Raw genomic sequence first — 57,671 nt, 5'->3', positions numbered from 1 at the left:
GAAGAAAGCGGAGGTGCAGGTACACTTGCGGCAGTCTTGCGAGGATACCGGGCTGATGGGGCAATCATTCCTGAGCCAACTAATATGAAAATATTTCCACTTCAACAAGGATCGATGTGGTTTCGGCTTATAGTCAAAGGTAAGTCGGCACATGGAGGTACAAGATATGAAGGGGTAAGTGCAATAGATAAAGCAATTAGTGTAATGCTAGAAATCAAGAAACTTGAACAAGAACGTAACGAGTCACTTCGTCATTCTCTCTATAAAAATGTAACAATTCCAATTCCGATTAATATTGGGAGCATTCAAAGTGGGAATTGGCCTTCTTCTGTTCCGGATACAGCCGTACTAGAAGGCCGGTTTGGGATTGCCCCCACGGAAACAATGGAAGCGGCTCAACGCTCGCTGATGCAGTGTATTGAGGCTTTAAACCAGACTGATGCATGGTTCAAAGAGAAGCCTATTGAATTAGAATGGTTTGGGGCTAGATGGTTGCCTGGCAGTCTCGAACTTGAGCATCCATTGATGAAAACACTAGGTGCATACTATGAAAAAGTGATGGGTGAACAGCCGCTTGTTGAAGCCTCCCCCTGGGCGACGGATGGAGGTTATCTTTCATCAGTGGGATCGACTCCTGTAGTTGTCTTCGGACCGGGGGAAACGAAGTTGGCTCATGATTCTAATGAATATATAGAAGTGGATAAAATGATGGACGTTGCAAAAATCATCGCTTTAACTATAATCGAATGGTGTGGAGTGGAAGAGGAATAATAAGTTTCTCACGGGTCTGATTCTCATAGGGTCAGGCCTTTTGTTACAATAATTTGATTGATAGGAAAGGAGCAAGTTAGATGGAGACAGGAATTATTGAAAAAAGAATTCAAAAACCGCGTTGCACATTACATATTACAATCGACCGGTTTAATAAGCGGGTCCGGGTGGAAGATTATCTCGGTCATTTTCAAGATTGCGTAGAAGAATCTATGAAGGTGGCTGAGAACATATCAGCAGAGAAAATCATTTTTAAGACACGAAAGGAAAACGTTCAAGAATTACTAGTTCAAGGCTTTTTATATGAAGGAAGTATAGATAAGTACTTTTTAGGAAGCGATTGCTTCTTCCTTGTTAAATATAACAAGAATGAACGTAGAAACAGTGAAAACTGGGAAAAGGAGGATCAAATCCTTGCCGGTGTACAGAGTCTCCCGTTAAAAGCCGCTTTAGATGCTCCGCCTGCAGCCTACCAATGTCGTAAAGCAGATGAATCCGATGCTATTCAGCTGGCACAATTGTATGGCAAGGTGTTTGAAATATACCCCACTCCGATGAATGATCCGGAATATGTGAAAAAGTGCATGAAAAGCGGAACAGTTTTTTATATTTACGCCCATGATGATAAAATCGTTAGTGCTGCCTCAGCAGAAATCGATGCCTTCTACCATAACGCTGAAATCACTGATTGTGCGACACTGCCCGAACACCGGCAGTACGGCTTAATGAAGCATTTGATCGCTAAACTTGAAGACCACCTCGTCTCACATGAAATTTATTGTATTTATTCCATTGCCCGATCACTGTCATTCGGTATGAATGCGGCCCTGCACCAGCATGATTACTCATACCGCGGGCGATTAGCCAATAACTGTTACATCTTCGATAAACTTGAGGACATGAATCTGTGGGTGAAAAATTATACATGAATGCTCATTTTTAGGCAGGTTTATGACAAGTTTTTGGCATTTCCTCATATATATTAAGTAAGGACGTATTAGAGGAGGTGGACCTTGCCTAGTGAATTTTTAAATACAAGTAAAGTATTAGAAGCGATACTGGAAACCATTGATGAGGGCATTCATGTGATTGATCCAAAGGGACAAACCATCTTTTATAATGGAGTGGCAGCCAATCATGATGGAATGAAAGTAGGGGAAGTACTCGGGAAACCATTACTTGAAGCCTTCCCTTCGTTAAATCACAAATCTTCTACATTACTGAGAGTTATTAAATCTGAAAAGCCCATTTATAATTACAGTCAATCGTATGTAAATGCACATGGGAGGATCATTGAAACGTTAAATACAACGCTCCCCATATATGTAGATGGGTTTATAGTTGGTGCCATAGAAATAGCGAAGGATTATTCGAGTTTGAAGCAGTTATCTGAACGGTTAGCTGACCTGGAAAGCTCGCTCAAGACAATGAAAGGTCCTGAAAAAAAAGCGGAAGTGAATGGTAATTTATATACGTTTAACGATATTTTAACCCGTGATACTGAATTCAGAAACATAATTTCACTAGGGAAAAAGGCTGCCCGTTCCTCTTCCTCTGTATTAGTTTATGGAGAAAGCGGTGTAGGAAAAGAACTTTTTGTTCAAAGTATCCATAATGATTCTAACCGCCGAAAAGAACCGTTCATCGCACAAAATTGTGCGGCCTTACCAGAAAATTTATTAGAATCTCTATTATTCGGTACCGCTAAAGGCAGTTACACAGGTGCAGTGGATCGCCAGGGCTTATTTGAATTGGCCAATGGTGGTACCTTGTTTTTGGATGAATTACAATCGATGCCGATTGACCTGCAGGCAAAGTTGCTGCGGGTGCTTGAAGATGGGTTTATTAGGAGGATAGGTGCCGCAAAGAATGTCCAGGTGGATGTAAGAATTATGGCAGCGATGAATATAGATCCGAAAAAAGCTGTTACGGAAAACAAGTTACGAGCAGATTTATTTTACCGATTACATGTATTAAGCTATGAGCTGCCTCCGCTAAGAGAGCGCACTGAAGATATATTATTCCTTACTAATCATTTTATTTTATTCTTTAACAAGAAATTAGGACTTTCCATAGAGGGAATTGATGAGAAGACAAAGGTTTTCTTACAGAATTATCATTGGCCAGGGAATGTTAGAGAGCTTAAGCATACGATTGAATTCATGATGAATCATACAGAAAAAGATATATTAACACTTGAAGATTTGCCGCAGTTTTTTAAAAAACGTCCCACTTCAAAAGAAAAAATACTTCCACTGCGTCAGGCAATGATGGAAATGGAGACGAAATTGATCACCGAGGCTCTTCTTCAAACAGGAGGCAATGTCTTTCAAGCCTCGAAGCTATTGAAGATTCCACGGCAGACCCTGCAATATAAAATGAAAAAACATACTTGAATGTTTAAAATTCGGATGGACCATGTAATCCGGATTTTTTTATGGGCATATGTAGTTTTTGGTTAATTTTGGCATCCTTCTTGCATTAAATACTACTATCAAGACTCAGGAGGTATTACCATGTTATTTGACTTATATAAGCCCGAGCGTAATTGGAAAGATATAGAGCTATGGAAAGATGTAACCGATGAACAATGGAACAACTGGCTGTGGCAGCTTACGAATACTATCCGAACTGTGGAGGATTTGAAAAAAGTTATAGACTTGACTCCTGATGAAGAGGAAGGTGTCAGGATCTCTACGAAAACCATCCCATTAAATATTACCCCCTATTATGCTTCGTTGATGAGTAAGGATGACCCAAGGTGTCCAGTCAGAATGCAATCTGTCCCAATCTCAGAAGAAATGCATAAAACCAAATATGACATGGAGGACCCGCTTCATGAAGATGAAGATTCACCAGTACCGGGATTGACTCACAGATATCCTGATCGCGTCCTTTTTTTGGTCACGAATCAGTGCTCCATGTACTGCCGTTATTGTACGAGAAGACGCTTTTCAGGACAAATAGGTATGGGAGTACCAAAAAAACAATTAGACGCTGCAATCGGCTATATTCGTGATACACCAGCAGTCCGAGATGTTCTTATTTCCGGGGGAGACGGATTATTAATTAATGACACCATCCTGGAATATATTTTAAAAAACTTAAGGGAAATCCCCCACGTTGAAATAATCAGGATAGGTACGAGAGCTCCAGTTGTATTCCCTCAACGAATCACAGAAAATTTATGTGCAATTTTAAAAAAGTATCATCCAATTTGGTTAAATACGCACTTCAATACATCTATAGAAATTACCGAAGAATCAAAGAAAGCGTGTGAGATGCTAGCAGATGCAGGTGTACCGGTAGGCAACCAGGCTGTTATTCTAGCCGGTATAAATGATAGTGTCGCGATCATGAAAAAGCTGATGCATGACCTCGTTAAGATTCGTGTCCGTCCTTACTACATTTATCAGTGCGACCTATCCGAAGGAATCGGTCATTTCCGAGCCCCGATATCTAAGGGGATTGAAATTATTGAAGGCTTACGCGGTCATACGTCTGGGTATGCTGTCCCGACTTTCGTTGTAGATGCACCAGGGGGTGGAGGGAAAATTACATTACAACCGAACTATATCCTTTCACAATCACCGACAAAAACAGTGCTTCGTAATTTTGAAGGAGTAATTACCACATATCCCGAACCTGAGCATTACACACCAGGACTTGCAGATGATTATTTCAAAGGGATATATCCTGATATGGAAGAAAAACGGTCAGATATAGGAATAGCTGGTTTGATGAATGACAAGCAATTTAATTTAGTACCTGAAGGGCTGAAACGAATGAATCGCCGTGAAAATTACGTTACCAACCCGGAGCATGCTTCATTAAAAAATCAACGTGAAAAGCGAGATCAGTTAAAAGAAAAGAAATTCCAGGCACAGCAAAAAAAGAGCACTCCAAAGGGGGATGAATAGCATGGAAACTTGTCCATGGTGTGAGATAGGAAAACTTACATCGGTAACTGGTACGGTCTATTGGGAATTACCAGATGGAACGCGAGCCGTTGAAATTACTGAAACTCCTTCTTCCCATTGTGAGAATTGTAAAGCTCTTTTTCAGAGTGATGAAATAGTAAAAGGAATTGAAGATCAGCTATTTTTAATTGATTCGAAACAGCTTGCAAAACAGACCAAGTATGATGAGTTATTGAAGATGAAGCGGGTGTTAAAGCGGAATTATTTTGATTTTGGGAAATAACAAAATAATTAGAAGTTGCCTCATCTACTTTTTTTGGTGAGGTTTTTCTGTGCGTCCGGCGGTGCGGTCTATAGGGTGCACATCTCGAACGGTGAAGGCATTAGTAGCGGTTGCTTTCCGTGGTGACGCGGAATTCTGAAGGAAGCAAGCGGTAAATTGAGATATATTATTTTGAGGCCTCTTTTGGAGAGGTCTTTTGAAATTTCTTCAATGGGTATTAGGGTAGATGAAAAAGCACTGTTAAAACAACTAATTTTTATTTTCAAAATACGAAGAGCAGAAATAATAATGAAAGACCAATTGAACAAAATTAAGATCCCTGCGGCTGTCGTAATGTACTCGTAAATCTTACCAGGTAACAGCAACGCAGTGACAATAGATGCAATTAATCCGATTGTTGCTAGACATAATGAAGGAAGAGGGAGTTCCTTAAACTTTTTTAGCTTTTTAGAGAACAAAGCTGGAGCATCACCGCCATCTGCGAGGGTCACAAGGAGTGTTGTTACCCCAAATAATGAAACGATCATCGTTGAAAAACCAGCTAAGATAATAGTTGCATTAAATACATGTGGAAAAAAAGAAAAATGATATTTATCTAGTGCCGTTACAAAAGGACTTTCCTTTTCAATAAACGCCCCATGTGCAGCCATATAAACTGCAAGTCCGAGTGAAATGATATAAATCACCACTAGTACTATTAACATAATGATTCCCGCTTTGGGAGCATCTTCTTTCTTTTTAAGTCTCATGGCCATATGTCTAATTACTTCTATTCCTCCATAAGCGTAAAAGGCATAGATTAAGGAAGACCAAAAACCTTTCCAACCTTCGGGAAATAGTTCATTGACTGAATTAGGAAACCCAGTATGTTTTACATCCCCGTGAATCCATCCGAACACGGCAGCCGCTGCAAGAATAATAAATATATCAATAGTCGCCGTTTTGATAACGGCTTAGTAAATTCTCTACTTTATCAAAACCCTCATTGCCGGTTAAAACGACAATAATCGTGAGAATGGCGTATCCAGTTGCAAAGAGCCAAAGAGGAACATTTGGAAACCAAAATCTTGATAAGATCGAAAGAGACGTTAATTGGCCACACATAATCAGGATGTTTGAACTCCAATAGTTATAGCCACAACTAAATCCGGCCCAACGCCCATAGGCTTTGTTTGCATAGTAGCAGAAAGATCCATCTTGAGGATCTTCAGCCGTGATTTTAGCTAATAAGCTGTATACAATATAGGTTCCAATAGCTGCTAAAATAAAGGAAAGGACAATTGAAGGGCCTGTTATTTTTATACCAATGGTCGATCCAAGAAAAAATCCAGTACCAATAGTGCAGCCAATCCCTATTATGGACAATTGCCGCCATTTTAAATTTTCATCTTCACTATCCTTACTTTGACCAATAGGAATAAAAAAATCCATGCAGTATCTCCTCACATATTCAAATTCCTTATCAAAGCAAGTAGGTATTTAGATTACCTGTTTATCTGAACATTCCCCAAATGAATTCATACATATTCATCCCGCCTATAAATGTGATTGTGAGAAATTACCATTCTTAATAAACATTTTTTGGGATAACTTCATTTTTTGTGGATAACTTAGAAATGAAATCATAAAAGAAAGGATACATATATGAAAACAAAATGGGTTCTATTAGCCATTCTTTCTACCATAGTCAATGTGCTTTCTGGCTGTGAATCATTAGCGGTCTTAGATCCTAAAGGACCTCAAGCCCAAACGCAAGCCAATGTGATTTGGCTATCAATTGCGATCATGTCGGTTATTGTTATTGTTGTTTGTGCTATTTTAGTCTTTGTGTTAACGAAATACCGTGACTCTAAACTACCTAAAGATTATGAACCACCCTACATTGAAGGGAATCATGTTGTTGAAACGTTTATTGTTGGGGTGCCAATTTTAATCGTCATTTTCTTCTCCGTTGTTTCTGTAATTTCCAACAATAAAGTGGAAGCCACTCCGGAAGGGTACAAAGGTCAAGATCCATTAGTTATTTACGCTTCGTCATCTGACTGGAAGTGGCATTTTAGTTATCCAGAAAACGATATCGAGACAGTAAACTACTTGTATGTTCCAACAAATCGACCACTTGAATTTAAACTTTATTCATTCGGGCCTATCACGAGTTTCTGGATTCCACAACTTGGCGGTCAAAAATATGCCATGTCTAACATGGTGACCACATTACACTTAGCAGCGGACGAATCAGGGGAAATGATGGGACGAAATGCAAACTTTAGTGGGAAAGGATTCGCTGAAAATACGTTCCACGTCGAAGCGATGTCTCAAGATAAGTTTGATGAATGGGTAAAGGAAGTTAAGGAAACTGCGAAACCTATTACTGATGTAAGATTCAATGAATTATTAAAACCGGGTCATGAGGGACAGTTAACGTTTACTGGAACTCATTTAGACTTCTCACCAGCTCCAGAAGGTGAAAATGCTGGACATCATCATGGCTCAAGTGACTCTAACGCGAATTCAAAAGGTGAACATATGGAGCATGATCATAAGTCAAGTAATAGTAAAGAAAAATCAGCACACAATCATGAATAATTTCTTAGTCTATCTCAAGAAAAATATTTTCAGAAAGGAAACACAAAAGTATGGGTTTTTTCTCTAGATTTCTTATACCTAATCCTAGTCCCGTCATTTACTCATCAATGGTGGCCATTGGTGTTACTGTTCTCTTGATCATTGTTGGTTTAACCCACTTTAAAAAATGGTTTTTTTTATGGAGTGGCTGGCTAACAACAGTCGATCATAAAAGAATAGGTATTATGTATCTAATATCTGCTTTGTTGATGCTATTTCGTGGTGGGGTAGATGCTGTGATGATGCGTGCGCAACTTGCCGTACCGGATAACAAATTATTAGATTCACAGCACTATAATGAAATTTTTTCAACACACGGGGTTGTGATGATTCTCTTTATGGCGATGCCGTACATTATGGCCTTAATGAATTTCGTAGTGCCATTACAAATTGGAGCCCGAGATGTAGCATTCCCACGTCTAAATGCCATAAGTTTCTGGCTATTTTTTATGGGTGCGATGCTATTCAACATCTCTTTTGTCATTGGTGGTTCGCCTGATGCAGGGTGGACATCTTATTTCCCGCTTGCAGGTAATGAATTTAGCCCGCATGTTGGAACGAATTATTATATGATTGGTATTCAGATAGCCGGAATAGGTACATTGATGACGGGGATTAACTTTTTGACGACTATTCTTAAAATGAGAGCACCCGGTATGACATTAATGAAAATGCCAATGTTTACATGGTCTGCTTTAGTCACAAGCGTTATTATCATTTTCGCATTCCCTGTATTAACAGTGGCGCTGATCATGGGAACAATGGATCGACTATTCGCAACCAAGTTTTTCACAATGACTGAGGGCGGTATGGATATGCTTTGGGCTAACCTGTTCTGGGTTTGGGGACATCCTGAAGTATATATCTTAATCTTGCCTGCATTTGGTCTTTTTAGTGAGATTATCCCAACCTTTTCACGACGTAACCTATATGGCTATCGATCAATGGTTGCTTCAATGGTATTTATCTCTATATATTCATTCTTCGTTTGGACGCACCATTTCTTTACAATGGGGCAAGCAGCATATGTTAATAGTATTTTCTCGATTACAACGATGGTAATTGCTATTCCGACTGGAATCAAGATCTTTAACTGGTTGTTCACGATGTGGAAAGGTAGAATCAGATTTACCGTACCTATGCTTTATTCAATAGGTTTCATACCTCTTTTCACAATCGGTGGAGTTACCGGGGTTATGCTTGCGATGTCAGCGGCGGATTATCAATACCATAATACAATGTTTTTAGTAGCTCACTTCCACAATGTCATTATTCCGGGTGTAGTATTTGCTGTGCTTGGTGCCGGAACTTACTACTGGCCGAAAATGTTTGGTTTCATGTTGAATGAAAGGATTGGGAAATGGGCGTTCTGGTTTCTAACCATTGGTTTTTGCTTAGCATTCTTCCCTATGTATATCACTGGTTTAGATGGTCAAGCACGTCGGATATACACATACTCTGAATCGACTGGATTTGGACCGTTGAATATGATTTCGTTTATCGGGGCAGCATTAATGGCAATCAGCTTTGTATTAATCGTATATACGATTTACTATAGCATTCGCCATGCTCCAAGAGATGTTAGTGATGATCCGTGGGATGCACGTTCCCTTGAATGGGCTACTCATAATCCAGTACCAGAATATAACTTTGCTATTATTCCACAAGTGAACTCAAGGGAAACGTTTTGGGATGCTAAATATAAAGGTCATGAATTATTCAAGGGTGACTATGAAAAGATTCATATGCCCAATAACAGCGGCGTACCGTTTATCATGTCCTGTATCTTCTTTGTCTTTGGATTTGCGTTAGTATTCACCATATGGTTTCTTGCGATTATTGGGTTAATCGGTATCTTTGTTTGCATGGCTCATCGTTCATTCGAAATAGATCATGGGCATTACATTTCTGTAGAAGAAATTAAAGAGACAGAAGCAAAATTCGGGGGTGTTAATAAATGGAAATAGATCACTCGCAACCTCTTGAATATAGTACGGAACAAAATCGTCTAAATATTTTAGGCTTCTGGATTTTCCTTGGAGCCGAAATTATGCTTTTTGCAACACTCTTTGCATCATATTTTACATTAGTTGATCGTACGGGTAACGGTCCTACTGGAGCAGAAATTTTTGAAATCACTCCAGTACTTGCTGAAACATTCTTGCTCTTAACAAGCAGTTTTGTCATCGGGCTTGGAATTCATGCCATGCGACTTGGCAACAAGAAAGCCATGTTGACATTCTTCGTAATCACTCTCCTTCTTGGATTAGGGTTCTTAGGATTTGAAATTACTGAGTTCATTACCTATTATCGCGAAGGAGCTACACTGCAAACTAGTGCATTTACATCGATGCTCTTTACAACATTAGGGACACATGGAGCACATGTTACATTAGGACTTTTCTGGGGGTTATTTATTATCCTTCAAGTGAAAAAACGCGGGTTGACACCTGAAACAGCCAATAAATCCTTCATTTTCTCTCTTTACTGGCATTTCTTAGATATCGTTTGGATCTTCATCTTCACCTTTATCTACATGAAAGGAATGACATAAACATGAAGGAATTATTCCCGGCTAAACAAGTATGGGGTTTTGTATTTTCATTGATTTTGACGTTTGTAGCACTTTTGGTTTACTTCTTCAATATGTCAAAAGCAACAGGCATGACGATTTTTATATTGACAGCATTCATACAAGCAGCTGTTCAACTAGTTGTGTTTATGCATGCTCGTGAAACTGATGATAGCAAATCAATTTTCATGACTCTATATTGCGCTATATTCCTAGCTCTAATTACTGTCTTCGGTACAATACTATGTATGGTCTGGGGTTGGAGTTATTGATATGAAACAGCTTGGGAAACAGAAGGCGTATGATGAGTAATTGAAGTTGAAATAGGGACAATGAGCTATGAATAGGGAAAAGCTTATAATGCCCTATCACAATATAACTGCTGATAAATTCCAATTTTAAAAAGCGACCTTTATTTAAGGGGTACGGCTTTTGTAATTCCCTTTTAAGGTTATTTCCAACCCCAATGAGAATTCAGTATTAGCTACTGGATTTCAACGTTTTAACATTCTCACTATTCATATTAAATAATACACTCTACTCTAATGGACTTATTTTAGTATATGTATTTAATGTTTTGTCTGAAGTACCTCTTATGGATTCTAACTAATGAGGGGTAAAAGTAAAAAGATTCTTTCATTTTCTAACGGAGAAATCGATTCTTTAGTGACAGAACAAGCGAATTGCTGGGGGAAATAGCCACTGATAGTGCGGATTCAGATAGCCATCTAAAAGAAAAAATGTTAATAAACAATAATAGCAAGGTGTTTGATGGGTGGGAAGAGTACCAAAAAGAAATTTCCTATTTCTCCAGATGCAATGAAAGCTTATCAAGAACTTCATCGTGAAAATCCTACTCGTTAGTTATATGTTCTTCATACTAATCGTAAGAACCCCAATATCATTGAGAAAAAATGGGTAGGTGTAAGGCGATAGGGAAAAGTCTGGATTTTTTACAGCAAATAAAAGCAATAAATATAGAAAAACTAACAATAGAGTTCAATTGAAAGGCAAGTAGAGATGATTATTCTGTACTTGCTTTTTAATTTATATGTACCCACTTAAAAAGTAAGTTAAACTATAGTTAAGTTCTTTTTGCTTATTAAAGTAACAGATGGTGCTAGCAAAATAACTAAGGAGTCAGGAAAACTTTCATCGGTAACTGGTACGGTCTATTGGGAATTACCAGATGGGACGCGAGCCGTTGAAATTACTGAAACTCCTTCTTCCCATTGTGAGAATTGTAAAGCTCTTTTTCAGAGTGATGAAATAGTAAAAGGAATTGAAGATCAGCTATTTTTAATTGATTCGAAACAGCTTGCAAAACAGACCAAGTATGATGAGTTATTGAAGATGAAGAGATTATTGAAGCGGAATTACTTTGATTTTTTAGGTAGGAAGAGATTGTACAGTTTCTATAAAAACATATATTTCTCTATTTAAAGGATATGATTTCCTTAGTGTAGACAGAAAAGAGTAAGTCATTGAGTTATATGATTGTTGAATAATTGTAAACAAACCTATTTAGGCTCCATTAAACGTTAGCTTGTACTCAGTAAAAAGAATTGATTAGTTTGGTATTAATTATTCAACTATTTCAGAAAGATTAAAACTCGTCTGTACTGTTAGGTTCGTGCCCGGAAAAAGAGAATTTCGACAAGAAAGCCGATGTTTCCTACGCTAAGGAAACATCGGCTTTTATTTTTATTGGATAAGAGCTGACCTGACAGGCAAGACTTGGACACTTTTGTGAAAGGTTAATATAAATTAATTCGAAGAAAATTGACATTGTACTCTTTCTTCAATCACAGTTCGTCATAAATTGCGTTTTGTTTCTGGTGAAATATCGTTTGTTGTCCTATAATTGTTAGGAAGAAAAACCCATGTTGGTTTTTAAAAATGTAGACGGAAGGGAAAGTTTCCGATATATTAAAGCTGAAATCTTAGTTACTTTTTAGGAGGGCTCGTCACATGAGACCGTTTTATTTATATTTAATGAAATTCCGACAACCTAAAGAAATTGATGCCATCACTAAATTTGCTAATCACGCTTATAACGATCACAGTTTCCCAAAGCAATCGGATGATTATAATGAATTAAGTAGTTATTTAGAATTGAATGGCGACTATCTCGAAAGTATGACTGTATTTGATCGTGCGTGGGAACAATATGTCCAAATAGAAGAAGGACTCCAGTAGGGAGATCAGGAATAGGGGGGATCGAAGGATGCTTAAAAGCCTTCAAACCCGAATTTTGCTTTATTCTTTACTTATAGCAAGTCTACCTGTTCTGATATTAGGAATAATTTCCTATGGATCACAACGCTCTTTGCTTGAAAAAGAAGCAAATAATGCCTTGAATGCAGGTTCACTTAATATCGTCAATGAAACATATAATTATTTGAACGAACGGAATAGTGATGTGAAGTTATTAAGTGCAAATTCGGTAATCATAAATCCTGGCTCATCAAAAGAAGAGAAGTCTGATGAACTAAAAAAGTTTATTGGAGCAAAACGGGAATATTACGGAGCTTTGTATTTGGATTTGGAAGGTAAAGTTATTGCAGATACATCTAATAAAATGATCGGGGCTAACTTAGCTGAGAGAATATGGTTTGAAGAAGCACTAGAAGGTAATGAATTTCTTTCTGACGTGTATAAAACACGAGCTTATTCTGAACCCATAATAACTTTAAGTGCACCGGTATATGGTCGTACAGGGCATATGGTTGGTGTTGTCTCCTCGGCCTTCCGCTTAGAAAACCTTTGGGAGATGATCGAGAGAAAAGCTGTTGATATTAGTGATAAGTATCCTGTGAACATTTTCATGATTAATCAAGAAGGTATCATGGTTTCCAAAAAAGATCCCCATGGCGTCCAACAGAATTCTACCTTAGAGGAAATGGGATTAACAAAAGCAAAACTGATAGAAGCTTCTGAAACGGATAACTTGTACAGTGCAGAGAATGGAGAGAAAATATATTCTATTCAGGCTGTTCATACGATAGCACAAACGGAAAATAAATGGTTTGTGGTTGTGGGAGCTGATAAGAAACAAGTGTTTCAGCCTTTGAATGATCTTTTGTCACGTTATCTAACCATTTACACGATTTTATTTGTATCAATCATTATAGTGGTCTATTTATTTACAAAGACTCTTGTACGACCTGTTCAAGATCTTGTTGAAGCAACAGAGGAATTTATTGAAGGAAAAGAATTCGTCGTTTCTAATAAAAGAAGCTTTGAAGAAATGGTAAAACTGAACCTTGCTTTTCAGAGAATGATGGAAACGATTGAGGATCGTGAAAAGGAAATCGTTCGTACGGAAAAGTTGAAATATGTAGGTCAGCTAGCTGCAGGGGTTGCCCATGAAATTAGGAACCCATTGACTACAATAAAGGGGTTCTTCCAACTATTGAAGAGCCAGGATTATGATAAAACTTTAATAGTAAAGTATAGTGATGTTATGCTTGAGGAAGTCAATCGGGTTAATGTATTTGTAACTCAACTTCTTGATTTAGCAAAGCCTCATCAGCTTGAATGGGAGAAACTTGATCTAAAAGATTTCCTTGATGAAATTATAGATGTCTATTCTTCTTCAAATCCTAGTTCTCATGTAACATTAATTAATTCAGTGACACAATCTATAAATATTTATACTGATCGAAACCGATTGAGGCAAGTTCTCTTGAATGTCTTGAATAATTCTTGTGAAGCATTCGATTCTAAGGGGAAGATTGAATTGAATCTTACAATCGTTCCTCAATATATAAAATTAATCATTCGTGATGATGGAATAGGAATTAGCCCCGAGAATTTAAAAAATATCGGTATGCCCTTTTATACAACAAAATTGGAAGGGAATGGTCTGGGAGTTGCGACATGCATCCAAATTATGGAGGAACTAAAAGGGAGATTTCAAATTGAAAGTACATATGGCCAAGGAACAGACGTAATCCTGACTATTCCTACAACGAACCGTCTCATTCGATGAGACGGTTTTTTACGTAAAGAATGAATAGTAACACCACATAACTTTAGCATTGAAATGACCCTTTATTAAATGAGAGTACTTTTGTATCTAAATGAGCAAAATGCCCCCCTCTTTCTATTAACCTCCATGTTTGTTTGTGCATATAATTTACTAATCAAACGATAAGGACCATATTGGGGGATGTCTCTTATGGGCAAGAAAAAACAGCCGAAATTTAAAATAGGCGATACAGTCGTAATAATAATGTATGGGACAGTCGGGAAAATAACCGATGTAAAATTTCTCGATGGTGCTTATGTGTATGAAGTGAATTATAGTGAAGGTCTTTATATTGAAAAAACATTGCAATCCATAAATGAATACGAAGGAGAAATCCTTTATCAAAGAGAACAGATCGATATTGAGTATAAATATTTATTAGGTGACTTAGTCCAGGTAGATGGATATGAACAGGATTATTTCAAGATTATCGGCTATCGAACAGAAATATGGCGCTATAAGGAAAATGCCTGGGAGGATGTGATCTATGAGTTATCACGAATCTCCGACGGGGAATGGCTTGAAGCGCATGAAGAAGAATTGACCTTAATAGCCGATGCCAAACGTGCAGATGCAATTATTCGAAAATTAGGGCTGCTCCTTTCTAAAAAGAATAATGAGCTTGCTATCATTGCTAAACAAAACAACCCTGGTAAAGGTGAGCGAGAAATGACAATGACAAAAAATGAAAAAAAGGAAATGATCGATGGACTGTTAGATTTATATAATGATTACTGTAAGCTCTATGAACATTTTGGCGATGATGAATATCACCATATCATGAAAATCGCCCTTGCTAAAATAGAAAAAGCGGCAGAGGAAATATATCCGGATCATAAAAAAAAGCAAACAAAGTGAAAGGTATTCCACCCTTCTAATAAGCCATTTAACTAATTACTATACAAAAGCTTCTGTTCAATAATGGCAGGAGTAGATAATAATAAGTGGAGGCAATTTTCATGAAAAAGTAAACACTTCATATGTTTTTCTATAATGAAATGCCTTACTGGAATATTTGTCTCTATACATTCATACACCTTTAATTAAGGGGGCGATGATTTGCGAGAAATTGAGGTTTTTATTGATACAGAAGAGATAGCGGAATTCTTCTTTCAAGAATTGATAAGACGGGGCTATCTTCCAACAGAAGCTGAAGTTGAAGATCTTGCTGACATCACATTCGAATATCTTCTTGAAAAATGCATAATTGATGAAGAAGTCGATGAGTAACCTGTCATTAGACGGTTAGCAGCTTCCTTTCCCTTAATTCTAAAAATATTTTAAAAGACGGCGGACCACCGCCGTTTTGTTTGTATTTTTATATGTAAGAGCCTTATTCTAGACCTCTTAATAGATTCCAGATTTCATTCCCTTACAAGCTCTTGAAATTAAGGTTCTGTTTTCCTATCTTGAGGTTGATATGGTATAGTAGTTTTTGAATATCTTTTCAACCAAAAGTTAAGGAGGACATAGTTGTATGAGCGTACATATTGGTGCTAAAGAACATGAAATTGCGGAAACGGTCTTACTTCCTGGGGACCCGTTACGAGCAAAATACATAGCAGAAACATTTTTAGAAGATGCTAAACTATACAATGAAGTACGTAACATGTTTGGATATACAGGGACATATAAAGGGAAACGCATTTCTGTCCAAGGTACAGGGATGGGTGTTCCATCCATTTCCATCTACATAAATGAATTAATGAATAGCTATAATGTGCAGAAGCTGATTCGTGTTGGGACTGCTGGTGCCATTCAGAAAGATGTAAAAGTTAGAGATGTAATCCTGGCAATGAGCGCTTCTACGGATTCACAAATGAACCGCCTGACATTCGGGGGAGTCGATTTTGCTCCAACAGCGAATTTCGATTTGCTAAGAAAAGCTTATGAGGCAGGTATTGCCAAAGGTTTGCAATTAAAGGTGGGTAACGTGTTTACGGCCGATCACTTTTATAACGATAATAGTGAATTAGAAAAATGGGCGAAATATCAGATTCTAGCTATAGAAATGGAATCAGCAGCTCTATACACGCTTGCTGCTAAATTTGGACGTCAAGCTCTTTCTGTTTTAACCATTTCCGATCACATATTAACTGGTGAGGAAACGACATCGGCGGAGCGCCAGTCAACATTTAACGAAATGATTGAGGTAGCATTAGAAGCAGCTATACAGGACTGATATTAAGATGTAAATTTACTTGCGGGTTACCAGGAATAAATGAAGCTGTACGATGATAGTTAGGATACAGACTCATTTATTCCATGGTATCCGCATTTTTGTAATTTAACAGATTATTGGCAGGGAAATATTATGGGTTTGGTTAAGAATTTTATTTCTGATTTTACCTACGCGAAATGGTGAAAAAAAATATATATATGATCAAAAGTTGTTTTTTTGATAACTAATATTTTCCGATTAGCCTGAAAGCTGATAAAATAGAGAAAAAGTTTATATCGTCATGAAGAATGAAAGTGGTGAGGCTTCAGTGGAAGAAGAAAATCAAAAACAGCCTAAAGAGGCAGGGAAATTCATAAAAATAAAGAAGTTTACGTTCATTATGGGGATTTTCTTACTCATATTTCTAACCGCAGGGATTACTACAATAGCCTTGACCTTTGGAGATGAAAAAGTAGAGTCTTTAGCACCGGATAAACATTCGGAATTTGAAAAGCTGTATTCTACATACGATACGATAAAAGATAACTACTATGAAGAGATTGATCAAGACAAGCTGGTTGACGGGGCAATTAATGGAATGATCAAATCATTAGATGACCCATACTCTACTTATATGGATAAAAAGGAAGCATCGAGTTTCCATGAGAGCATCTCTTCATCTTTTGAAGGAATCGGTGCTGAGATACAAGAGCAGGATGGAAAAATTATGGTCGTTTCACCGATAAAAGGGTCTCCAGCAGAAAAAGCAGGGGTAAAACCGAATGATATCATTTTAAGTGTGGACGGTAAAAGCCTTGAAGGATTAAGCTCTTCTGAGGCTGTCCTGAAAATCAGAGGCGAAAAAGGGACGAAAGTGGATTTATCCATCACTAGAGCAGGTGAGCCGGAACCGATTGCTCTTACGATTAAGCGGGATACCATTCCAATTGAAACAGTATATGCCGAAATGCTAGATGATGGAGTTGCCAAAATCCAAGTAACAAGTTTCTCTGAGCATACTGTTAAAGAGTTGGAAACGGCACTTAATGATATGTCCAAGAAAGATATGAAAGGCCTTATCTTGGACTTGCGTGGTAACCCAGGTGGATTGCTTGACCAAGCTATAGATATGGCAAGCTTGTTTATTCCAAATGGGGAAGTAGTTCTTCAAGTTGAGGATCGCAGCGGGAAAAAAGAAGTCCATAAATCGAAGAATAATGGAGAGTTAAAGATTCCAGTAGTCGTATTGATTGATGATGGCAGTGCAAGTGCATCTGAAATTGTCGCAGCGGCTGTCAGTGAATCGGCGGATATTCCTTTAATAGGTGTTAAATCATTTGGGAAAGGAACTGTGCAAACAGCCGCACCAGACTTCGAAGATGGATCAAACTTTAAATACACGGTAGCAAAATGGCTGACTCCTGAAGGTAATTGGATTCATAAAAAAGGGATCAAGCCAGATATTAAAGTGAATCTTCCTGATTATGCCAGCCTTCCATATATTTCGCCGGATAAGGAATTGAAAGCATCTGATTCTTCCAGTGAAGTAAAGGCAGCTGAAGAAATGCTGAAAGCAGCAGGCTATAATCCAGGTAAGATAGATGGATTCTTTGATGAAGAAACAACAAATGCCGTTAAAGAATTCCAAAAAGAACAAAAGGTTAAAGAAACAGGTATTATCAAAGACGATACAACCGTGAAATTAATGCAGGTCATCCGGGAGAAAATCCTTGAAAATGATACACAAGTGAAAAAAGCGGTGGAAGTTTTAAAGAAGGAAATCAAATAATTTGAGTATAAACAGCCTGTCAGCGATTACCGTTGACAGGCTGTTTATCGTTAATTGCATAATACTTCAATATAAGGGGAAAAATATGGTTACTTTTACCGATGAGGTGAGGATATGAAAGAGAAGGTACTGTTCATATGTTTAATTGTCTTAATGCTGGCTGGTTGTTCATATTCGCCTGTTCCCCAACTAAGTAAGAATAAAAATACGGAAAAAAACCTTTCCATAGAAGAGAGCCAAGAAAGTATGAAAACATTTCTATTGATTGGTGTCGATTCTCGTGGAGAGGATGATTCTCGGGCAGATGCTGTGATACTAGCACGCTACTTTCCTGAGCAGCAGAAGCTAAAACTGGCTTCTATTATGCGTGATAGTTATGTGAAAATACCGGGTTATAAATACGGATATAACAAAATAAATTCTGCTTATTATTATGGTGGCAGTGAACTACTTAAGAAAACAATACAAGAAAACTTTGATGTTAAAGTCGATCATGTTGCAGTAATTGATTTTAAGGGTTTCGTAAAGATGGTTGACCTACTTGCCCCAGATGGTGTGATGGTAGATGTGAATCAGGAAATTATTGATGATATGAGCATTGAAGCCAGCACCGGTAAAAATGTATTACATGGTGAGGAAATATTGAAATATGTCCGTTTCCGACATGATGATGAAAGTGATTTTGGACGGGTCGCGCGTCAACAGGAAGTATTAGTTCAATTAAAAACGGGATTTATTAATCAAATCTCATCCTTTGAAGGGATGGTCGCCCTACCTAGTATTATTGAAAAAGGGATGTCCTACCTAGATACGGATATTGGGATGAAAACGATTATGGAAATGGGCTCTCAAGTTGTCTTCCAATCCCCAGATTCTGTAGAAACCTTAAGGATTCCAGTTGAAGGAAGCTATAAAGATGAAATATATCCCCAATCTGGAGCGGTTTTGAAAATGGACCACACTAAAAATAAGGAGGCACTTCAAGAATTTTTTTCAAGGTAAGAAGTGCTGATCACTATTTGTTAATATTTAATCAATTTTTTGAAAAATTAAGCTTGATTTAATAATATAGAATCTTTTATAAAGAACCTCGCAAGAATAAATATAAATATCATAGTAAAATGAACGAGGCGAAATCACATATGCGATTCCGCCTCGTTATGATTAGTTTCATCTAAAAGATGAAACCTGGCTCAATTGACAAAAAGCGGAATGTTTTTCACATAGTCTGGTGAAATAATACCGTTTTCTGTTATGATGCTCGTGATTAGATGATTCGGTGTGACGTCAAAGGCTGGATTGAATGTCTTTACATTATCTGGGGCTATCTTTACTCCTTGAATGAAGGTAATCTCGTCCCCATTCCGCTCCTCAATCGGGATGGATGTGCCAGATTCAAGGGAAAGGTCGAAAGTGCTTGAAGGAGCAGCCACATAGAATGGGATACCGTAATGATTAGCTAATATTGCCAATCCCAAGGTCCCGATTTTATTAGCAGTATCTCCGTTTGCCGCAATCCTATCAGCACCAACTATAATGCCATTGATTTGTTTGTGATGAATGGTATGAGCAGCCATATTGTCAGAGATTAAAGTGACGTCCACTCCGGATTGCATTAGTTCCCAAGCAGTCAAACGTGCCCCTTGCAGGACAGGTCTTGTTTCACATGCATATACCTTTATCGGAAAGGCTCTTTCTTTCGCTAGATGGAAGGGAGCCAAGGCTGTACCATAGCGAGCAGTGGCAATTCCCCCAGCGTTGCAATGCGTTAATATGGAATCTCCTTCAGCAAATAAGGATAAACCATGTTCCCCGATTTTTCGGCACATTTCTTCATCTTCTGTAAAGATTGCTTTTGCTTCCAGTATAAGTGCCTCTTTGGCAGTTGGAATACTCTTGGCTGCTTGCAAAATGTTTTCCATCCTTTTTAACGCCCAAAAAAGGTTGACTGCAGTAGGGCGTGAAGAAGCTAGTTTTTTAATATGCTTAGTTACATTTTGTTTGAATTCCCCTAAATCAGTTGAACCATCCTGATTCGCTCCAAGTGCGACACCGAATGCTGCAGTTAGACCAATTGCTGGGGCACCGCGGACCTTTAATGTCAAAATGCTGTCAAATACATCCTCAACGGAATAAAGTTTAATGAATTCTGTAATTGTAGGTAAGGCCTGTTGATTTAATAAAGTTATATGAGTATCATCCCATTGAACGGAATAAGGTAAGGCTGTTGTCGTCGTCGTCATATGTAGTTCTCCTTTTAAAGGGTTGAATAAGTAGGCAGTGTATGTTGCTTCAATGCTTCAATCACAGCTGGAACATCTAATTCTTCCCTTTTTTTAATTAAAAAAGCACCAATTTTCAATGTAGCCGTTTTGGCAGCGATTCTTGTTTCTTTATCTTCAATAACATTTAAATCTGCAACATGAGATAAGCCTATTGTTCTCCGAATCAGCTCACAGCCAGCAAAACCATATGCATCTTTTCTGAATTTAGTGAGCACATATGATAGATAACCATTTACTTGACGAAACGGACTTTTGTTTTGGGTATTCCAAAGATTAGTATATGTCTCTTCAAAAGTATCCCAAAATTCTTGGAGGTGTGTGAAAATTTCCTCTTTTCCAGCGGGATTACGTGTAACTGCCTGGAATAGAAGGTTTGCTGTGTATTGGCCAAGATCAAACCCAACTGGTCCATAAAAAGCGAATTCAGGATCAATAATCTTCGTTTCGGTATCACTTGCAAATATACTTCCCGTATGTAAATCTCCATGAAGTAAGGCTTCCTGTTCGGTTTCAAAGCTTTGTTTCAGCTTAGAGACTTCAAGTATTACTTCTTGATCATTCCAAATGCTTTTGGCAGCATCCGTCAATTCTACTTCATACTCACCCGGTAGTTCTTCAAAAAAAGGATCTGTGAAAACAAAAACTTCAGTAATTTTGCAGAGTTCAGGATTCGTGAAGTTTCGGGCCACTTCTTTTTTCGCAGACGGTTCTAAATGCAAATCAGATGTGTAAAATGCCGTTTTCGCAACATACTCACCAATATGTTTCGATAGTAATGGAAATTGATCGCCATCGATTAAGCCTGTTCTCGCTATTTTTAAGTGTGAGAGGTCTTCCATGATTGTGATAGCAAGCTGTTCATCTGAATAATAGACTTGCGGTACAAATTCGGGACAATAGCTCTTAAAATGGATAAGTGCATTTGCTTCAATTGCAGCCCTTTTTAAGGTCAGCGGCCAACTTTCACCAAGTACCTTTGCATAAGGAACCGCTTGTTTGATTATAATTCCTTTTTTTGTGGCTGTGTCTGTAATATGAAAAACATAATTTAAGTTTCCATCGCCTATCTCTCTACATTTTAAAGTGGCATCTGTTTTGACCAACCCTAGTTTTTTTGCAAGGGTTATTGCAGTTTCATTTGACAGTAATTCAAAGTTCGAATGGTTTAAAGTCATTATTTTCCCCTCCAAATATATAAAAATAATAATGAAAAAGCCTCTTTCATATAGAAAGAGGCAGAAGTTTTAGCTTCGGACCTCTTATCTTCCAGAAATATTGCTTTCTGGTGGAATTAGCACCGTGCCCTGTGGATTTATAATCCGGCGGAAACTCCGCCCCATTTCACAATGGTATTACAGTCGGTTGCTGGGCTTCATAGGGCCTTTATCCCTCAGCCTGCTCTTGATAAGAGTAAATGTAAATGTAAATGTTTTCTGAAATTTTAATCTTCGGGAAAATAATATCAACTTTTTAAATAGTTTGTCAATGGGTAATTTAATAATAATCCGCACGAAGTTCTTCGAATTCAGTTTTGTTACATGCTTCCGTTACTTTTGAGAGGTCCAGGGTACCTGTTAGGAGTTCTTTCTTTTGCCGGCTTCACTTACGATATTCCCCCATGGATCTATAATCAGGGATTGTTCGGCAAATATTTTATTAAAATCGGACCCTGAACGATTTAATGCTAAAACGTAGGCTTGGTTCTCCATGGCACGGCTGACCCTATATCGGTCCCTAATGATCGAGCCTCGGTTTGGGCCACTCGGCGGATACGAATAGAACTTGCGCACCTTTTGAACGGTATGGACTCACTGCCATCCTTGTATACGTATGTTATAAAAAATGAATGTAATCGTTTTTTCTGCTTCTTCATCCGCAATCTCATTCAATCTAGTTAAGTCGTATCCAACTGTTCAAAGTTCAGGTAAAATAACTATATCTGGTTTAGATTAGCCGGCTTTTTCTATCCTTTTGTTCTGCGAAATGAAAATTAATATATGGTTATCCAAAGGCAATATCCATTTGGTGGAATGAGATTTTCCATTTCATTTTTTTAAATCTCTATATGTAAAAAAGCACTTTACAAGACTATGATAAACATATATCATTTGTGACTAGAATTTCAAGAAATTTCAGAGAAGGTGTTTAAATGATGCAATTCGAAAAATCCAGACAGCTTCAGGAACTACCCAAGCAGTTTTTTGCTTCTCTAGTTGCAAAAGTTAAGGCAATTACAGAGCAAGGTCATGATGTCATTAATTTAGGGCAGGGAAATCCTGACCAGCCGACGCCAGAGCATATTGTGAAAAGTTTGCAGACTGCTGCAGAAAATACAATAAATCATAAATATTCTCCTTTCCGAGGACATCAATACTTAAAAGAAGCTGCGACTGTCTTTTATGAACGTGAATATGGTGTCAAGTTAGATCCTAATAGTGAAGTGGCTATTCTATTTGGTGGAAAGGCAGGACTTGTCGAACTTCCACAGTGTTTATTGAATCCCGGGGATACGATTCTGGTACCTGATCCAGGCTATCCTGATTATCTATCTGGTGTCGTTTTAGCCCAAGCAAAAACAGAATTCATGCCTTTGACAGAAGAAAATGATTATCTTCCGCATTATGGAGAAATACATAGAGAAACCTTTGAAAGAGCCAAAATGATGTTCTTGAACTATCCGAATAATCCAACTGGAGCATCAGCAACTTCGGCTTTTTTTGAGGAAACCGTCTCGTTTGCGAAAGAACATTCAATTTGTGTGGTTCACGATTTTGCTTATGGAGCGATTGGATTTGATGGAAAAAAACCGATTAGTTTCCTTCAAGCAGAGGGGGCAAAAGATGTAGGTATCGAAATATATACTTTATCTAAAACATATAATATGGCAGGATGGAGAGTGGGCTTCGCTGTTGGAAATAAAAGTGTCATCGAAGCTCTTGAACTGTTGCAAGATCATCTTTATGTAAGTCTTTTCCCAGCAATTCAAGAAGCAGCCGCAAGTGCGTTACTAGATTCACAGAGTTGCGTAGAAGAATTAGTGAACAAATATGAAGGGCGCAGAAATGTTTTTATTGATGGATTACGTTCCATCGGCTGGGATGTCCAAGCTCCTAAAGCATCTTTCTTTGCATGGCTCAAGATTCCTGAAGGTTTCACGTCCGAGAGTTTTGCTGATTATTTATTAACGCATGCTCACGTAGCTGTTGCTGCTGGAAATGGATTCGGTGAATTTGGAGAAGGATATGTTAGGGTGGGGTTACTTACTTCTGAAGAACGGCTTCAAGAAGCAGTTGAACGGATTCGCGCATTGAATTTATTTGGAGAATAGTGGAAGATTACAAGTTAGCTACCGTTAAATTGTTGAAAACTTATTGACAAAGTATGGATTACCTGTCAGAATACAAAATAAATTCTTAATCTTTTGATACTTGAAGTTTAAATATATCAGCGTTTTCTTATTTTGAGCAGGTGGAGGGACTAGCCCTATGAAGCCCAGCAACCGACCGTAATTCCATTGCGAAATGGGGCGGAATTCTTCGCCGGATTTTTTGGAATCCACAAGGCACGGTGCTAATTCTTGCAGCTATAAGCTGGGAGATAAGAAGATGGCTTTTTTAAAGCCTCTTCTTTATGAAGGGGCTTTTATTGTTTTAACATGGATTAACAATCGAAGATTCCATTCTCCATATATCGAGGTAACAGGAAAATGGATAGAAACCGTATTAGCCAGATATTAGAATACTGACTTCAAGACTTTACTAACGTTTAATAGGAGTGATCATATGAGCGAGATAATCGCTACTTATTTAATTCATGATTTCAATGGCGAACATGAGAAAAAAGCCGAGAGTATTGCCTTAGGTTTGACAGTAGGAACATGGACGGACCTGCCTCATTTGGTCCAGAAGCAGTTGGAGAAACATAAAGGACGTGTTGTTTCCGTCACCCCTCTATCTGAAGAAGATAGAGCAAACCGTTATTTCAATCGTAAGGTGTACCGTTCGATGATAAAAATTGCCTACCCGTCGGGAAATTTTTCTAATGATTTACCGGCTATTCTCACGACAGTATTCGGTAAATTGTCATTGGATGGGGAAATCAAACTGATTGACTTGGATTTTGTTGGCGATATACACAAAGCTTTTCCAGGACCTCAATTTGGGATTACAGGTGTAAGAGAAAAGATTAACGTATTGGACCGGCCTCTGGTGATGAGTATTTTTAAAGGGGTATTAGGACGGGATCTTTCATTCCATAATGAGCAGCTGAAACAACAAGCATTAGGAGGAGTCGACCTGGTAAAAGATGATGAGATTCTCTTCGATCAGGAGCAGACCCCATTCATTGATAGAATAAGAACGGGCAGACAAATTTTGAAAGAAGTCTATGAAACAACGGGCCATCGAACTTTATATGCTGTCAATCTATCAGGTAAAACATTTGAATTATTAGAAAAGGCAGAGCGTGCAGCAGAAGCAGGTGCCGATGCCTTATTATTTAACGTTCATACATATGGATTGGATGTACTTCAAGCTTTGCGTGAACACGATCGTATTAATCTACCGATCATGGCTCACCCTGCATATAGCGGAGCAGTAGCTTCATCGTCATTTTATGGTGTCAGCTACGCGCTATTGCTTGGAAAATTAGTAAGACTATCAGGTGCGGATTTATCTCTATTCCCTTCTCCATATGGAAATGTGGCACTTGAGAAAGAGGAAACATTAGCGATTGCTGAAGCTTTGACGAAAGATGAGCCGTCATGGAAAAAAGCCTTCCCGGTGCCTTCAGCAGGTATTCATCCGGGAATGGTTCCTAATCTAATAAAGGATTTTGGGACGGACAGCGTAATTAATGCAGGCGGTGGAATCCACGGACATCCCGACGGTGCAAAGGGCGGGGCAAAGGCTTTCCGTTCTGCTGTAGAGGCCGTTCTTACAGGCAAGGCATTATCTGATGCGGCTGATGAAGATGAAGCACTAAGCAAAGCACTTGAGTTATGGGGAGGCTTGTAAGGAATAATGAAACCGATTATTTTTTGTGATTTTGACGGAACAATTACTAACTCAGATAATATCATCGCTATCATGAAAAAATTTGCACCTCCGGGATGGGAAGAGCTAAAAGACGGTGTTCTTAAGCAAAAAATCAGTATATCTACAGGAGTTGGGAAAATGTTTTCCCTGCTTGACAGTAGCCTAAAGGACGACATTATTCAATTTGTGAAGGATACAGCCGGCATTCGCCCAGGGTTCAACGAATTTGTGGATTTTACAAAACAAGCGAACATACCTTTGTATATTGTAAGTGGCGGTATGGACTTTTTTATTGAACCGCTTTTAAATGATATCTTGCCTTCAGATTGTGTTTATTGCAACAGAGCTTATTTCAATCAGGAAAAGATCTTAATTGAGTGGCCGCATACTTGTGATAAACAATGTAACAATGATTGTGGTTGCTGTAAGCCATCTATAATGAGGGAAATTACAGAAGCAGATGATTATAAAATTGTTATTGGAGATTCGGTGACTGATTTTGAAGCGGCAAAGCAGGCTGATTTTGTTATCGCCCGTGACATACTGCTTGAGAGATGCAGAACAGAAGAGATTCCCCATCAAGGATTTGAAACGTTTTATGATGTGATGCACATTTTAAAACAGCAGATGGAGGTAAAAGCATGAAGAACCATACTAAAGAGTGGCAGGAATTAGCGGAAATTAAGGCTGAACTTGCCGAACGGGATTGGTTTATGGGGACGAGTGGGAATTTATCCATTCGCGAGTCTAAAAGCAGATCCTTTTATATTACGTCAAGCGGTAAGGATAAACGGAAGCAAACGGATGCGGACTTTTTACTAGTGGATTTAAAAGGAATTCCAGTTGAGAAAACAGAGCTAAGGCCATCTGCTGAAACTCTGCTTCATACAGTGATTTACGAGAAAACTAATGCGAACTGTGTACTCCATGTCCATACTGTAGAAAATAATGTGATTTCTGAATTATATGGAGATGAAGGGGAAGTGACTTTCCGTAATCATGAAATTATTAAAGCGACAGGGCGATGGAATGAAGATGCAGAGTTGAGGATTCCAATAATATACAATCACGCTGACATTCCTTTGTTAACTGAAAAGTTCAAGCCACATGTCGAAGAAGACTCAGGAGCGGTGCTTATTCGCAATCACGGAATCACGGTTTGGGGGAAAAGTGGACTCGAAGCAAAAAGAACTCTAGAAGCATGTGAATTTTTGTTTCAATACCAACTGTTGCTCAATCAGCAACAGGCTTTTACAGGTTCGATAAGATAAAAACTCATAGAGGAGGAATAGGTAATGGCTACAATTAGATTCCATGAAACAAATGAGGTTATTGAAAACAGTGAACAGGTAAAAAATTTTTTAGAAACACAAGGCGTTATATACGAACAATGGGATATATCGAAATTACCGTCCCATCTGGTAGAAAAATATGATCTAACGGATGACGATAAAAATGAAATCCTTGTAACGTTCAAATCAGAGATTGCAGAGATTTCTGAAAGACGCGGATATAAAGCACATGATATCATCACACTATCCGATGCAAACCCAAACTTGGATCAAATGCTTGAAAACTTTAAGCAGGAACATCATCATGAAGATGATGAAGTACGTTTTATAGCAGGTGGAACCAGTATCTTTGCTATTGAAGGCAGTGAACAAAAATGGTTTGATGTACGACTGAATCCTGGAGATTTAATCAGCGTACCAGAATCGACGCGTCATTACTTCACGTTAGCAGAAGATAGAAAAACTGTAGCTGTCCGTATCTTCGTAACAGCAGCAGGTTGGGTCCCAATTTACGAAAAAGACGAAGTTCAAGCATAAATCAATCGAGAAAAACCAGCTATCGGGCTGGTTTTTTTATATGGCCTTCGCGGGTGCTTTAGAAGGGCAAGTATGATAAAATTTAACGGAATTAAATTTAGCTGGATTATAGGAGCAGATACGAATGAAAACAACCGAAGTGTACATATTAGGTGGTTTTCTCGGTAGCGGGAAAACAACGCTTCTTCGAAATATATTAAAGCAGGAAAGTGACGCGGGTAGAAAAGTGGCCGTGCTATTAAATGAGCTCGGCAGTGTTTCAGTGGACAGCGGTTTGATTGGTGATGAGGTACCTCTGAAGGAGCTGTTTGACGGTTGTATCTGTTGTACAATTCAGGATAAGCTCGAGGTTCAGCTGCATGAATTGTTGACGGAAAATGATTTAGACGCCGTTTATATTGAAACAACAGGTGCTGCGCATCCAGTTGAAGTGCTGGATGGCATTATGTCGCCGCTATTTGCGAGAAATCTGGAATATAAAGGGATTATAACAGTTGTTGACTTGTTGAGGTGGCGCGACCGAGATGAGCTTTCTCCACAGCTACGCCAGTTGCTTGCTGAGCAAATCCATCATGCGGATTTCATTTTATTAAATAAAGCGGATCTAGTAAGCGAAATGGAGGCAGCCCAACTTATTTATTCCATTCAAGGTCTGAATCCTGAAGCTGTATGTTTATTGACAGAGTATGCAGCTGTCTCCTTGATATCTTTGCAACAGATGCAAAGGAAACAGCATAAAGTCCATCAAAAACTGGATGTCCAGAGCCATTTGCATTTAACGGCCGTTGTTCATACATTTGAAGGGGCAGTGGCACAAACTGACTTTGAAGATTGGCTTAGGGCACTTCCAGAAACGGTCTATCGAATGAAAGGATACATTTCCTTCACACATTCACAATACCCTCATTTATTTCAATACTCATACGGAATGCCAATGTATATGAATGAAATGATAAAAATGCCATTAAATATCGTTATTATCGGTGAGAAATTAGATAAAGAAATGATGATTAGTCAGTTAAAAGCTTTGGAAGCAAAAGCAGCACATTAAACGATTACTGCCGACGAAAGAGGGGAAAAGAAAGTTAACTTTCTTTTCAAGGAGGCGGTATTTGTGCCATGGAATAAAAACTGATACAATAAAAAATCTTGATAAAGATGTCCGAGAAAAAGCAATTGAGATTGCGAATGCCTTACTTAATGAAGGCTATAAGGAAGGAAAAGCTATTCCAATTGCCATTGACCGGGCCAAAATGGCTGTCAAAAAAGATTGGAAAATGGTCAGACCCCATTAAACGGGTCTGACCATTTTTATTGCTGCAACCCACCAAAGGCTGCAAATGTTTTCTCATCTTCAATTAACCCGCATGCTGCACATTGCACACGAACTTCAGGACCATTATAAGCTAGATGGAATGGCTGAAGAGAATCGTTCGAGTATTGTTCAACAATCTCACCGGATTGCGGATCCTTTTTAACAGGTGTTGGTATTTGCTGAATGAGATTGAAGCGAGATTTATTTGTCCGGCAATTCGGACAGCGGTATACTTGAGACATTATACTCACTCCTTTTTTGGATTTTTAAAAGTGTAATCGTATTATAAAGGTAGTCTTTACGAAAATGATTCTTAATATGTATAAATTAGTAATGGATGGAAGGGATAATTTTATGAAAGAAACAGTCATGAATGAAGCATTATTGGAAGCATATATAAGTATCTGGAATAATCGGAAGATAACAAATGGGGAAGGGGGAAAAGTGTTATCAGAACTTATCCGACGTGAACTTTTAGATGAAAACACCCATCCTCGTGCCCGAAAACCAATACTTGAAAAGTTTTACCTCAGCATTAAACGGGTGATGGAATCTTCGCTTTCTGCTGAGAAAAAGAACGCAATCGTTATGGCCTATGTTACGGAACTCGAAAGGCTCTCATCCTCGAAGTAAATATCACAAGTGAATGTTAGTTAATATTCTTTTTTGCTTCATACTTTTTTCACAACTCATTGTTAAAATTTTAAAAAAATAGATATTTAATGAATAAGGAGCCTAAAATATGAAGTGGGGTGTTGCGCTTTTGTTTGCCGTCATACTACTTAGTGGGTGTAATAGCAGTGATACATATACAAAAATAAACAAAGATAAATCTTTTTTGGCGACAGTCAATATTAAGGATACGTCCCTTACATTTATAGATAAAAACTATCAACCTTTTGCCAATTGGGATATTTCAGAACCATTTACCGGAGCATTGCTCCTAGCAGATAAAGATACTATACTTCTTTATGGAAAAGAGATGGAGAAAATCCAGGTGTTTTCATTATCAGCCGGAAAACTGATAGACAGCTGGGAAATAGGGAAAGGGATTGTCAATATGCTGTTGCTTCATGATGGAAAAAGCATCGTGGCAGTCAATCAGTCGAATCATTCCATCTATTTTTTAAATGATAAAGGTGAGGAGCAGGATATAGTCAAGGTTGGGAAAAGCCCATTGACCGTTCTTCAAGGAGAGAAAGCGAATCGCTTGTATGTCATTAACTTTGGCGATACCAAATGTTCGGTAATCAATCTGGAGACGAAAAAGGTGGATATGGAATTTCCGATACATAGTTCTTCCACAGGCACCTTATTAAGGGAAGAAAAGGATGAAGTTTGGATAGGCGGCCATGGTGTTGGAGACCAAGTAGAAGAAAATCTCTATATTTATTCGGCAAAAACGGGAGAGTTGAAGCAAAAGTTGAAGGCCCCAACTATGCCGATAAAGTTCATTGAGAATGCTGAAGGGATTTTTATCCTCAGTCACGGCACTAGCTCCTTATATAAATTGAATGATCAGTATGAAGAAGTGAAAAGCAGAGTGGTCGGCGTCAATCCTTTTGAAATGGCGAACTTTAAACAAGACGTGATTGTGGCGGGATATGATAGTGATGAAGTGTATGTAATGGATGCTGAAACAGTCGAGGTTAAAAAAACCATCAAAGTCGGTCAAGGTCCATTTCAATTGATGTTGAGGGAGTAGATAACATGCACGCTTACACCATTTTAGTCGTTGATGATGAAGAAGATATGCGTAATTTAGTTGAAATGTATTTGCTTAACTCAGGGTATCGATGCCTTCAAGCTGCAAATGGTAAAGAGGCTATAAGTCTGGTTGAAACACATGAAGTCGATTTAATCCTTTTGGATATCATGATGCCAGAAATGGACGGTTTTTGCGTCTGTGAAAAAATCCGTTCAAGTTCGGATGTTCCTGTAATTTTTGTTAGTGCGAAAGGTGAAGAATGGGATAAGGTAAAAGGGTTGAAGCTCGGTGGGGACGATTACATTGTAAAGCCATTTAATCCGGGTGAACTCGTAGCAAGGGTGGAAGCGGTATTAAGAAGAACAGGGAAAATGTCATTGAATGAAGAAAATCAAAATTCCGTCCGATTCGGTAAAATCAATTTAAACCTCCAATCAAGAACGGTTCTGCTAGATGGGAAGCCAATCAATTTGACCTTGAAAGAGTTTGAATTGCTTCTATTTCTTATGCGTCATAAAAATCAGGCACTCAGCCGTGAACAACTACTTGAAAATGTTTGGAGCGGAGAATATGGAGGATCTTTACGTACGGTCGATACCCATATCAAAACGCTTAGGATGAAATTGAGGGCGGCCGATTATATTCAAACTGTCTGGGGAATTGGTTATAAGATTGAGGAAAAAAATGAGTAATAAGTGGTCATCACTCTCTTTTAAACTATGGCTAACTATCATTACAGCAATCATTCTTTCAGTGTTGTTCGCTTATTCTCTTTCTCAATATTATTATAAAAATTTGTATGTGGAAAAGTTGAAAACCGATCTAGTCAATGAAGCTTCCTTGCTTGGAGCGGACTATTTCGGAGGTGAGATCAGTGATGACTTCAAACAACAAGTTGAATGGTTTAACAGTAAAAGTGACAGCGAGGTCTTTGTTGTCAATAATCCAAGGGAATTAAGTGCCTGCCTTCCCTTTGAAATCAATTATGACACCCTCATTTCTGCAGAAGAACGGCAAATGCTCTTAGATGGAAAGGTTGTTGAAAAAGAGGGATATGAGAAAAGGTTTGAAAAGAACATCGTAGCGGCTATCATTCCCTTGATTGATGAAGACCGCCTCGAAGGTATCATCTATACATATATTCCTGTAGACTCGATTACAGATTTACTTAAGGAATTTGCTGCAAAATGGATGGCAGCCGTTCTCTTATTCTTAATTTTTTCCATTTTATTGACAACGAAATGGTTGAAAAAGCTAGTCAGTCCGATTAAGGAAATCGAGACAGCTGCCCATCGTGTCTCAGAGGGAGATTATGACATACAGATTCAGGTAAAGAGCCATGATGAAATAGGGAATCTAGCACATGCTTTTAATGAAATGGCCAAATCCATTCATTTAGAGGAAGAAAGAAAAAAAGAGTTTCTCGAAAATGTTGCCCATGAACTCCGGACGCCGCTGAGTTACGTGAAAGGTTACACGCAGGCTATATTGGATGGTGTTGTGAAAAATGAGGAAGAAGAGCAAAAATATCTTCAACTTATTTCAAGGGAAGCACTTAGGCTACAGCGGCTTGTCGGTGATTTGATGGACTTATCTAAATTGGACAGTGATCAATTCACTTTAAATAAAACTCCGATTGCCTATGCGCAATTCATTGAAGATGTACTTGCCAAATATGAACCGATATTAAAAGAAAAGCAGCTTGGTTTACAGCTCGAACTAGATCCGGATCCAATTATACTAGGAGATGAAGGAAGGATAGAGCAAATCCTTCATAATGTCTTTGATAACGCCGTTAAGTATACGAATCCAGATGGATTCATCAAAATTACTTTAAGACAGCATAAAGGAGATTGTGAGCTCATAGTCACTGACACGGGTAACGGGATTCCTGCAGCTGATTTACCTTATGTCATGAATCGCTTTTATAGAGTAAACAAAGCACGAAGCCGATTTGATGGCGGATCGGGGCTGGGTCTTTCCATCGTGAAAAAATTGGTGGAGCTACAAAATGGTAAAATTGAAATAGAAAGCAGGGAACATACAGGTACAAAAGTCAGCATTGTGCTTCCGACCATAAAAGACGATTGGACTTCATAAAAAAGGGGAAACGTTCAATGATAAAAAAGATAATGTTATTATGTACAGCTTTAATCTTGTTGGCAGGATGTGGCAAGGAAGAGGAAATTCCGAAAATGCTGAATGTCGAGTTAACTGTCGATCCTGTTCAAGGAGCAATAAATGAGCCGATAAAGTTTCAGGCAAAAGTGACTTATGGGGATGAAGAAGTGACAGATGCGGATGATGTCAGTTTTGAAATATGGCTTGCAAATAGTGATGACCATGACAAAACGGCTGTAAAACATAAAGGAAAAGGTATCTATGAATTGGAAAAAACCTTTGATAAAGAAGGAACCTATTATGTTTATGCTCATGTAACGGCAAGGAATATGCACAACATGCCTAAAAAGGAATTCGTCATAGGCAAACCAAGTCAGCCTGAAGAAAACGGAGGTAAAAAGGAAATGGACGAGATGAATGATGAAGAAAAGAAATAATAATTTTACTGATAAAACTAAAACAATTCGGGGTTTACCCGGATTGTTTTTTATTTTTGGAAAAATAAAGGATTTTTAAATAGTAGTTTTAGAATATATGAAATTTAAATTCTCATTACTTTAAAAAGTACACAGAAAAATGACGAAAATCAACTTTAAATCGATAAATTTGTAACATAAAAGTAAAGAAAGTCATACTAGTGAGTTCGACAACGAGATGTCAACTAAAAGTTATTAGTATTCCATGGAAATGGTTCTATGTAACTACCATTGACAAGGATTGTTTGGGAAAATATGAGTATATGTACTAGATCCCAAAACATAGATAGAGAAAGCTTTCTTGATTGCTTTCGCTGAAACTTGGATTATAATTTTTTCACATTCGTTACCTGTAAATCACATGGAAATAAATGGTGTCTATATTACAAAAAACGCATGTTATGATGAATCCAGAAACAAAACACCAATGAACTTTACAGGAGGAATTACGAATGAAAAAGAAAATGTTTATGTCAGCAGCAGCAGCAGCAGCTATAATTTTCACTGGAGTGGGAGCTAACCAAGCAGAAGCAGCAAACTGTGATACTGTTAAACAAGTAACATATAAATCTATTAATCAAGAGGATATGCAAAAAGTCCTTAACCAATATTTAACTAAATACAACATAACATTACCTGCTTCACAATCACAATCCTTACAAGTTCAAAAACCGGTTCAACAACCAGTTCAACAACCAGTTCAACAACCAGTTCAAAAACCAGTTCAACAACCAGCTCAAGAACAAGCTCAAAAACCAGTTCAAAAACCAGCTGGAACTACGAATTCACAACCTGAAAAAAATACTGATGAAAAAACAGAGACAAGCTCTGAATTAAGCGCTTTTGAACAACAAGTGGTTAAATTAACTAATGCAGAGCGTGCAAAACAAGGTTTGGCAGCTCTTAAAATAGATACAGAATTGAGCAAGGTTGCTCGTTTGAAATCTCAAGATATGAAAGACAAAAATTACTTTGATCACAATAGCCCAACTTACGGCTCTCCATTTGATATGATGAAAAAATTCGGAATCAGCTACACATCAGCTGGGGAAAATATCGCACAAGGTCAAAAAACACCTGAAGAAGTAGTTGAAGCTTGGATGAACAGCCAAGGACATCGTGAAAACATCATGAACTCAAGCTTTACTCATATCGGAGTAGGCTACGTAGAATCTGGTAACTACTGGACTCAACAGTTCATCGGAAAATAATAAGAATGATAGATTAATAGAAGAGTGTACCCTGGGAATCATATGGGTGCACTCTTTTTTTTATTCAGTCGTTGAAATATATAGGATAGATAAGGGAATTGATTCTAAAGAGAATGAATTCCATCAAATCCGCGTATAATTTTAGTCGATACTGCTATAAATAGCATCGTTTTTACAAATACCCGCATCAACACAAAAGCAGGAACCGCACTTATTCATTAGTGAGGCTCCAGTAACGCCAAATTAAATATCGGATACATCAATTTCTGAATACTGGGCATTGAAACTTTTCTGCAGACGGATTTCCAATGTTGATTCTTTAAATTGTGCGGATGCTCCTTTCTTCTTTACAAGAGCTGGCAATGTAATTACATGCCGGTCCGTCTCTTCTGGGATTCCCTCAACGATGGATTGATTAGATGTATGGTAAAGTTTCATTTTTTTTAGCCATGCTTCATCTTCTATGGGAATTCTTACAAAGACAAATAAATGGGTTTCAAATACCTCGGCATGTAAAGGGTGTTCAGTTCTGGTATTTTCTTTTTGTGAGCTAGTATCGTTTTGTTGCATCATTCCTTGCATATTTTCAGGGATCATCTGCGAAAATACCTTTTCAATGAACGACTGTACATCACTTTGCTGCATACTTTTCATGAAATCCTTTTGGTTTGAGTTATTTTTTAAAGAAAAAAGTGAATTCCAAGGAAACATGTTGAATTCCTCTCTCCTGCAATCAACTGACAGGGTTATTTCTGTTATTTTATGCAGGCTGAAGCCTAGATGTTCATTTGTATATTTGCTAAATTATAGAAAATGAATCAAACTTATGTATAATTAAGTAAAATCCATTAGATAAAGAGGGAAAGCCTGTGGATGATAAAGTAGCTTTTATAACTGGAGGAGCAACGGGAATCGGCAAGAGAATCGCCTATTCACTCGCAAATAATGGAGTGTCTATTATCATTACGTATCGAAAAAGTAAAAAAGCAGCTTTAGCATTGGTGACTGAATTGCAGGAAAGGTACCATATTAAGGCACTCGCTCTTGAAGGTGATGCTTCAAGTGAGAAAGATTGCAAACAGGTAACAGAATTGGTCATAGAAGCCTTCGGACATGTTGACATGTTCATTCATAATGCTGGGCCATATATGCATGAACGTAGGCCTATGACCGAATATAGCAGTGATGAGTGGAATTACATTATGAACGGTAATTTAAATGGTTTTTTCTATTTTGCTAAGGAAATTATTCCTCATATGCGCAGAAGAAGTTGGGGGAGGATCATTACTTTAGGGTTTGACCGCTGTGAGACGGCACCAGGTTGGATTTATCGTTCCGCTTTTGCCGCAGCCAAAAGCGGATTGACTTCCTTAACTAGAACTTTAGCGGTTGAAGAAGCAACAAATGGAATCACCGTGAATATGGTCTGTCCCGGCGATATTATTGGTGAATGGAAGGAAGAAGAGATAATAGTTGCAAAAGGACAAAAGGATGTAACTGTTCCAATTGGCAGACCGGGGACGGGAGAAGATTTAGCTCGAGTCATCACGTTCTTATGTGATGAACAATCCGATTTTATTACCGGAAGCATCATTCCGGTCACAGGTGGAAAAGATGTTTTGGGGAAAATTCACAAAGCTTAGTTTGTTTAATTTGGTTATTAAAATGGAAAAAGGTGAGTCCGTTAATTCGGCCTCACCTTTTTTTAAACCATTTTTTTATATTTTACTTGCTGTATATACCTTAAACGTGCTGCCAAACCTATAGCTCCAAGAGCCAAACCGGAAATTAAGCCAATCCAATATCCGAAGGCTCCCATATCTGTATATTTTGCAAATATAAAACCGATGGGTAGTCCTAGAATCCAATAGGATACTAGAGACATAGCAAAGGTAACATTTACATCTTTATATCCTCGTAGTATTCCTTGTATTGGTGCCTGGAGTGCATCAGAAATCTGAAAGAAGATTGCATATATTAAAAAATGTGATGTCAGCATCATTACATTATAGTCTTTTGTGTAAGCCGACGCGACGGGTTCACGGAAGAGAAATAGAATGGCCGACAAAACAAGCGACATCGTTAATGCCATGGAAATCCCAATCCAGCTGTATTCTTTGGCATCTTTATATCGAGCTGCCCCGATTTCAAATCCAATTACAATTGTCAATGCCATTGATATACTTAGCGGCATCATATAAAGCAATGATGCAAAATTCATTGCAATCTGGTGCGAAGCAATTGTCACGGTATCATATTTACTCATCAAAAGGGTAACGGCTGAGAAAATACTTGTTTCAAAAAAGATAGCCAGCCCGATAGGCACCCCAATTATTAATAGTGCACGCCACTCTTTCCAGGAAATCCGGAAAAACTCACGGAAAACTTTATAGGTCGAAAATGGGCTGATTTTCACCACAACAAGGATGGCAACCATGGCAATTAACCAATAAGTAATTGCTGTTGCATACCCTGAACCAACGCCGCCAAGTTCGGGGAATCCAAACTTTCCGTATATTAACAGGTAATTAAATATGACGTTAATTGGCAGTGCACATAAGGTTATTATCATAGAAATTCTAGTTTGGCCAAGCGCATCAATGAAGGCTCTCAACGCATTATAAACGAATAGGGGAATAATCCCGATTGAAAGGGCGATCAAATAGTCATGGGCTACCCGGTGGACAGTATCTTCAAGATTCATGGCATTTAATAGGGGGTTTAATGCAAACGCCCCAATGATTAAAATGACTAAAGCTAAAGTGACGGCTAAATAAACTGCCTGCATTACTGAATAGGAAACGGATTTAGACTGCTTGGAACCGACGAGCTGTGAGACCACCGGCGTTAAGGCAATCAAAATCCCGCTCAACCCCGTATAAACAGGTGTCCAAAGTGAACTACCGATTGAAACGCCAGCAACGTCCTCCGTACTGTACTGTCCAGACATCATCACATCAAAAAATGTCATGGCATAAAGGCCAATTTGAGTGATCAGAATGGGGATTAATATATAAAATAATAGGCGGATCTTTTGTGATTTTGTATAAGTCTGATTCATCGATGTACCTCAATATCAATATTTGAAATTTTCCACACAATGAAAGAATTATATCACATAAGCTTGTGATGGTTTAAGTTTTTATTTGATACTAAAAAAGACTTACCGTAATAACGGCAAGTCTTTTTGTCAGTCGCGCATGGATTCAAATTCATTCATGTCCGCGGTTGAGTCTTTTTGAAGGATGAATGCTTGTGAAGGGATGGCGATTTGAACGTCTTCTTTTTCAAGTATCTCCATTATATTAAAGTTAACATCTTCTTTGATTGATAGATATCCCCCAAAGTCTGTTGCATTTGAGAAGAAATAAAGGTAGAGATTGAAACCGGAATGACTAAACTCGTCAAATTTCACAAGAATCGTTTCTGGATGTATTTCTGGGTGTTCAATGAGCATATTTTCTATTCTCTTAATGACGTTTTCCAACTTATCTTTTGGTGTTGTGAAATTTATACCTAGATGAAAAGCAATCTGTCTTTTACCCATTTTTGACCAGTTGATGATAGGTTCATTCGAAAGGGTAGCATTCGGGACAGTAACTAAAGCTTGGGCAAAAGTCCGTACTTTGGTACTTCGAAATGTGATATCTTCAATGGTTCCTTCCACGCTTGGTGTTTTGATCCAATCACCAATGGTAAAGGGTTTTTCTGTAACGATGACAATTCCTCCAAAGAAATTGCTGACGGTATCCTTAGCGGCAAGTGCAAAGGCTAATCCTCCTAAGCCAAGTCCGGCAACAAATCCATTGACGTTAAATCCCCACTCTTCCGCAATGATAGAGAAGCCCAAAGCCATGATGATTATTTTAATGATTTTTGTAAAGAATGGCATGACAATTAGATCTACCTCAAGACCGAATTTACTGACCAATTTCGGAAAAAGGATGGTTAAGATCGAACTGATATTTATCATCGTCCAAAAGAATAAGAAAGCAAAAAATGAACGGTATATCTTCGATTTTAATTCATCCGAAGGTATGTCAATCGGAAAATAATACAACGATAGAATCACACCGAGCAAAACGATAAGCCATCTCATCGGCTGTTCTAAGGCAAGCATTAAGTTGGCTGCAAATTCAACTTTGCGTTTTTTTGCAACTCGTAGAAAGAACTTGAATATATAGGTGGTAAATACTTTCCGAAGCAAAAGGACGATTAGAAAAATACCTATTGAAATTCCTAGTTTGGTCCATGCCTCTATTCCATCAAATTGATGGAGAGATTGAGAAACTTCTTGCAATGTATTACTCCTCCAATGTATCTTGTAGTATTGTAGAATACTAAGATTATAATATATTCATAATGAAAAAGGAAAATTAATCGATGATTACATTTATTACGTTACATTACGGTTCACTGAATACTTTTTCAAGTTATTAATGTTAGGGATATATGGTAATATGGATGCAAAGTGATTTTTTAAGTTTGGAAGGTGGAAATATTGACTAAGAAAATAGTGTTTACCGGAGGCGGCTCAGCCGGCCACGTGTCTGTTAATGCAGCCATTATCCCGGAATTTTTAGAGCATGATTGGGATATTACTTATATTGGTTCAAAAAAAGGTATAGAAAAAAATATTATCGAAAAGGAATTTCCTGAAATCCGTTATGAAACGATTTCAGTTGGTAAATTCAGACGATACCTATCAGCGGAGAACCTAAAAGATCCGTTCCGAGTCATTAAAGGGATTTTTGATGCACGAAAAATTTTAAAAAAGACAAAGCCTGATTTCATATTTTCAAAAGGCGGGTTCGTATCCGTACCAGTCGTATTGGCGGGAAGGATGCTGAGAATCCCGATTGCCATACATGAATCGGACTATACACCTGGCCTAGCTAATAAAATTGCAATGCCGCTTGCATCGAAAATTTTCACCACGTTCCAGGAGACAGAAAAGGACTTGCCAAAAGAGAAGGCCATGTATCTTGGAGCAGTATTACGGGATGGGATTTTTTCTGGAAACGCTTCGAGTGGAAAAGCATTTTGTGGTTTTACGAACAACAAGCCAGTGTTACTCGTTATGGGTGGCAGCCTTGGAGCTGTAAAAATCAATAAATTGATTACTGAAAACCTTGAAGCATTATTAAAGGACTACCAGATTATTCATATTTGTGGAAAAGGGAATGTCCAAACGGAATTGAAACAAAGAGGGTATGCTCCTTTTGAATATGTCCACGAAGAATTATTTGACCTTTTAGCAGCGGCTGATGTAGTTGTTTCAAGGGCTGGATCAAATTCAATCTTTGAATTCCTTGGTCTGCAAAAGCCAATGTTGCTCATTCCGCTAAGTGCCAATGCATCTCGTGGGGATCAAATTTTAAATGCTTCAAGCTTTGAAAAACAAGGTTTTTGTAAAGTCATTCAAGAAGAAGATTTAAATGATCAAATCTTTAATAGCACATTAGCTGATTTAGTGAATAAATCAGATGAGTATCAAGCGAAAATGCGTCAAAAGCGCCCATTCAAAACGGCGGCTGAAATGTATGAATTATTAATTGATGTAATGACAGCAAAAAAATAAGTATCAATTCCCTCTTCAAAGCATATCTTTTTCGAACAGAGGAGGGGGTAGTATGGCTTATAAATATTCCAAAGGATGGTTCGTTCAACAATTAAAAGATGCAGAAATAAGATACCATCCAATTGAGCGAAGAAAGCTGGAGCTTTATAAAACCCATATTTTGAGACGTTTATACGAAGACCTGCAAAAAGAGAAACCATAAAAGAACCGTAACTGCTAGTACGTTGCGGTTCTTTTTTCTAAACGTCGTTAACTTTTTGTGAGGAGATTAGTAAACCTAAAAAAAATTGTGAAAAGTCTATAATAGTAGAATAGTACGAAACTAGAATAAATAATAAAGAAGCCGACTCTTTTTGGGAATTTCTAACTAGAGGATCGGCTTCTTTTTTGTATGAAAAATAATCCTTGGATATAAACCCTATATTCAGCAAAAGATAAACCTCAATAATATACAGTAAGCAGTTGCTGGTTCCTATATAAAATACTTTAAGTTCGGAGTTTAAAACATGACAAAGATTAATTTCAAATCCTCACTAAATATTGTTGTCCTTTCAGTAGGATTGCTGAATCACGTTATGATTATTCCTCTCGTACTAGAGGTAGCGGGAAGAGATGCTTGGTTATTTGCCGCTCTTACAGGACTTTTATCAATAGCTTGGGGGTTCCTTTTATATTGGATATTAAAAAAGAAAAAAACAGAACATCTCTTTCCCTGGCTGGAAAATCGGATTGGTAATCGATTTACCAAGCTGATTTTCTTTTTCCTCGTAATTTATTTGATTACGATCATCTTGACGACAGCTAAAGATATGGTTGACTGGATCAATACAACTTCTTTAAATCAAACACCACCATTTGCCATTATTATTCCTTTTGCGTTGATATGTGCTGCACTTTCTTACTCGAATCTTAGATCAATTGCTATTAATTCAGCTATTTTATTACCTTTTGTCATTATCCTTGGTATCTTTGTAGCCACTGGTAATATTCCCGAAAAAAATTATGATTTTCTATTTCCTCTATTCGAACAAGGCTATTTTCATGGCATTAAGTCAATGTACTACATAGCAAATGGATATTTGGAGTTGATTATCATTATATTGTTCCAGCATCACCTATCTAATGGGGATTCCATTCAGCTGAAAACAGTTATTGGAATGATGGTTATTGTAACTATATTAATTCTCGGGCCGCTTACTGGTGCCATTGTTGAGTTCGGGCCCGTCCTGTCTAATGAAATGCGCTATCCGGCTTATGAACAATGGCGACTGTTGACAATTGGAAAATATATTGCCCATACTGACTTCTTTTCCATATATCAATGGCTTTCAGGCGCATTTATTCGAATTTCTATAGCCATGTTTTTAATTCCTGATTTATTAAGAGTCAAATCACCGCTCATTAAAAAGGGGATACTCATGAGTCTTGCCATTATGATGGTTATCATCACTATTATTCCTCTTAGTAATATCATTTTTTATGATTTTTTAAAGAACTATTATTTTCAAGGAACTTTCTTTTTCCTTGTAACCATAATTCTTTTGTTTACAGTTACCGCAGTTATACAACCTAAGCGGAGGGAGGTTTCTGATGAAACTATTCAAAAATAAACAAATTGAACAGTCATTTTATAACGAAGAGTTCTTCCGGCAGCTTTTCAGCAATAGTCCGGACGTATCATTTAAGGTGATATTAGGTGAAAATGATGAAACAGCTAAAATCACTTTATTTTTTTATCCTGGAATGGTAGATACTCTTGAGTTGAATGGCAATGTATTACGAAACCTCAAATCAATGTTAGATAAGAAAGATAATATTCGAAATATGATAACAGCATTTCATCCTTCATTAGCATTGACAGAAATTTCTTGCAGTCCAATTGACAACGACGATATAAATAGACGGATTTTTAGCGGCGAAGTGTTAATTTTCTTTCAACAATCACAACAGCTATTTTCATTACCTTTGCCTGATGTTCCCAACCGGAAGCCAGAGGAATCTTCATTTGAAGTATCCCTTCGTGGACCACGTGATGGATTTGTTGAAGACCTTTCGACAAACGTTGCTCTCATTCGTAAACGGCTGAGAACAGGTTCCCTCTCTTACGAAGAGTTTATTATTGGAAATCGCAGTCAAACTACAGTAGCACTGATGTATATAGATGACATCATCAATCCTGAACTTGTTAGGCTCGTCCGTGAAAGACTGAATACTCTAGATGTTGATGTGTTAATTAGTAGCCATCAGCTTGAGGAACTCATCTCTAAAGGGAAATTCAAATTATTTCCTTTGACTCATTATACAAGCAGACCCGATTTTTGTGTCGGATCATTAACCCAAGGCAGGTTTATAGTACTTATGAACGGTGCACCTACTGTTATCATAGCCCCGACCACTTTATTGCTTCAGATTAAAGCAGCTGAAGATTCGAGTCTTCCTTTTCTATTCGTTTCTTTTGAACGGTTTCTTCGTGTATTTGGTTTGATTTTTTCTATTTTACTTCCAGGGTTTTGGGTAGCTTTATCAGCATATAACATTGACCAGATGCCTTTTCCTTTACTTGCAACAGTCAGCATCTCAAGGTTGGGCCTACCTGTTTCTGTTGCCATTGAAATGTTCCTTATGCTCGGTTTATTTGAGCTATTTCGAGAATCTGGAGTAAGGCTGCCACAAGCAGTTGGTCAAACTGTGGCGGTTGTAGGTGGTTTAATTGTCGGTGATGCAGCTATCCGTGCCGGTTTGACGTCCCCAACGATGCTTGTTATCGCTTCGGTCACATCAGTCGCATCCTATACATTAGTTAATCAATCTTTAACCGGGACTGTCTCTGTGCTTCGTTTATTTATCTTAATATTAGGTTCTGTCCTAGGCATCTATGGTCTTCTTGTTGGTTTCTTAATTGTTACTTGTTGGGTCTCTTGTCTTGAGTCATTTGGAGTTCCATATATGAATGAATTTTCACCGCCTAATTTCCAAAAACTAACAGATGCTATTTTCAAAAGACCGTGGTATTCAAAGAAAAAAAATGAAGGTGCTCTTGATCGCACGCAAAAGGGGGAGTAACAATGACACGACGTTTGTCGAAGCTTTTCCTTATCTTTTCGGTCTTGTTCATTTTAACAGGTTGCTGGGATTATAAAGACATTCAGGATATCCATTATGTAACTGCTTTAGGAGTAGATTATGAAGACGGTAAGTATGTTGTGTATGTGCAACTTGTTGATTTGTCTGCTGTTGCCAAAACTGAAGCTAAAAGTTCGGAACCAACAAAAGTTTATATAGGCAAACATAGTGGAAAATCCATATCAGAAGCCATTAATCACTTATATCAAACAGCTCAACAGCGATTATATCTTGGACAAGTTTCAACATTTGTGCTCACAGATAAAGCAATAGAGCATAATATTAATGATATAGTGGATGCCGCCTTCAGGTTTAATTTAATCAGGTATTCAAGTAATATTTTTGCGACAAAAAAACCTTTGGATGAATTGTTTTCTATAAAAGGGTTTTTCAATTTAACCCCTTTATACTCAGAGTTGCATTTTCCAAAACCTATCTATGAAAACCTTTCCTATATTGAACCGATTACATTGAGAACCTTTATTTCCACCTACAGGGATGTATCTATCACAACAACACTCCCAACTATTTCATGGAGTGGAAATGATTGGACTGAAGATAAAAAAAAGAGGAAGACCTTTACAATTGACGGGGCTTATGTGATTTATTATAAAAAATCCATGAATTGGTATTCAGTTGAAGACTTGAAAGGATCGCGCTGGATTACAAAGAAAACGAATAGAACACCAATCGAATTCACAAAAGCCAATGGTACAACTTATATTTCGTTAACTCACCCTCATGTGAAAATTAAACCGATTGTGAAAAATAATGAAGCTAAATTCACCTTAGATGTTGACATTAAGGGGAGTATTTTAGAATTATCAACAAACGATAGCTTGAAAAACCTTGAAAAATTTGTTCAAGATTATATAAAAAAAGACATTGAACAAACATTTGAAATTGGCTTAAAACGAAATGGAGATCCACTTGGTCTTGGCCAAAAATTGTACCGAAAAGACTTGCGATTTTGGAAGACCAACAATATTAATGAACCGAAGGATTATTTGCATGCAAATTCTTTCGAACAAATTAACATAAATGTTAACCTTGCCAATGCTGGTACTCTGGAATACAATCCGTTTAAAAATGAAAAACTGCCTAATAACTAAGTTCAGCATTAAAACAACAGGGATAAAACAATAAACATTATTTTCTCCATATACACAACGTTTTCACAAGTTGCTCTGTTGAGGACTTTGGTAGGGTATCGCACTAATACAATCATACTAAATCTGTTGATTTCATCAGAGCAATTTGTTTGAATTTTTATTCATGTAGAAAACAGAAATTGACCGACAATTTAATACGAATTTGTAATAATATAGGTCCTGAGATTGATGATGAGATAAGCCTGGCAGTTTCAAAAGAACCGCAACGTCTCTTGACGTTGCGGTTCTTTTATTTTATAAAAAATTATCTATTAGAGGAAAGAAGCAGGAAATAAGAATACCGGCGATAGCCATGGCTGCTCCTGCGACAGCACCAGTAAATTCACTTTCCTGTGCAGCTTGCGCAGTACCGAGACCATGAGCAATAGTACCATAAGCAATGCCGCGAGCGAATGGCATAGTAATGTTAAGTTTATCCATCATTCTAGGGGCAATCATCGTACCTAATACTCCGGTCAAAATAACGAAGGCGGCTGAAACATTAGGGTTACCTCCATAAAGTTCGGTGATTTCTACAGCGATTGGTACTGTAATGGACTTAACCGCTAATCCTTGAAGAATGAACTGTGGAAGAGAAAAGGCATTGGCGATGACGAAGGCAAGAATTAATGTTACCGTAAGCCCTAAAATCATGCCGCTAATAGCAGGAATTCCGTATTTAACAATTATGGTCCTATTTTTATAAAGTGGTACGGCCAAGGCAACGGTAGCTGGGCCTAGGAAATAGGTAATGATGTCTTTACCTGTTGAATAATCATTAAAATCTAAACCGCTGATCAGAAGCACAAGAATAATTGTTACCGTACTAAAAAATACGGGAGTCGTAAAGGGTGATGGATGTTTAGCATATATTTTCCTTCCAATAAAATAGGCAAGGATTGTTATTAATATGCTATAAATGGTAATGAGCGTTGTCATGCTGTTTAACCTCTCCTCTATGGGATAACTTCTGAACCGTCCAGGCTGAAACGATAAATCCGAAAATTAAACTGACGCCCAATGTGAGTGCTAACGGCAGACCAAATTTTATGAAAAGCCACCCCATGGTCATTAAGCTAATAGAAATAGGGATAAAGAAAAAGGCAAGGTGCTTCACCAGAAATCCTGAAGTAAGTTCAATCCACTCGACTTTTAGAATTCTTGTCTGTAACAAAATGAATAAAAGAATCATGCCGATTACATTACCTGGAATAGGCAATTGAAGGTGATCAGATAAATAATAGCCAAGCTTGCAAAGGATAAGCAACATTAAAAGTTGCATGATAAAAGTAAATGATTTTTTCATGATTAGTTCCTTTCAAAAACGGTTTGAATATATTTGTGAATGGGTCAAGTGTATCCATTATAAAAAAATAATCCTAAAAATAATAGGGTATTGCAACATTCTTTTATAACTTCCTGTAAAAATTGAAAAAGGAGCGTTCCAATTTAGGAAGCTCCTATCTTATATGAATAATAAGTAACCTATCTTATCCAAGGATATTAACTTGCGTTATTTCTTTTATGCTTCAAGTAACTGCTGTTCGTCATCATCGTTCTGTCTAAGGATGTGAAAGGTGTATAAATCTTTAGGAATTTCATACAAATCAAAGATATCTTTACCATGATTAATTTGATCATAAAGGGACTTTCTTGTTTCATTAGCATTGACGGCATAGGGGAGCTTTTCAGCGGCTTTCAAAGAGCGGATATTTTTTTTGCGAATACGCATGAAGACTGTTTCCATACCGAGCTCGAAAAAAAGCTCTTTAAAGAAAGCATCTTTTGCGATGGCATTATATCCTTTACCATGATAGGGCTTGCCAAGCCACGTGCCAAGGAAACCTGCACCATTTTCAATATCGTATAAAGAAATACAACCGATGGGGTTTTCCCATTCATCTAAAATTGTTCGTGAAATGAGTTCACCAGTTTCTTCGGCCTCGATCGTTTGCTTAGTAACGAATACATATTCTTCATATGAATCTACTTTATGGCGCACGAAAGGGAAGACATCTGGATGCGTCATTTGTTCATAAAGAGAAAAACAATCTGTAAAATCTCTCTTTTTTAACATTTCCGTCCCTCCGTTTGAGGGCAGTTCTTATGCGTAGTCGCTGCCCACCCTCGAAATTTTTTAAGTCGTTCGTCAAAAAATTTCGGGGTGGGAATCGAACCCACTAGAACCGGAAACCGGTGGCGCACCATTTGCCTTCCCTATTTTTATTGTCTGAAAATATATAAATCTAAAGAACCTTACGAAGGTATAATACTAAAAAAAAAACGGTTTGGGAATAGGTTTTTTGCCTTTTTTTTTCGTCAAATTTCAACTTTTTTATGAAGGTTAAAATTGGAAGGCAAACGCGTGCTTTTTTCTTTAGAAAAATTGATTTTATTCCCTATATTTTTGAGAAACTCTTTTGTTTTTATTAAAATTTCCCTGTAACTTGCATGAATAAAATGATCGTACCGAGTGCCCAAACATAAATAGAAAATATTTTCAGTGAACGCTTCTTTAAAAAATCAATCATCCACACAACGGCGATATAGCCAAAGATTGCTGCGGCCAGGGTACCGACAAAAAGGGCCGTGATTGGAAGCCGTTCAACATCTCCTGTAAAAATGGGTTTAATCTGAAATACAATGCCCCCTGTAATTGCAGGAATCGATAACAAAAAGGAAAAATAGGCGGCAGTGGCTCTGTCAAGCTTGCAGAAAAGTCCAGCGGCGATGGTCAATCCAGAACGTGATAGGGCAGGCATGATGGCAGCGGCTTGAAATGTCCCGATAATAAGGGCATCTTTTATGGTAATTTCATTCAGCGATTTGCTCCCTTTTCTTACCCCGTCTGCTAACCATAAAATCAGTCCGGTGACTAAAAATTCCCAGCCGATTGTCACTCCTGTTTTTGATAGGCCGTCAAACCAATCGCCTAGTAAAAGACCGGCAACCACAGCAGGGAACGTTCCTGCAATCAAGAGCAGCGTCATTTTGGAGAAAGGGTTTTTCAGTAAGAAAATAATGTCATCCTTGTAGACAACTAATAAGGCAAGCAAGGTTCCAATATGAAGCATGGTATCCAGAAAAATGCCTGCCTCGTCAAGATGGAATATATGCCGCCCTAAATATAAATGTCCTGTACTTGAAATAGGTAAAAACTCAGTCAAGCCTTGAATGATTCCAAGGATAAAGGCTTGAAATTGATTTAGCAAAAAAACATCACCCCAGTCTAGGTGTTTTAGGACAATCCTTTATTTTATCTGTATGCACAAGAAGGATGAAAATGTTCAGATTTTTTGGAAATTAAATTACCAACAAGATTTGTGAAGGAAAAGATAGTCCTTATCAACTTTTTTCGAATATAATGAAAGGAAAATGAAACTATTTGTTATTTGATTCGTAATTATTCATATGAGAGAGGAGGAGAAGACACTATGCCTACTAAAGATGAAAGAGTGTTTGCTGCCCTTATATATGTCATCAGCTTTTTTACAGCTTTTGTCGGTCCTTTGGTCATTTGGCTACTTAAGAAGGACTCGTCACAATTTGTAGATTATCACGGAAGGGAATATCTGAACTTTTTTATTTCCTACACCGTATATTCGATTGTTGCAGGGATTCTGTCACTGGTACTGATTGGATTCTTACTATTGCCGGTTATCGGAATAGCTTTAATCGTATTTACTATCATTGCTGCAGTCAGGGCTTATGAAGGAACAGACTATCGCTTTCCACTAATTTTTAGAATTTTATAGAATGTAAAAAGGGATTCGTTATACACGAGTCCCTTTTTATCATCTGGGAATATTTACTTTGTTAGGAAAAATAATTACGACGCTGTGTTTAGTTCGATAATTGCCTTATTAAAAAAGGGAATAGGTCACATAAAAGCGAATAAAGTATTATAATATTTCCTTCAATAACCTTTAAGAGAAATGAATGACAGGCTGCTTGACACCTTACCGATAATTGTCAATTCAGACGGTGATTCTTCTATATAAGGAGTAAGGAGCAGAATATGAATATTCGCGAATATTATCAAAAAACGAGCAATTCAAATTTTCATGCATCTTGGATCTCTCTTGTATTGGCCATTGTTTTTTTTATTTGTCATGCTTTTACAATAATTCCTGGTAACATTTTATTGATAACGGCTCCATTTATTTTTTTAAGTATTGCCCAATTTGTAAGTCATCGGATTTATGAAAATAGAATAAAGGAATTGCCTATCGAACTAATTGAAACGAATACAGGTTTATTACAAACTGAACATGTATTACTGACTTTTATGCCTGCTCCAACTTTACGGCTACTCCTATTTGCGCCTAATGGGTCTCTTTTGGGCGAAATTCGAGATTTAAATATGAAGTGGTTCATGTGGATGGTTCCGAATTTCTTATCGATGCTATTGCCTAAGCGATATGAATTGGTCGACCATGAGGGGCATTTACTTGCTAAGTACTATATTAAAAGAGGTCTTTTTAATAAGGTTACGATTTTGGATCATCAAGGTGGGGTTATTGGGTTTTATCAAGAAAATAAGTCACTCGTGAAAATTAATGGAATGATTTATAAGTTTGACGGGACAGAATGGATGCCTGTTCAAACATCGGGAAGTTTAACTTCTTTTGAGATTAAGACAAAAGAAGGAGAAAAGGTTGTTTCGTACCAAGAAGGGTGGATGCCCTTAGAGTGGGGGAAAAGATTTAAGACAAATACACCTATTCTTACTTTTTCATCTAACGTTGAAGAAAGTCCAAAGATCATCATATTTGGGTTTTGTGCAGCTACTCTAAACCATCGCTCTAATTGACTAAAATATCTTTTTAACCAATCTTCGAAATATTTGATATAATAAAAGTGAAATACATAGAAAAAAGGGTGGTAATTATGAGTTTACTTAATGAAATTCTTGAATTTAATGGACAATTTGTAGAAGAAGGTGAATATGTTAAGTACACAACTGATAAGTACCCTGAGAAACGTATGGTCATTATAAGTTGTATGGATACTCGGCTTGTCGAGTTATTGCCAAAATCTATGAATGTCAAAAATGGCGATGTGAAAATATTGAAAACTGCCGGCGCAATCGTCTCCCATCCATTTGGAAGCGTCATGCGGAGTATTCTTGTAGCTATTTATGAGCTAAAAGCAGATGAAGTTTTTGTTATACCTCATCATGACTGTGGAATGGCATCAGTTGATGCTGATTCTGTAGTTGAAAAGATGATTGATCGTGATATTCCGAAAAGTACCATTGATACACTTGGAGCTGCGGGAATAGATATCCGTAGTTGGCTTCGCGGATTTGATGATGTATATGAAAGTGTTAAAAAAAGCGTGGAAGTAATCAAAGGCCATCCTTTAATTCCAAAGAATATTCCTGTACATGGACTGATTATTTCGCCGGATACAGGTAAATTAGAACTTGTTGTTGACGGTTATGCGGTAGAAGAAAACCAATAAAAACAATTGGTTCGTTGAAAAAACTGTCGGAATTATTTCCGACAGTTTTTTTAAGTTTGAGAAATTCTATTTATTTTTATCAGTTTTTTTGTTAAAATCGCCAAGTGTAGTTTGTCACAGATACAAACGGGTGGGTGAGGGATAAATTTAATAAGGATACAACATGAATAAAAAAAACTTGGAAGCGTTTTTTCATTTTTCCAAATATGAAACGAATGGAAAACGTGAAATCCTCGCCGGAGTTGTCGGCTATTTTACGATAGTGTATATTCTCGTCGTGAATTCTCTGATTTTATCAGAGGCGGGCATACCGATTAATGGTGCAGTAATTGCGACAATTCTTTTATCAGCTTTAAGCTGTATCATGATAGGACTTTGGGCAAATGTTCCAATCCTTATCGTTCCAGGCATGGGTGTCAATGCCCTTTTTGCATACACAATGGTTCAAGGAATGGGTCTGTCTTGGCAATCGGCACTTGGTGCTGTTTTTATCTCGGGGTTTATTTTTGTAGTCATCGCTTTTACAAAATACTCGAAATTAATTAGTGATTCAATCCCAAGTTCGATAAAAGATGCCATCTCTGTGGGTCTAGGTTTATTTTTGATGCTAATCGGTCTCGAAAAGGGCGGGATTATAACAGGCGGTTCGTCGTCAATTGTTGCCCTCGGAGATTTAGGTGATCCAGCTGTGCTTTCAACGGTGCTGACATTTTTACTGGCCATCACGTTATTTATCAAGAATGTTCCAGGTAATTTTATGATTACCATCATAGCAGGTAGTCTTATTGCTTATTGGTTTGGTACAGTTCAAATCTCGGATATCCAATTTTCAGGTTTAGACACAGCCTCTTACAGTGATCTCTTCTTTTCATTATCGTTCATTGAGGCAGGCAGAATTGAATTCTGGATAAGCGTCTTTGCTATGACAATGGTTCTTGTCTTTGAAAATATTGGTCTTGTACACGGACATGTACAAAGTATCAACCGTCCTGAAGCATATAAAAAGTCACTGCAAGCTACAAGTGTTTCCGTTCTTCTTTCAGGTATCTTCGGTTCTAGTCCTACGGTTGCAACTGTCGAAACAGCAGCTGGAATCGCATCAGGAGGCAGAACTGGTTTGACATCAGTAGTGACAGGTCTGTTATTCATTCTTTCCCTATTATTTATACCGGTAATTAAAGTGATCCCAGACAGTGCCATTGCTCCAATATTAATTATTATTGGCATTCTGATGCTAGAAAATATTAAAAAGCTAGATTTTAGTGATTTTACCGAAAGTATACCGGCAATCTTAATTATCACAATCATTCCATTTACTTACAGTATTGCAGATGGAATGGCTTTTGGTTTCATCCTTTACCCGTTCTTGAAACTGGTAACTGGAAAAGCAAAAGAGGTCTCAACTCCGATGTATGTGAGTGCGGGATTGTTTATCGTCTATTTTATTATCGGAATGATTGGTTGACATTTTGGAAGAGCGGTTGGAATAAGAAACTTCTTATTCTAGCCGCTCTTTATTGCATATAGTAACTAAAATGGAGTGGACTATAATGTTGCTTACAATTTGTGCCTTTAATAGGTGAGATGAAAAAAACTCCTGAAGGAAATTTCGATTTATTGTAAATTTCGCAATGACACATCTGTTCTGAAAATGCTATGATAAAAGATATTAAAATAATGATATATAAAAGCAGCAAATTGAGGAAGTGACAGGATGATTATTGAAGGTTTAAAAAGCCATGGATCAGGCAATGATTTTTTAATCATTGATGAATTAACAACAACCTTGACGTTTACTGAAGAAGAGCGCAAAAATTTAGCCCAGACTCTTTGTAATAGGGAAAAGCTCGGAGCGGATGGTATTTTATTTGTAATGAAAAGTGAACATGCAGATGCAAGAATGCGTGTCTTTAATGCGGATGGGTCGGAAGCATCAATGTGTGGTAATGGACTTCGTTGTGTGGCTCGTTATGCAAATGACGTTCTAGGGCTTGATAAAATGATTGTGGAGACGATGAAAGCAAATTTACTCGTTGAAAAAACGGAAGATATCTATATAGGGATTCCAACTTTCAAGGTGGAAATTTCCCCAGTCAGTTTTAATGTAAAGGACCTTCCGCTTGTCGTTGAAAAGGAGCAATTGCAAAATGAACTATTGCCGGAGCTACATGATTCCCTTTTATTTTCGGCATTGGCAGTTCCTAATCCACATTTAATCACTTTGGTCGATAGTGATGTGCTGCAAAGTGAATTGCAGGCAGAACTTTCAATGAAGGTCAATCAGCCGAATGAGCTGTTCCCTGATGGTGTCAATGTCAGTTTTGTGAAAGAGCTGGAGCCAGGTAGTATTTATGTACGGACATTTGAACGAGGCGTAGGATTCACAAATGCCTGCGGAACAGCGATGTCGGCTTCTAGTCTGATTACATGTTCTGTTGGACTAAACTCATTAGAAAGTGAAATTTCCGTTTATAATAATGGCGGGAAAGTTAAATGTGTTGTGCATTATGATAAAGAAAGCAAAAAATATTCGATTGATTTAATCGGGAACGCAACCTATGAATATAAGGCGTTGATTGAAATTGACTTAAATCAGCCGGAAAAATTTGAACTACTTGAAAAACATGACTATGACGCGGAAACAAGTCTGTATGCTACGTTGCAGGCAGAAGTACAAAGCTATTTAAAAACTACGCTATAAAGTGCGAGACCAACTATGAGTTGGTCTTTTTTTGTTTGAGAAAGGACAAAACCTCAAGAAAAGCAGGGCCATTATTGACATGTCTGTAATCCTTAAAGGCACACCCCATTCTTTTAATTCTATTTGGTACGGTTTCAATCGTAAAGTCTTTGAGCTGAAGTCTTTCGCCCACTTCTTCCCAATATAATGGTGTAGCAACACCAGCAAACGGATTACCGCGCGGGGAATAAGGGACAATAATGGTTTTCCCTTCACTATGCTGTACAAAGTCAAGGTAGAGTCGATTTTGCCGATTTTTCTTCAATCGTTCCATTGTAAAATCATCTGGGTAAGAGCTTATTAAGTAATCACCGAGAAAATCGGTGAACATACGTGTTTCTTGATAGGAAAAGATGTCTTCCGGTAGTGGAATATGAATTTGCAGCCCTTTGTTTCCGGAAGTTTTTACAAATGCTTTGATATTTAAAGAATCCATTACCTTCTTTATTTCAAGTGCAGCTTTAATTGCTAAAGAAAAAAATTCAATCGAGGGTGGGTCTAAATCCAGGACGAGTTCATCAGGTATTACTTTTCCCGCTTTCTGAAATGGAGTATGAAACTCTAGGGCAAGTTGGTTGCCAAACCACAGCAATGTTTCAATATCATTACACAACATATACTCAATATCCTCATCCCAGAACGTTTTAATAGATGCAGGCGCATAATCTGGTTTGTTTTTTTGGAAAAATTTTTCATTGTCCATAGATCCATGAGGATAACGAATCGTTGTTAGCAGTTTATCCTTTAAAAAGGGTAAGAAAAATGCAGAAACCTCTCGTAAATATTGAAGGTATTCAACTTTTATCACCTGTTTGTCATCGATTATCCAAAGTGGTTTATCCCGGGAAGATATTTTTATTGAATCTGGAAATGTAAATTGGCTGATTACGAATTTTTCCCAAGTACATTCATTGGGGGATGTCTGTAAAAGCCATTGTGAAAACTGAGGTTCACGTAATTCATTTTCCTCGTATACATGTAAAAATTGAACTTCAATACAAATGGACGGATGTATATAAAAGAATTGTTCGTCTTCTTCTGAAGCATTTTGTTTTATCAGTTCGTGTAAGATACTTTTATCGTGAGCGCTAAGCCCATTTTTGACACTACCAATTTTCGTGATTTCATTACCTTTATATACTGCGAGGGAAACATATCCGTTTTCTTTATTCAAAGCTGTGATGAAGCAGGAAACAGCCCTCCAATTTTTCACTTTGATCCAGGAAGTGGAACGTTTTCCTTCTTGCCAAGTACTTTGAATTTCCTTGGCGACGATCCCTTCTCCATCTAAGAGGATGACTTTATTTATTGCCTTATCTAAATCGACATAACTCTCAATCAATTGAATTAAAGCCTTATCATTTGGATTAGGAGGCATAGGCAATTCAAGTATTTCTCCAAGGTTTTTAATCATTTTCCTTCGTTCTGACATTGAATTAGTGGTAAGGTCATTTCCGTTGATCCTAAGCAGATCAAACACGATAAACCGGCATGGAGTAAAATTAGCTTTTTCAGAAATCAGGGATTGTTTCCGCAGGCGGCCACGCCATTGTACCTCAAAAAAGTCTGCTTTTGCTTCATTTGTGAGCCAGACTAATTCACCATCTAACTGCAGTGGTAGAAAACTTTTAAGATCTAGGTCATTAATAAATGTACTGATTTCTGGGAAAAGGGAAGATAATTCCTTCCCATTTCGACTCGTAATTTTTACCGTATGGGCATCTATTGTTAAAATGGCACGAAAACCGTCATATTTGACTTCATAACGCCAATCCGTGGATTTCGGGGCTTCGGGGTAATATGTTGGCAGCATCGGTTTCATTTTATTTGTACCTCCGCAATAAGTGATTGACATTATTTTTGCCAAAATAATGAGGTGTTAGAGTTGGCAAATGTTTTTTCGAATTATTTTAGACAAGAGGGAATAATAAGTCTGTACTTCTATTTATAAAAAGTTATGAGGTGACGAATATGCATACCATTTGGAAGGGAAGCATTTCTTTCGGTTTGGTGAACATTCCGATAAAACTTCATGCCGCAACGGAAGATAAGGACATATCCTTGCGAACGCTGCATAAGGAATGCCACTCACCAATTAAATACGAAAAAGTTTGTCCGGTCTGCCAGAAGGAAGTAGGCAAGGAAGACATTGTTCGTGCTTTTGAATATACAAAAGGAAAGTTTGTTGTATTAGAAGACAGTGAGCTAGAAGAACTTAAAAAACAAAATGAAGAAAAATCAGTGGAAATCATGGATTTTGTTAAAATTGAAGAAATAGATCCGATATATTTTAACCGAAGTTATTTTATGTCTCCAAATGATGGTGGCATAAAAGCCTATTCCCTATTGCGGCAAGCACTCAAGGAATCGAATAAGGTTGGGTTAGCAAAAATCATCATCCGTTCAAAGGAACAAATGGCAGTTATAAGGGTTGTAGATAACACCTTGTTGATGGAAACGATTCATTATCCAGATGAAGTACGCTCCGCAGCAGATGTTCCGAATATCCCTGCAAATGAAACAATTGTAAAAAAAGAAATTGATACGGCAATTTTGTTAATAGATCAATTGACGACGACTTTTGATCCGACAAAATACAATGATGATTATCGAACGGCGTTACTTGAGCTGATTGAATCAAAGAAAACAGGACAGACGACGATTACAGCCAAAACAAAAGAAACAGTGTCCAACAATGTTACCGATTTAATGGAAGCTTTACAAGCATCCATTGATCGAACGAAACCTGATAAACTGGAAGGGAAAAAAACGACGACCCGGAAAAAAGCGGCACCGAAAAAAAAGAAACAAGCGTAAAAAAAGAAGCTGAGTGGAAGACGAACCAATGTCTCTCAGCTTCTTTTTTTTTTATCAGAAGGGAAACAAAGTGAATGCAGTGGTTAAAGAGGTACACATAGCTGAACAATTTAAACGGAATACATATTAATTAAGTTTGTGTTTTGTAAAGATAATTGGGTTGCCCGTGGAGATATTTGTAGGACTAATCTATGCGGTAGAGGAAGAATGTGAATTAAAACCCTTGGTTTTTTAGTAAGAAAAACGGAATGGTTCTTTTTGACAGAGAAGAAGCTGTGAATTTAAAAAGAAAAGGTAGTGTTTTAGGCTGATGTGTTTTAAAGGAGTGATTCTGAGCAGAGCAAAATATTATTTTGAAGATGATAGTGTCATTCAGTAAGGCGATATATGGCTGATCTTTATTGTAGGGATTGAGTAGTGGATTTGAAGAAGGCAAAAAAATTCGCTCCCTGAAGAGCGACAATGAGGAAATTAATCGTGAAATCAACATATAGGCGACCGATTTTGTTTTTCGACTATATATTGTGTTCATATTCTACCATATTTAATTCTGAAATAGCAACCAAATTACCGAAACTATAGTACGATTTTTCTGAAAATCAGTAATTTTCCACCATTACTCCCGGAAGTAGAAGTTTTTATCTTCTCCGAAATAGTAAAGTAATTAAAATAGATGCAGAATAAAATGAATTTTTAGTATAATGTATTCATATAAGGATGATATAAAGTAAATAGGATTGGAAGATGTTAATTGGAAAATGGAAAAATCGTGTCCCTTCAAGCCGGAAAGCCTAAACAGGAAATGTTTTCGAATGTTAAGATTTTATCAGCTATGGATAAAAAAACTTTGGATAATGTGACCGTAACAAAATCAGGAATAGTTGGAGACGGAGTAGGTAATCTAAAGTTCCATGGAGGCCCTGACCGTGCATTGTGCATTTATCCTTTTGAGCATTACTCATTTTGGAATGAAAAATTCTCTAAACAGCTTGATATCCCTGCTTTTGGTGAGAATTTAACAGTAGCTGGGATGATGGAAACTCAAACGTATATCGGTGATATCTATCAAATAGGTGGGACAATTGTTCAGATCACCCAAGGACGAATTCCTTGCTCGACTATTTCTCACTTTAACCAAGAACCTAAGTTTTTGACATCAGTGATGAAAACAAGTTTTACTGGTTATTTTGCAAAGGTCATTCAAGAAGGAGTTATTAAAAAACAAGATGAAATTGTTTTATTAGATCGACTTCAAGAAAACATCTCAGTATATTATGCAACTGAAGTGATCCTGCATAATCGAGACGGACAGGATGGAGCTCATGCTTTACTTTCTGTAGATTCGTTAGCGGAGGACTGGAAACAAAGGATATTAAAGAGAGTTTAAACTTTGAAGGATGTTTGATCTTAGTAGAAAAGAAAAAAATGACTATCAAACTATTGAAATTGACAGATTATTAATGTAAATTAAATATAAACAAATTTTGAAATGTTAAGAAAACTTTATAAATGGATCTTATCGAGAGAGGTGGAGGGACTGGCCCGAGGAAACCTCAGCAACCAGCTTAGGCAAAGGTGCTAAATCCAGCAAGCAGAGCTTGATAGATGAGGAGAATGTTTCAAAAAACCTTCTTCTTTGAGAAGGTTTTTTTTCTTTTCTCTCATACTCATAGAAAACGACAAAAACAGAATTGTTTTTGAGAGAGGGTGTACATATGGATTTTCGTAAAGAATTGAAAGAAAGAATGCTGGTTGGAGAAGGAGCAATGGGAACATTATTATACTCATATGGAATCGATCAATGTTATGAGGAATTAAACTGCACTAATCCTGATCAAATTGAATCCATTCATCGTGCCTATTTAGAAGCAGGTGCTGATATTCTACAATCGAATACTTACGGAGCTAACTTTAATAAATTGAAACGGCATGGTCTTGAAGATGAAGTAAGCCGAATTAACCGTCAGGGGGTTATCCTTGCTAAAAAAGCTGCAAAAGGCAATGCATTTGTATTTGGTACTATAGGGGCGCAGCGAAGTATCCGTAAATCGGATTTAAGCATGGAAGAAATTAAGCGAGGTTTTCGTGAGCAGCTATATAGTCTGCTTATAGAAAATCCTGATGGGATTCTCCTTGAAACATTTTATGATCTGGAAGAACTTGAAACCGTGTTGCAAATTGCTAAAAAAGAAACGGAATTGCCAATTATTGCAAATGTATCGATGCATGAATTAGGTAATCTTCAAAATGGGATCCATTTAAATGAAGCATTTCAAAAACTCGAGCAATTGGGTGCTGATGTTGTTGGTGTGAATTGCCGTCTAGGTCCACATCATATGATTCGCGCCTTGGAAGAAGTGACTTTGCCAAAGCATGCGGCTATCGCTATCTATCCAAATGCCAGCCTACCGGATTACGTGGATGGAAGACTAGTTTATAAAGCAGTGCCTGAATATTTTGGCTCAAGTGCCCTTGAGCTTCGTGAGCAGGGTGCCACGATAATCGGTGGGTGTTGTGGAACAACACCACTTCATATTCAATCTGTGAAAAATGCGATTGGGAGTTTAGTTCCAGTAGAAGAAAAAATGACGAAAGCCCGTGAAATCGAAATAATTGAAGTGAATCATAGAGAACTGGAACTACCCCTGCATGAGCAGG

At 37.6% G+C, this 57,671-nt stretch carries 56 protein-coding genes, 2 pseudogenes and 3 riboswitches (2 of these 61 running past the window's edge); of the genes and pseudogenes, 45 read left to right on the top strand and 13 right to left on the bottom strand.

Going from position 1 to position 57,671, the window contains the following annotated elements; genetic code table 11:
• The 5 genes from NST21_RS17080 to NST21_RS17060 all read left to right on the top strand — a co-directional run.
• A protein-coding gene (locus NST21_RS17080; protein ID WP_340890377.1) for a peptidase crosses the window boundary here: on the top strand, positions 1-771 show its 3' portion. It extends 495 nt beyond the left edge of the window; only the last 771 of its 1,266 coding nucleotides appear in the window; its start codon lies off the left edge, out of view; its stop codon occupies positions 769-771.
• Between the two features lie 80 nt (positions 772-851).
• A complete protein-coding gene (ablB, locus tag NST21_RS17075; RefSeq protein WP_340890376.1) occupies positions 852-1,700 on the top strand; it encodes a putative beta-lysine N-acetyltransferase in 849 nt (282 codons plus the stop codon).
• A gap of 84 nt (positions 1,701-1,784) precedes the next feature.
• Complete coding sequence (locus NST21_RS17070) at positions 1,785-3,167, top strand: sigma-54 interaction domain-containing protein (protein ID WP_340890375.1); 1,383 nt, start codon at positions 1,785-1,787, stop codon at positions 3,165-3,167.
• 120 nt (positions 3,168-3,287) lie between these two features.
• Positions 3,288-4,691, top strand: a complete 1,404-nt coding sequence (gene ablA / locus NST21_RS17065; RefSeq protein WP_340890374.1) for a lysine 2,3-aminomutase — start codon at positions 3,288-3,290, stop codon at positions 4,689-4,691.
• Between the two features lies 1 nt (position 4,692).
• Positions 4,693-4,974 (top strand): YokU family protein, encoded by a 282-nt coding sequence (locus NST21_RS17060; RefSeq protein WP_340890373.1) that lies wholly within the window; start codon positions 4,693-4,695, stop codon positions 4,972-4,974.
• Positions 4,975-5,042: 68 nt separating this feature from the next.
• On the opposite strand, the pseudogene NST21_RS17055 reads toward NST21_RS17060, so the two are convergent.
• A pseudogene (locus NST21_RS17055) lies at positions 5,043-6,405 on the bottom strand (amino acid permease).
• 213 nt (positions 6,406-6,618) lie between these two features.
• Between NST21_RS17055 and qoxA the strand changes: the two are divergent.
• The 12 genes from qoxA (at position 6,619) to NST21_RS16995 (ending at position 19,156) form a co-directional block, all read left to right on the top strand.
• Positions 6,619-7,560, top strand: coding sequence for a cytochrome aa3 quinol oxidase subunit II (qoxA, locus tag NST21_RS17050; RefSeq protein ID WP_340890372.1), 942 nt, complete (start codon positions 6,619-6,621; stop codon positions 7,558-7,560).
• Positions 7,561-7,610: 50 nt separating this feature from the next.
• Complete coding sequence (qoxB, locus tag NST21_RS17045) at positions 7,611-9,566, top strand: cytochrome aa3 quinol oxidase subunit I (RefSeq protein WP_340890371.1); 1,956 nt, start codon at positions 7,611-7,613, stop codon at positions 9,564-9,566.
• Positions 9,557-10,153 (top strand): cytochrome aa3 quinol oxidase subunit III, encoded by a 597-nt coding sequence (gene qoxC / locus NST21_RS17040; protein WP_098369342.1) that lies wholly within the window; start codon positions 9,557-9,559, stop codon positions 10,151-10,153. The genes qoxB and qoxC overlap by 10 nt, the downstream gene beginning before the upstream one ends.
• A 2-nt stretch (positions 10,154-10,155) precedes the next feature.
• Positions 10,156-10,443 (top strand): cytochrome aa3 quinol oxidase subunit IV, encoded by a 288-nt coding sequence (gene qoxD / locus NST21_RS17035; protein ID WP_053346601.1) that lies wholly within the window; start codon positions 10,156-10,158, stop codon positions 10,441-10,443.
• A gap of 856 nt (positions 10,444-11,299) precedes the next feature.
• On the top strand, positions 11,300-11,614 hold the full coding sequence (locus NST21_RS17030) for a YokU family protein (protein WP_340892580.1): 315 nt from the start codon (positions 11,300-11,302) through the stop codon (positions 11,612-11,614).
• Between the two features lie 528 nt (positions 11,615-12,142).
• Positions 12,143-12,370 carry a YozE family protein gene (locus NST21_RS17025; RefSeq protein WP_053346600.1) on the top strand — a complete coding sequence of 76 codons (228 nt, stop codon included), beginning with the start codon at positions 12,143-12,145 and terminating at the stop codon, positions 12,368-12,370.
• A gap of 28 nt (positions 12,371-12,398) precedes the next feature.
• Entirely contained in the window at positions 12,399-14,165 is a 1,767-nt protein-coding gene (locus NST21_RS17020) for a sensor histidine kinase (protein WP_340890370.1), read from the top strand.
• A gap of 189 nt (positions 14,166-14,354) precedes the next feature.
• Positions 14,355-15,062 carry a hypothetical protein gene (locus tag NST21_RS17015; RefSeq protein WP_053346598.1) on the top strand — a complete coding sequence of 236 codons (708 nt, stop codon included), beginning with the start codon at positions 14,355-14,357 and terminating at the stop codon, positions 15,060-15,062.
• Positions 15,063-15,263: 201 nt separating this feature from the next.
• Complete coding sequence (locus NST21_RS17010) at positions 15,264-15,434, top strand: YozD family protein (RefSeq protein WP_064505166.1); 171 nt, start codon at positions 15,264-15,266, stop codon at positions 15,432-15,434.
• A 247-nt stretch (positions 15,435-15,681) separates the two neighbouring features.
• Positions 15,682-16,386 carry a purine-nucleoside phosphorylase gene (deoD, locus tag NST21_RS17005; protein ID WP_053346597.1) on the top strand — a complete coding sequence of 235 codons (705 nt, stop codon included), beginning with the start codon at positions 15,682-15,684 and terminating at the stop codon, positions 16,384-16,386.
• Between the two features lie 280 nt (positions 16,387-16,666).
• A complete protein-coding gene (locus tag NST21_RS17000) occupies positions 16,667-18,154 on the top strand; it encodes a lmo1851 family serine protease (protein ID WP_340890369.1) in 1,488 nt (495 codons plus the stop codon).
• A gap of 114 nt (positions 18,155-18,268) precedes the next feature.
• Positions 18,269-19,156: an LCP family protein gene (locus tag NST21_RS16995; RefSeq protein ID WP_340890368.1), complete on the top strand. Its 888-nt coding sequence runs from the start codon at positions 18,269-18,271 to the stop codon at positions 19,154-19,156.
• A 191-nt stretch (positions 19,157-19,347) separates the two neighbouring features.
• Here the strand turns inward: NST21_RS16995 and mtnA are convergent, their stop codons facing one another.
• The 3 genes from mtnA to NST21_RS16980 form a co-directional block, all read right to left on the bottom strand.
• Positions 19,348-20,397, bottom strand: coding sequence for an S-methyl-5-thioribose-1-phosphate isomerase (gene mtnA, locus NST21_RS16990; protein ID WP_340890367.1), 1,050 nt, complete (start codon positions 20,395-20,397; stop codon positions 19,348-19,350).
• Positions 20,398-20,411: 14 nt separating this feature from the next.
• Positions 20,412-21,614, bottom strand: coding sequence for an S-methyl-5-thioribose kinase (mtnK, locus tag NST21_RS16985; RefSeq protein WP_340890366.1), 1,203 nt, complete (start codon positions 21,612-21,614; stop codon positions 20,412-20,414).
• Between the two features lie 81 nt (positions 21,615-21,695).
• Positions 21,696-21,850, bottom strand: a riboswitch (SAM riboswitch).
• Positions 21,851-22,013: 163 nt separating this feature from the next.
• The gene (locus NST21_RS16980) at positions 22,014-22,148 is read right to left on the bottom strand and encodes a nitrilase-related carbon-nitrogen hydrolase (protein ID WP_340890365.1); all 135 of its coding nucleotides are present in this window, start codon (positions 22,146-22,148) and stop codon (positions 22,014-22,016) included.
• A gap of 440 nt (positions 22,149-22,588) precedes the next feature.
• Here NST21_RS16980 and NST21_RS16975 point away from each other — a divergent pair, with 440 nt between their 5' ends.
• The 8 genes and pseudogenes from NST21_RS16975 to NST21_RS16940 form a co-directional block, all read left to right on the top strand.
• Complete coding sequence (locus tag NST21_RS16975; RefSeq protein WP_340890364.1) at positions 22,589-23,767, top strand: pyridoxal phosphate-dependent aminotransferase; 1,179 nt, start codon at positions 22,589-22,591, stop codon at positions 23,765-23,767.
• A gap of 124 nt (positions 23,768-23,891) precedes the next feature.
• Positions 23,892-24,043: riboswitch (SAM riboswitch) on the top strand.
• 1 nt (position 24,044) lies between these two features.
• Positions 24,045-24,176, top strand: a complete 132-nt coding sequence (locus NST21_RS16970) for a hypothetical protein (RefSeq protein ID WP_340890363.1) — start codon at positions 24,045-24,047, stop codon at positions 24,174-24,176.
• A gap of 45 nt (positions 24,177-24,221) precedes the next feature.
• Positions 24,222-25,454 carry a 2,3-diketo-5-methylthiopentyl-1-phosphate enolase gene (gene mtnW, locus NST21_RS16965; protein WP_340890362.1) on the top strand — a complete coding sequence of 411 codons (1,233 nt, stop codon included), beginning with the start codon at positions 24,222-24,224 and terminating at the stop codon, positions 25,452-25,454.
• A 6-nt stretch (positions 25,455-25,460) separates the two neighbouring features.
• Positions 25,461-26,120, top strand: a complete 660-nt coding sequence (locus NST21_RS16960; protein WP_340890361.1) for a 2-hydroxy-3-keto-5-methylthiopentenyl-1-phosphate phosphatase — start codon at positions 25,461-25,463, stop codon at positions 26,118-26,120.
• A complete protein-coding gene (locus tag NST21_RS16955) occupies positions 26,117-26,746 on the top strand; it encodes a methylthioribulose 1-phosphate dehydratase (protein ID WP_340890360.1) in 630 nt (209 codons plus the stop codon). The genes NST21_RS16960 and NST21_RS16955 overlap by 4 nt, the downstream gene beginning before the upstream one ends.
• Positions 26,747-26,770: 24 nt before the next feature.
• Positions 26,771-27,304, top strand: a complete 534-nt coding sequence (locus NST21_RS16950; RefSeq protein WP_098176314.1) for a cupin domain-containing protein — start codon at positions 26,771-26,773, stop codon at positions 27,302-27,304.
• 124 nt (positions 27,305-27,428) lie between these two features.
• On the top strand, positions 27,429-28,355 hold the full coding sequence (locus NST21_RS16945; RefSeq protein WP_340890359.1) for a CobW family GTP-binding protein: 927 nt from the start codon (positions 27,429-27,431) through the stop codon (positions 28,353-28,355).
• A 61-nt stretch (positions 28,356-28,416) separates the two neighbouring features.
• Positions 28,417-28,557 (top strand): annotated as a pseudogene (locus tag NST21_RS16940) (hypothetical protein); the annotation flags it as partial.
• A 58-nt stretch (positions 28,558-28,615) separates the two neighbouring features.
• Here the strand turns inward: NST21_RS16940 and NST21_RS16935 are convergent.
• Positions 28,616-28,861 (bottom strand): hypothetical protein, encoded by a 246-nt coding sequence (locus NST21_RS16935; protein WP_056520764.1) that lies wholly within the window; start codon positions 28,859-28,861, stop codon positions 28,616-28,618.
• Positions 28,862-28,973: 112 nt separating this feature from the next.
• Between NST21_RS16935 and NST21_RS16930 the strand changes: the two genes are divergently transcribed.
• From NST21_RS16930 to NST21_RS16905, 6 genes are all read left to right on the top strand, one after another.
• Complete coding sequence (locus tag NST21_RS16930; protein WP_235569554.1) at positions 28,974-29,252, top strand: hypothetical protein; 279 nt, start codon at positions 28,974-28,976, stop codon at positions 29,250-29,252.
• Positions 29,253-29,361: 109 nt separating this feature from the next.
• Positions 29,362-30,324: a YncE family protein gene (locus tag NST21_RS16925; RefSeq protein ID WP_340890358.1), complete on the top strand. Its 963-nt coding sequence runs from the start codon at positions 29,362-29,364 to the stop codon at positions 30,322-30,324.
• Between the two features lie 5 nt (positions 30,325-30,329).
• Positions 30,330-31,019, top strand: coding sequence for a response regulator transcription factor (locus tag NST21_RS16920; RefSeq protein ID WP_056520761.1), 690 nt, complete (start codon positions 30,330-30,332; stop codon positions 31,017-31,019).
• Complete coding sequence (locus NST21_RS16915; RefSeq protein ID WP_056520759.1) at positions 31,012-32,427, top strand: sensor histidine kinase; 1,416 nt, start codon at positions 31,012-31,014, stop codon at positions 32,425-32,427. The genes NST21_RS16920 and NST21_RS16915 overlap by 8 nt, the downstream gene beginning before the upstream one ends.
• Positions 32,428-32,444: 17 nt before the next feature.
• Positions 32,445-32,885 carry a FixH family protein gene (locus NST21_RS16910; protein ID WP_340890357.1) on the top strand — a complete coding sequence of 147 codons (441 nt, stop codon included), beginning with the start codon at positions 32,445-32,447 and terminating at the stop codon, positions 32,883-32,885.
• Positions 32,886-33,376: 491 nt separating this feature from the next.
• Entirely contained in the window at positions 33,377-34,135 is a 759-nt protein-coding gene (locus NST21_RS16905) for a CAP domain-containing protein (RefSeq protein WP_340890356.1), read from the top strand.
• Between the two features lie 243 nt (positions 34,136-34,378).
• On the opposite strand, the gene NST21_RS16900 is transcribed toward NST21_RS16905, so the two are convergent.
• Entirely contained in the window at positions 34,379-34,846 is a 468-nt protein-coding gene (locus NST21_RS16900) for a spore coat protein (RefSeq protein WP_098176322.1), read from the bottom strand.
• 158 nt (positions 34,847-35,004) lie between these two features.
• Here NST21_RS16900 and NST21_RS16895 point away from each other — a divergent pair, with 158 nt between their 5' ends.
• Complete coding sequence (locus tag NST21_RS16895) at positions 35,005-35,778, top strand: SDR family oxidoreductase (RefSeq protein WP_053346579.1); 774 nt, start codon at positions 35,005-35,007, stop codon at positions 35,776-35,778.
• A gap of 62 nt (positions 35,779-35,840) precedes the next feature.
• Here NST21_RS16895 and NST21_RS16890 read toward each other — a convergent pair whose 3' ends face one another.
• Together NST21_RS16890 and NST21_RS16885 are read right to left on the bottom strand one after the other, a co-directional pair.
• Positions 35,841-37,196, bottom strand: coding sequence for an MATE family efflux transporter (locus NST21_RS16890; RefSeq protein ID WP_340890354.1), 1,356 nt, complete (start codon positions 37,194-37,196; stop codon positions 35,841-35,843).
• Between the two features lie 129 nt (positions 37,197-37,325).
• Entirely contained in the window at positions 37,326-38,435 is a 1,110-nt protein-coding gene (locus tag NST21_RS16885; protein WP_223305485.1) for a mechanosensitive ion channel family protein, read from the bottom strand.
• A 201-nt stretch (positions 38,436-38,636) separates the two neighbouring features.
• On the opposite strand from NST21_RS16885, the gene NST21_RS16880 reads away from it, so the two are divergent.
• From NST21_RS16880 to NST21_RS16860, 5 genes are all read left to right on the top strand, one after another.
• Positions 38,637-39,716: an undecaprenyldiphospho-muramoylpentapeptide beta-N-acetylglucosaminyltransferase gene (locus tag NST21_RS16880; protein ID WP_056520748.1), complete on the top strand. Its 1,080-nt coding sequence runs from the start codon at positions 38,637-38,639 to the stop codon at positions 39,714-39,716.
• Between the two features lie 52 nt (positions 39,717-39,768).
• Positions 39,769-39,918, top strand: coding sequence for a DUF2639 domain-containing protein (locus NST21_RS16875; protein WP_082527397.1), 150 nt, complete (start codon positions 39,769-39,771; stop codon positions 39,916-39,918).
• Positions 39,919-40,222: 304 nt separating this feature from the next.
• Positions 40,223-41,326 carry an endospore germination permease gene (locus NST21_RS16870; protein ID WP_340890353.1) on the top strand — a complete coding sequence of 368 codons (1,104 nt, stop codon included), beginning with the start codon at positions 40,223-40,225 and terminating at the stop codon, positions 41,324-41,326.
• Positions 41,307-42,779 carry a spore germination protein gene (locus tag NST21_RS16865; RefSeq protein WP_056520744.1) on the top strand — a complete coding sequence of 491 codons (1,473 nt, stop codon included), beginning with the start codon at positions 41,307-41,309 and terminating at the stop codon, positions 42,777-42,779. Before NST21_RS16870 ends, NST21_RS16865 begins: the two co-directional genes overlap by 20 nt.
• A gap of 2 nt (positions 42,780-42,781) precedes the next feature.
• Positions 42,782-43,951, top strand: coding sequence for a Ger(x)C family spore germination protein (locus tag NST21_RS16860; RefSeq protein ID WP_056520742.1), 1,170 nt, complete (start codon positions 42,782-42,784; stop codon positions 43,949-43,951).
• Positions 43,952-44,245: 294 nt separating this feature from the next.
• Here NST21_RS16860 and NST21_RS16855 read toward each other — a convergent pair whose 3' ends face one another.
• The 4 genes from NST21_RS16855 to NST21_RS16840 form a co-directional block, all read right to left on the bottom strand.
• Entirely contained in the window at positions 44,246-44,929 is a 684-nt protein-coding gene (locus NST21_RS16855; protein WP_053346573.1) for an LrgB family protein, read from the bottom strand.
• Positions 44,904-45,296 (bottom strand): CidA/LrgA family protein, encoded by a 393-nt coding sequence (locus NST21_RS16850; protein ID WP_053346572.1) that lies wholly within the window; start codon positions 45,294-45,296, stop codon positions 44,904-44,906. Before NST21_RS16850 ends, NST21_RS16855 begins: the two co-directional genes overlap by 26 nt.
• 216 nt (positions 45,297-45,512) lie before the next feature.
• Positions 45,513-46,067: a GNAT family N-acetyltransferase gene (locus NST21_RS16845; RefSeq protein WP_056520740.1), complete on the bottom strand. Its 555-nt coding sequence runs from the start codon at positions 46,065-46,067 to the stop codon at positions 45,513-45,515.
• A 352-nt stretch (positions 46,068-46,419) separates the two neighbouring features.
• Complete coding sequence (locus NST21_RS16840; RefSeq protein WP_340890351.1) at positions 46,420-47,202, bottom strand: undecaprenyl-diphosphate phosphatase; 783 nt, start codon at positions 47,200-47,202, stop codon at positions 46,420-46,422.
• A 222-nt stretch (positions 47,203-47,424) separates the two neighbouring features.
• Here NST21_RS16840 and NST21_RS16835 point away from each other — a divergent pair, with 222 nt between their 5' ends.
• From NST21_RS16835 to dapF, 5 genes are all read left to right on the top strand, one after another.
• A complete protein-coding gene (locus NST21_RS16835) occupies positions 47,425-47,745 on the top strand; it encodes a DUF4870 domain-containing protein (protein ID WP_056520737.1) in 321 nt (106 codons plus the stop codon).
• Between the two features lie 263 nt (positions 47,746-48,008).
• Positions 48,009-48,803 carry a hypothetical protein gene (locus tag NST21_RS16830; RefSeq protein WP_056520734.1) on the top strand — a complete coding sequence of 265 codons (795 nt, stop codon included), beginning with the start codon at positions 48,009-48,011 and terminating at the stop codon, positions 48,801-48,803.
• A gap of 77 nt (positions 48,804-48,880) precedes the next feature.
• Positions 48,881-49,456 (top strand): beta-class carbonic anhydrase, encoded by a 576-nt coding sequence (locus tag NST21_RS16825; protein ID WP_057219075.1) that lies wholly within the window; start codon positions 48,881-48,883, stop codon positions 49,454-49,456.
• 163 nt (positions 49,457-49,619) lie between these two features.
• Positions 49,620-50,921, top strand: a complete 1,302-nt coding sequence (locus NST21_RS16820) for an NCS2 family permease (protein ID WP_340890348.1) — start codon at positions 49,620-49,622, stop codon at positions 50,919-50,921.
• A gap of 249 nt (positions 50,922-51,170) precedes the next feature.
• Positions 51,171-52,157: a diaminopimelate epimerase gene (gene dapF / locus NST21_RS16815; protein WP_340890347.1), complete on the top strand. Its 987-nt coding sequence runs from the start codon at positions 51,171-51,173 to the stop codon at positions 52,155-52,157.
• A 13-nt stretch (positions 52,158-52,170) separates the two neighbouring features.
• Here the strand turns inward: dapF and NST21_RS16810 are convergent, their stop codons facing one another.
• On the bottom strand, positions 52,171-54,018 hold the full coding sequence (locus NST21_RS16810) for a DNA ligase D (protein WP_340890345.1): 1,848 nt from the start codon (positions 54,016-54,018) through the stop codon (positions 52,171-52,173).
• Positions 54,019-54,167: 149 nt separating this feature from the next.
• On the opposite strand from NST21_RS16810, the gene ku reads away from it, so the two are divergent.
• The 3 genes from ku to NST21_RS16795 all read left to right on the top strand — a co-directional run.
• On the top strand, positions 54,168-55,013 hold the full coding sequence (gene ku, locus NST21_RS16805) for a non-homologous end joining protein Ku (protein WP_340890343.1): 846 nt from the start codon (positions 54,168-54,170) through the stop codon (positions 55,011-55,013).
• A 751-nt stretch (positions 55,014-55,764) separates the two neighbouring features.
• Positions 55,765-56,400: an MOSC domain-containing protein gene (locus NST21_RS16800; RefSeq protein ID WP_082527396.1), complete on the top strand. Its 636-nt coding sequence runs from the start codon at positions 55,765-55,767 to the stop codon at positions 56,398-56,400.
• A 126-nt stretch (positions 56,401-56,526) separates the two neighbouring features.
• Positions 56,527-56,625, top strand: a riboswitch (SAM riboswitch).
• Positions 56,626-56,728: 103 nt separating this feature from the next.
• On the top strand, positions 56,729-57,671 hold the 5' portion of the coding sequence (locus NST21_RS16795; RefSeq protein ID WP_056520720.1) for a bifunctional homocysteine S-methyltransferase/methylenetetrahydrofolate reductase. 905 nt of this gene lie beyond the right edge of the window; 943 of the gene's 1,848 nt are visible here — the first part of the coding sequence; it begins with the start codon at positions 56,729-56,731; the stop codon falls past the right edge of the window.

The sequence above is a fragment of the Peribacillus sp. FSL K6-1552 genome, assembly GCF_038005205.1.
Taxonomy (GTDB): domain Bacteria; phylum Bacillota; class Bacilli; order Bacillales; family DSM-1321; genus Peribacillus; species Peribacillus butanolivorans.
The sequence above is the reverse complement of the archived record's forward strand: the minus strand, read 5'-3'. Positions and strand labels throughout refer to the sequence as shown.

Excerpts from the sequence above, each read along its gene's own strand:
- ablB (WP_340890376.1), top strand. The coding sequence starts at position 852 with ATGGAGACAGGAATTATTGAAAAAAGAATTCAAAAACCGCGTTGCACA.
- ablA (WP_340890374.1), top strand. The coding sequence starts at position 3,288 with ATGTTATTTGACTTATATAAGCCCGAGCGTAATTGGAAAGATATAGAG.
- NST21_RS17060 (WP_340890373.1), top strand. The coding sequence starts at position 4,693 with ATGGAAACTTGTCCATGGTGTGAGATAGGAAAACTTACATCGGTAACT.
- qoxA (WP_340890372.1), top strand. The coding sequence starts at position 6,619 with ATGAAAACAAAATGGGTTCTATTAGCCATTCTTTCTACCATAGTCAAT.
- qoxB (WP_340890371.1), top strand. The coding sequence starts at position 7,611 with ATGGGTTTTTTCTCTAGATTTCTTATACCTAATCCTAGTCCCGTCATT.
- qoxC (WP_098369342.1), top strand. The coding sequence starts at position 9,557 with ATGGAAATAGATCACTCGCAACCTCTTGAATATAGTACGGAACAAAAT.
- qoxD (WP_053346601.1), top strand. The coding sequence starts at position 10,156 with ATGAAGGAATTATTCCCGGCTAAACAAGTATGGGGTTTTGTATTTTCA.
- NST21_RS17025 (WP_053346600.1), top strand. The coding sequence starts at position 12,143 with ATGAGACCGTTTTATTTATATTTAATGAAATTCCGACAACCTAAAGAA.
- NST21_RS17020 (WP_340890370.1), top strand. The coding sequence starts at position 12,399 with ATGCTTAAAAGCCTTCAAACCCGAATTTTGCTTTATTCTTTACTTATA.
- NST21_RS17015 (WP_053346598.1), top strand. The coding sequence starts at position 14,355 with ATGGGCAAGAAAAAACAGCCGAAATTTAAAATAGGCGATACAGTCGTA.
- deoD (WP_053346597.1), top strand. The coding sequence starts at position 15,682 with ATGAGCGTACATATTGGTGCTAAAGAACATGAAATTGCGGAAACGGTC.
- NST21_RS17000 (WP_340890369.1), top strand. The coding sequence starts at position 16,667 with ATGAAGAATGAAAGTGGTGAGGCTTCAGTGGAAGAAGAAAATCAAAAA.
- NST21_RS16995 (WP_340890368.1), top strand. The coding sequence starts at position 18,269 with ATGAAAGAGAAGGTACTGTTCATATGTTTAATTGTCTTAATGCTGGCT.
- mtnA (WP_340890367.1), bottom strand. The coding sequence starts at position 20,397 with ATGACGACGACGACAACAGCCTTACCTTATTCCGTTCAATGGGATGAT.
- mtnK (WP_340890366.1), bottom strand. The coding sequence starts at position 21,614 with ATGACTTTAAACCATTCGAACTTTGAATTACTGTCAAATGAAACTGCA.
- NST21_RS16980 (WP_340890365.1), bottom strand. The coding sequence starts at position 22,148 with ATGGAGAACCAAGCCTACGTTTTAGCATTAAATCGTTCAGGGTCCGAT.
- NST21_RS16975 (WP_340890364.1), top strand. The coding sequence starts at position 22,589 with ATGATGCAATTCGAAAAATCCAGACAGCTTCAGGAACTACCCAAGCAG.
- NST21_RS16970 (WP_340890363.1), top strand. The coding sequence starts at position 24,045 with ATGGCTTTTTTAAAGCCTCTTCTTTATGAAGGGGCTTTTATTGTTTTA.
- mtnW (WP_340890362.1), top strand. The coding sequence starts at position 24,222 with ATGAGCGAGATAATCGCTACTTATTTAATTCATGATTTCAATGGCGAA.
- NST21_RS16960 (WP_340890361.1), top strand. The coding sequence starts at position 25,461 with ATGAAACCGATTATTTTTTGTGATTTTGACGGAACAATTACTAACTCA.
- NST21_RS16955 (WP_340890360.1), top strand. The coding sequence starts at position 26,117 with ATGAAGAACCATACTAAAGAGTGGCAGGAATTAGCGGAAATTAAGGCT.
- NST21_RS16950 (WP_098176314.1), top strand. The coding sequence starts at position 26,771 with ATGGCTACAATTAGATTCCATGAAACAAATGAGGTTATTGAAAACAGT.
- NST21_RS16945 (WP_340890359.1), top strand. The coding sequence starts at position 27,429 with ATGAAAACAACCGAAGTGTACATATTAGGTGGTTTTCTCGGTAGCGGG.
- NST21_RS16935 (WP_056520764.1), bottom strand. The coding sequence starts at position 28,861 with ATGTCTCAAGTATACCGCTGTCCGAATTGCCGGACAAATAAATCTCGC.
- NST21_RS16930 (WP_235569554.1), top strand. The coding sequence starts at position 28,974 with ATGAAAGAAACAGTCATGAATGAAGCATTATTGGAAGCATATATAAGT.
- NST21_RS16925 (WP_340890358.1), top strand. The coding sequence starts at position 29,362 with ATGAAGTGGGGTGTTGCGCTTTTGTTTGCCGTCATACTACTTAGTGGG.
- NST21_RS16920 (WP_056520761.1), top strand. The coding sequence starts at position 30,330 with ATGCACGCTTACACCATTTTAGTCGTTGATGATGAAGAAGATATGCGT.
- NST21_RS16915 (WP_056520759.1), top strand. The coding sequence starts at position 31,012 with ATGAGTAATAAGTGGTCATCACTCTCTTTTAAACTATGGCTAACTATC.
- NST21_RS16910 (WP_340890357.1), top strand. The coding sequence starts at position 32,445 with ATGATAAAAAAGATAATGTTATTATGTACAGCTTTAATCTTGTTGGCA.
- NST21_RS16905 (WP_340890356.1), top strand. The coding sequence starts at position 33,377 with ATGAAAAAGAAAATGTTTATGTCAGCAGCAGCAGCAGCAGCTATAATT.
- NST21_RS16900 (WP_098176322.1), bottom strand. The coding sequence starts at position 34,846 with ATGTTTCCTTGGAATTCACTTTTTTCTTTAAAAAATAACTCAAACCAA.
- NST21_RS16890 (WP_340890354.1), bottom strand. The coding sequence starts at position 37,196 with ATGAATCAGACTTATACAAAATCACAAAAGATCCGCCTATTATTTTAT.
- NST21_RS16875 (WP_082527397.1), top strand. The coding sequence starts at position 39,769 with ATGGCTTATAAATATTCCAAAGGATGGTTCGTTCAACAATTAAAAGAT.
- NST21_RS16870 (WP_340890353.1), top strand. The coding sequence starts at position 40,223 with ATGACAAAGATTAATTTCAAATCCTCACTAAATATTGTTGTCCTTTCA.
- NST21_RS16865 (WP_056520744.1), top strand. The coding sequence starts at position 41,307 with ATGAAACTATTCAAAAATAAACAAATTGAACAGTCATTTTATAACGAA.
- NST21_RS16860 (WP_056520742.1), top strand. The coding sequence starts at position 42,782 with ATGACACGACGTTTGTCGAAGCTTTTCCTTATCTTTTCGGTCTTGTTC.
- NST21_RS16855 (WP_053346573.1), bottom strand. The coding sequence starts at position 44,929 with ATGACAACGCTCATTACCATTTATAGCATATTAATAACAATCCTTGCC.
- NST21_RS16850 (WP_053346572.1), bottom strand. The coding sequence starts at position 45,296 with ATGAAAAAATCATTTACTTTTATCATGCAACTTTTAATGTTGCTTATC.
- NST21_RS16845 (WP_056520740.1), bottom strand. The coding sequence starts at position 46,067 with ATGTTAAAAAAGAGAGATTTTACAGATTGTTTTTCTCTTTATGAACAA.
- NST21_RS16835 (WP_056520737.1), top strand. The coding sequence starts at position 47,425 with ATGCCTACTAAAGATGAAAGAGTGTTTGCTGCCCTTATATATGTCATC.
- NST21_RS16830 (WP_056520734.1), top strand. The coding sequence starts at position 48,009 with ATGAATATTCGCGAATATTATCAAAAAACGAGCAATTCAAATTTTCAT.
- NST21_RS16825 (WP_057219075.1), top strand. The coding sequence starts at position 48,881 with ATGAGTTTACTTAATGAAATTCTTGAATTTAATGGACAATTTGTAGAA.
- NST21_RS16820 (WP_340890348.1), top strand. The coding sequence starts at position 49,620 with ATGAATAAAAAAAACTTGGAAGCGTTTTTTCATTTTTCCAAATATGAA.
- dapF (WP_340890347.1), top strand. The coding sequence starts at position 51,171 with ATGATTATTGAAGGTTTAAAAAGCCATGGATCAGGCAATGATTTTTTA.
- NST21_RS16810 (WP_340890345.1), bottom strand. The coding sequence starts at position 54,018 with ATGAAACCGATGCTGCCAACATATTACCCCGAAGCCCCGAAATCCACG.
- ku (WP_340890343.1), top strand. The coding sequence starts at position 54,168 with ATGCATACCATTTGGAAGGGAAGCATTTCTTTCGGTTTGGTGAACATT.